Genomic DNA, 54,849 nt, shown 5'->3' with positions numbered 1-54,849 from the left:
CGAGGCGGAAATGCCTGCGGGATCCGTACGGCGTAGCCTGGGTGTTGTCCTGTCCGTAGTCCCCACTCGGGGGCGCGACGGACACCGCGTGACACACAACCCGCGTGAAAGAGGCGATTACCGGCCGTGTCGACCCAGCAGACTTCGCAGGAGAACCCACTGGCGGGTTTCGGCCCGAACGAGTGGATCGTCGAGGAGATGTACCAGCGCTACCTCGCCGACCCAACGAGCGTCGATTCGGCCTGGCACGACTTCTTCGCCGACTATCGACCGGCGCCTGGAGCCGCCACACCGCGCGGGGCTGAGGCGTCGGGCAAGCCGGCCGCCGCTCCCGAGCCGGACGGGCAGCCGGAGGCGTCCGCCTCGGTCAGCCAGCCGAGCGCCGCAGCACCGCCGGCCAGCAAGCCCGCTGCCGCACAGCCGGCACCGGCCAAGCCGGCCGCCGCGCCGGCCAAGGCCGCCGAGAGGGCCCCGGAGAAGGCGGCCCCGGCCAAGCCTGCGGCGAAGGCCGCCGCCCCGACCGCCGACGGTCCGCAGACCACGCCGCTGCGCGGTGTCGCCGCGAAGATCGTCCAGAACATGGACGCCTCGCTGAGCGTGCCCACCGCGACAAGCGTCCGCGCGGTCCCGGCCAAGCTGCTCGTCGACAACCGCATCGTGATCAACAACCACCTCGCCCGGGGGCGCGGTGGCAAGGTCAGCTTCACCCACCTCGTCGGGTACGCGATGGTCCGGGCGCTCGTGCAGCACCCGGAGATGAACAACTCCTTCGCGGAGGCCAACGGCAAGCCGGCGGTGGTCCGCCCGGCGCACGTCAACCTCGGCATCGCCATCGACCTGGCCAAGCCGGACGGCAGCCGCAACCTGGTGGTCCCCTCCATCAAGGGCTGCGAGCAGATGGACTTCCGGCAGTTCTGGCAGGCGTACGAGGACGTGGTCCGTCGGGCGCGGCGCAACGAGCTGACCATGGAGGACTACTCCGGCACCACGATCTCGCTGACCAACCCCGGCGGCATCGGCACGGTGCACTCGATGCCGCGGCTCATGCAGGGGCAGAGCGCGATCATCGGTGTCGGCGCGATGGAGTACCCGGCCCCCTACCAGGGCATGTCCGAGGCCACCCTCGCCGAGCTGGCGGTCAGCAAGGTCATCACGCTGACCAGCACGTACGACCACCGGATCATCCAGGGCGCGCAGTCCGGCGAGTTCCTCAAGGTGATGCACGAGCTGATCCTGGGCGAGCACGGCTTCTACGACCAGATCTTCACCTCGCTGCGCATCCCGTACGAGCCGGTGCGCTGGGTGCGCGACGTGGCAGTCAACTCCGAGGGTCAGATCAACAAGACCGCCCGGGTGCACGAGCTGATCCACGCGTACCGGGTGCGCGGTCACCTGATGGCCGACACCGACCCGCTGGAATTCACCATCCGCAAGCACCCGGACCTGGACGTCCTCCAGCACGGGCTGACCCTGTGGGACCTGGACCGGGAGTTCCCGGTGAACGGCTTCGCCGGCCGCCAGCGGATGAAGCTGCGCGAGATCCTCGGTGTGCTGCGCGACTCGTACTGCCGCCGGGTCGGCATCGAGTACATGCACATCCAGGACCCGGAGGAGCGGCGCTGGATCCAGGAGCGGATAGAGCGCAAGTACGAGAAGCCGACTGCCGACGAGCAGAAGCACGTCCTCAACCGGCTCAACGCCGCCGAGGCGTTCGAGACCTTCCTGCAGACCAAGTACGTCGGGCAGAAGCGGTTCTCGCTTGAGGGCGGCGAGTCGCTGATCCCGCTGCTCGGCGAGGTGCTGGAGTGCTCGGCCGAGAACGGTCTGGACGAGGTGGTCATCGGCATGGCGCACCGGGGTCGGCTCAACGTGCTGGCCAACATCGTCGGCAAGCCGTACGAGAAGATCTTCTCCGAGTTCGAGGGTCACCTGGACCCGCGCTCGACGCAGGGCTCCGGCGACGTGAAGTACCACCTGGGGCAGAACGGCAAGTTCACCACCCCCGACGGCGAGCACGCCGTCAAGGTGTCGGTGGTGGCCAACCCGTCGCACCTGGAGGCCGTCGACCCGGTGCTGGAGGGCATCGTCCGGGCCAAGCAGGACCGGATCGACCTCAAGCTGGAGGGCTACACCGTGCTGCCGCTCTCGGTGCATGGTGACGCCGCGTTCGCCGGGCAGGGTGTCGTCGCCGAGACGCTCAACCTGTCGCAGCTGCGCGGCTACCGCACCGGTGGCACCGTGCACGTGGTGGTCAACAACCAGGTCGGCTTCACCACCGCCCCGGAGTACAGCCGGTCCAGCCTCTACAGCACCGACGTGGCCCGGATGATCCAGGCGCCGATCTTCCACGTCAACGGCGACGACCCGGAGGCCGTGGTCCGGGTGGCCCGGCTGGCCTTCGAGTACCGGCAGGCGTTCAACAAGGACGTCGTGATCGACCTGGTCTGCTACCGCCGGCGCGGGCACAACGAGGGCGACGACCCGTCGATGTCCAACCCCCAGATGTACAAGATCATTGACTCGAAGCGCTCGGTGCGCAAGCTCTACACCGAGGAGCTGATCGGTCGCGGCGACATCACCGTGGAGGACGCGGAGGAGCTGCTGCGCGACTACCAGTCGCAGCTGGAGAAGGTCTTCAAGGCCACCCGGGACGCCGCCGCCGCGCCCCGCCAGCTCAACCGGCCACGCCGCGAGGAGGAGCCGGAGCCGCCTGTCGACACCGCCACCGACGCCGCCGTGGTCAAGGCGGTCGGCGAGGCGCACATCAACCTGCCGGAGGGCTTCACCCCGCACAAGCGGATCCAGCAGTTGCTCGACAGGCGGGCCAAGATGTCCGTCGAGGGCAACATCGACTGGGGCTTCGGCGAGATCATCGCGCTCGGGGCGCTGCTGCACGACGGGGTCACCGTCCGGCTGGCCGGCCAGGATTCGCGTCGCGGCACGTTCGTGCAACGGCACGCCTCGGTGGTCGACTCCCGTACCGGCGAGGACTACCTGCCGCTCAAGTCGCTCACCGGCGACGGCGAGCGTTCCCGGTTCTTCGTGCACGACTCGCTGCTCAGCGAGTACGCCGCGATGGGCTTCGAGTACGGCTACTCGGTGGAGAACATCAACGCGCTCGTCGCCTGGGAGGCCCAGTTCGGCGACTTCGTCAACGGCGCCCAGTCGGTGATCGACGAGTTCATCTCGTCAGGCGAGGTGAAGTGGGGCCAGCGCTCCGCGGTCACCCTGCTGCTGCCGCACGGCCACGAGGGCCAGGGCCCGGACCACACGTCCGGCCGGCCGGAGCGGTTCCTGCAGATGTGCGCCGAGGACAACATGCGGGTGTCCATCCCGACGACCCCGGCGAACTACTTCCACCTGCTGCGCCGTCAGGCCCTGTCGCCCAAGCGCAAGCCGCTCGTGGTGTTCACGCCGAAGTCGCTGCTGCGGCACAAGCTCTGCGTCTCCTCGGTGGAGGACTTCACCACGGGTACGTTCCAGCCGGTGCTGCGCGACACGGCGGCGCCGGCGCCGGAGGCGGTGAAGCGGGTGCTGCTCTGCTCGGGCAAGGTCTACTACGACCTGTTCCAGGCCCGGCAGGAACGTGGCGTCAGCGACACCGCGATCCTGCGGATCGAGCAGCTGTACCCGCTGCCGGTGGAGGAGATCCGGGCCGCCCTGGCGCAGTTCCCGAACGCGGAGGACTTCGCCTGGGTGCAGGAGGAGCCGGCCAACCAGGGTGCCTGGTCGTTCGTCGCGCTCAACCTGCTGGAGCACCTCACGGACGTCCGGCTGCGGCGGATCTCCCGCCCGGCCGCGGCGGCCCCGGCGGTCGGCTCGGCCAAGACCCACGAGGTCGAGCAGACCGCGCTGATCGAGGCGGCACTCCCCCGCCCGTGACCTGACCGCACCGCGTGAGCCGGGGCAGGGCCGTTTCCCACGGTCCTGCCCCGGCTCACGTCGGTCCATCCGCCCGGCCACACACGCCGGGCCGAGCACGAGGACGTACGCCGTGTACTTCACCGACCGTGGCATCGAGGAGCTGGTCGAGCGCCGGGGCGACGAGCAGGTGACGCTGGAGTGGCTGGGCGAGCGCCTGCGCGACTTCGTCGACCTCAACCCCGAGTTCGAGACGCCGATCGAGCGCCTGGCCACCTACCTGGCCCGCCTGGACGACCCCGACGAGGACTGAACAACCCGGCGGGGTGCGGTCGGTCGCTCAGCCGGTGCGGGAGACGGTCGGTTCGAGGCCGGTGCGGCGCAGTTTCTGCCAGCCCAGCCGGCCGCCCGTCAGTGCGGTGACCACCGCCTGGATCATCACCAGGTACATCAACTGCCGGTAGACGAACTGCTGGAGCGGCAGCACCCACAGCACGCCCAGCTTCTCCCGGTCCAACCGGAACGCCACGATCGCGGTGACCATCTGCACGCCGAGCATGACCAGCCAGGCCACCGCCGTGGCGGTCCGGTCGAGGAAGAGGAGGCCGTACACGGCCAGCAGGTCGATAACCGGCGCGAGCAGCGGCAGCAGCACCCCGAAGAGGCTGAGGAAGAACAGGCAACGCCTGGTGAACCGGCCCGACGCGCCCCTGTCGAACACGGACCGGCGATGCTTCCACATCGCCTGCATGGTGCCGTAGCTCCACCGGTAGCGCTGTTTCCAGAGCTGCCCGAGGCTCGTCGGCGCCTCGGTCCAGGCGCGGGCCGTCTCCTCGTAGACCACCTTCCAGCCGGCCCGGCCCAGGGCCATGGTGATGTCGGTGTCCTCGGCGAGGGTGTCGTCGGTCATCCCGCCGGCGTAGCGCAGAGCCTGCCGCCGGAAGCCGCCGATCGCCCCGGGCACCGTCGACATGCAGCGGAGCGTCTCGTAGAGGCGCCGGTCCAGGTTGAAGCCGATGACGTACTCGATGTGCTGCCACTTGGCGATCAGGCTGCGCCGGTTGCCGACCTTCACGTTGCCGGCTACCGCGCCCACCTGCGGGTCGGCGAAGGGCTGCACGAGCCTGCGGACGGCGTCGGGTTCCAGGATCGTGTCCCCGTCGACCATGACGATCAGGTCGTGGCGGGCCAGTGCGACGCCTGTGTTCAACGCGCTGGGCTTGCCGCCGTTGGGCTTGCGGACCACCCGGACGTTGGGCAGGCCGAGTGCGTCGACGATGTCCGCCGTCCCGTCGGTGGAGCCGTCGTCGACGACGACCACCTCGATCCCGCCGGGATGGTCGCCGCTGGCCAGGGAACGGACCGTGGCGGCGATGCCCTCCTTCTCGTTGTACGCCGGGACGATCACCGACACCGGAGCGGTGACGGGCGGCCCCCACGTCCAGTCCCTGGCCCGGCGGCGGCGGGCGTGCCGCCCGGCGAGCAGAAACAGCACCGCGGTGCGCCCCACCGTGAGCACGCCGACGAGCACGAAGAGGATCCCGAACACGCTCAGCACGTGGTCGGCGCCCCGGACCGCCCAGACCAGCATCCGGCCCCGCCAGCGGTCCCCCGAGGTGGCGGCCACGCCGGATTCCACCCGGTGCTCGACCCCGGCGGCGGAGAAGGCCAGGTTCAGTCCCTCGGTAGCGGTGACGAAGCGGTATCCCCGTTGCTTCATCATCGGGATGAACCGGTCGAGGGCGGCGACGGTCTGTGCGCGGTCACCGCCGGCGTCGTGCCAGAGGGTGATGGCGCCCGAGGCGCCGGCCGGGGTCGCGTTCTCGATGATCCGGTCGACGCCGGGCAGCGCCCAGTCCTGACTGTCGGTGTCGTTGAGCACGGTCAGGTAGCCCCGGTCGCCGGCAGCGGTAAGCACCGGCCAGTCCTCGTTGTCGATCGCGTCGGCGTGCGAGGAGTAGGGGAACCGGACCAGCGAGGTCCGCACACCTGTGACGGCGGCCAGGGCGAGCTGCGTCTGGGCGTACTCCAGGTCTCGCCGCCATCCGGGCAGCTCGGTGAGGTCGGGGTGGGTGAACGTGTGCACGCCGAGTTCGTGGCCGCCGCCCACCAGCCTGCGGGCCAGGTCCGGGTGCCGGGAGACCTGCGAACCCAGCACGAAGAAGGTGCCCTTGACCTGGTGGGCGTCGAGCACGCGCAGCACCTCGGGGGTCCAGACCGGGTTGGGTCCGTCGTCGAAGGTGAGCGCGATCGTCCGCTCCGGCAGCCGGTAGGAGCGGACCTGCTCGCTGTTGGCACTGATGATCGGTCCCCCGGTCACCACCGAGGTGGGGACCTCCCGTTGCCCGCGGTTGTTGCGCTGGTGGTCGGGGGTGAAGGACGCGTTGGTGTACGCGTTCACGAGGAGCACGCCGGCCAGCACCGCCAGCACCATGCCGAACAGGATCCAGCGCGGCGGCGGTACGGCGCGGCGGCGGCGGGCTGCCGCGGTCGTCGGCTCAGCCATCGGCGGGTAGGTCGTCGGGCCCGACGAGCGTCTCCTCGGGCGAGGGCGGCGGGTCCTGGGTCGACGGTGAGCCGGCGGGTGTCGGTGCCGCCGGTACGGTCGGCCGCGGTGTGGGGGTGGGCGTGGCGGGTGTCCTGGCGGGGCGGCCGCTCGACGAGGGGGTGAGGCTCGGCGACCGGCTGGGGACGACCGAGCGGGGAGCCGCCGGGGCGACGCTGGGAGCCACCGTGGCCGTCGGCGCACGGGGGACCGTCGACGGCTCGGGGGTGACGGTGATCGCCTCGGCCTGCGGCGACCGGGGCCGCTGGGGCTGCTCGACCTCGTCCACGAAGGGGAGCACCGTGCGCGGGTCCACCACGCCGCCGGCGAAGCTGACAGCCACCAGCCCGGTGTAGAGCAGACCCACCAGGCCTACGGCGTACGCGAGCCAGCGCAGGCGGGAGCGGCGGCGGCCGCTGGGATCGACGAAGACCGGCGGTGACTGGGGTACGACGGCGATCAGCGCCGTGGGGCCGTCGGGCGGACCGATCACCATTGTCGGCTCGTCGACGGATGCGGTTGGTCGGGTCGGAGCGCCACCGGGCATGCCTGCGGACGTCGACCTCCCGGTCGATGCATCGTCGCTGCTCAGGTGCCGGTCGGTCATAGGAGGCGAGTCTAGGTGTGAGACTTTCTCGGCTCTCGTGACGCCGCGCGGATGAGATGCCTGCCGCACCCCCCAGCCTGCTCCGATTACCCATAGTGATCGATAGGTCGCGCAGAACAACCGTCGGATCCCCCGGGGATCGCCGGGTCGGGAACGACAGTCGCCGTCGACCGACCGGATAGTGGCCTCGACCCGGCGAGCGGCGGGCGTCACCCGTCGACCGGGCCACCTCGACCACCCGGCCCGGTAGCCTGGCGAGCGAAGGCGGCACGTTTTTCGTCGTCGCGGACCGCGCACGCCGGACGGACGGCGAGCGCAGGGCACACGTCACAGGGCCATTGGACCCCGGACGGGCCCGGCGGTGATCTTCTAGGGTGGGTGCGTGGCCCGCAGCGTCTATCTGACCAGCGTGGGGTCCGGCGGCGGTAAGTCGACAATCGCCCTCGGCCTCGCGGAACTCCTCTCCCGGCAGGTCGAACGGATCGGCGCGTTCCGACCGCTGGTCTCCGGCGCCGGTCCCGACCCGATCCTCGCCCTGCTGCACGACCGCTACCGGATCGACCTGCCCGAGGCCGAGCTGACCGGCGCGACGTACGCCGAGGCGGCGGCAATGGTCGCCGAGGGACGCCGGGAGGAGCTGATCTCCCGGATCGTCGAGCGGTATCGGGCGGTCGAGCGGCGCTGCCCGGCCGTGGTCGTGGTGGGCAGCGACTTCGCCGACGGCGGAGACGGCGCCGGCCCTCGGGAACTGGCCTTCAACGCCCGGCTCGCCACGGAGTTCGGCAGTGTGGTGGTCCCGGTGGTGGACGGCTTCGGGCAGCAGCCGGAGGCGATCGCGGCGACGGCGCGTGGGGCGTACCACGATCTGGCGGACCTGGGCGCGACGGTGCTCGCGGTGATCGCCAACCGGGTGACAGGTCCGATGACGCTGCCGGAGCTGCCGGTCCCCGCGTACGCGATCCCCGAGGTCCCGACGGTCTCGGCGCCGACGGTGGCCGAGGTGGCGGCGGCGCTCGACGCCACCCTGCTCGCCGGCGACGACGCCGCGCTCGGCCGGGACGTGCTCGACTACGTCGTCGGCGCGGCGCACGTGCCCATCCTGCTCGACCACCTGACCGAGGGGGCGCTGGTCATCACCCCCGGTGACCGCGCCGACCTGCTGGTCGCGGCAAGCGCCGCGCACGTCGCCGGCCAGGTCTCACTTGCCGGCGTGGTGCTCACCCTCGGCGAACACCCGGATCCCCGGGCGATGCGGCTGGTGCAGCTGCTCAACACCGGTGTCGCCGTGCTCTCGGTGCGCAGCGACAGCTACGACACGGTGGAGGCGTCGAGCCGGATCGAGGGACGACCCAGCGCGGCCAACCCGCGCAAGGTCGAGGCGGCGCTCGGTGCGTTCGAACGCTGCGTGGACACCGACGACCTGGCCCGCCGGCTGCGGGTCAGCCGCTCCGAGCGGGTCACCCCGCTGATGTTCGAGAACGACCTGATCGACCGCGCCCGCTCGAAGCCCCGGCACCTGGTGCTGCCGGAGGGCTCCGACGAACGGATCCTGCGGGCGGCGGAGATCCTGCTGCGCCGGGGCGTCGCCGAACTGACCCTGCTCGGCCGGCCGGACGACATCGCCAGGCGTACCCGGGAGCTGGGCATCGACCTCAACGACGCCACCATCGTCGACCCGGTCACCAGCGAATGGCGGGACGACTTCGCCGCCGAGTACGCGCGGCTGCGCGCCCACCGGGGCGTCACCGCCGAGCTGGCGCACGACATCGTGGCCCAGCCCAACTACTTCGGCACGCTCATGGTGGCCACCGGGCGGGCCGACGGCATGGTCTCCGGCGCGACGCACACCACCGCCGCGACGATCCGCCCCGCGTTCGAGATCATCCGTACCGTGCCCGGCGTCTCAGTGGCGTCGAGCGTCTTCTTCATGCTGCTCGCCGACCGGGTGCTGGTCTACGGCGACTGCGCCGTCAACCGCGACCCGGACGCCGCCCAGCTCGCCGACATCGCGATCTCGTCGGCCGACACCGCCGCCCGGTTCGGCATCGAACCCCGGGTGGCCATGCTGTCGTACTCGACAGGCAGCTCCGGCGCGGGCGCCGACGTGGAGAAGGTCGCCAAGGCCACCGCGCTGGTCCGGGAACGCCGACCCGACCTGCTCGTCGAGGGGCCCATCCAGTACGACGCGGCGATCGACCCGGCGGTGGCGGCCACGAAGCTGCCCGACAGCCCCGTCGCCGGGCACGCCACGGTCTTCATCTTCCCGGACCTGAACACGGGCAACAACACGTACAAGGCGGTGCAGCGCTCGGCCGGGGCGGTCGCCGTCGGCCCGGTCATGCAGGGTCTGCGGCGGCCGGTGAACGACCTGTCCCGGGGCGCGACAGTGCCGGACATCGTGAACACGGTGGCGATCACCGCCATCCAGGCAGCCACCGAGGAGGCCTCGTGAGCCGGGTGCTGGTGCTCAACTGCGGGTCCTCGTCGGTGAAGTGGCGCCACTACGACGGTGACCGGGTGCTCGACCAGGGCACCGTCGAACGCATCGGTGAACCCGACGGCGGCCCGACGGACCACTCCGACGCCGTCCGGCGGATCCTGGACGGGCTGGACCTGACCGGACTGACGGCGGTCGGGCACCGGGTGGTGCACGGCGGCCGGAAGTTCACCGAACCGGTGCTGATCGACGACGCGGTGCTGACCGCGATCCGGGACCTGATCTCGCTGGCTCCGCTGCACAACCCGGTCAACCTGGCGGGCATCGAGGTGACCCGCGCGGCCCTGCCGGACGTGCCGCAGGTCGCCGTCTTCGACACCGCGTTCCACCACACCCTGCCGGACGCCGCCGCGACCTACGCGATCGACAGGGACACCGCCGAGCGGTACGGAATCCGCCGGTACGGCTTCCACGGCACCTCGCACGCGTACGTTTCCCGCCGTGCGGCCGACCTGCTGGGCCGCCCGTACGACACGCTCAACACCATCACCCTGCACCTGGGCAACGGGGCCAGCGCCTGCGCGGTGTCCAACGGACGCAGCGTCGCCACCTCGATGGGCATGTCGCCCCTCGAAGGGCTGGTGATGGGCACCCGCAGCGGCGACATCGACCCCACGGTGATCTTCCACCTGCGCCGGGAGGGTGGGCTGTCGGTCGACGACATCGACGACCTGCTCAACCACGGCAGCGGCCTGCTCGGCCTGACCGGCGTCAACGACATGCGCGAGGTGCTCCAGCGCCGGGCCGCCGGGGACCGCGCGGCGGCGTTGGCCTTCGACGTGTACTGCCGGCGGATCACCGAGTACGTCGGGGCGTACTACGCGCTGCTCGGCCGGGTCGACGCGATCGCCTTCACCGCCGGGGTCGGCGAGCACGCGGCGCCGGTGCGGGCAGCCGCGCTTGCCGGCCTGCACCGGCTCGGCATCACCGTCGACGAGGCCCGCAACGACGGCGAGGGCGACAGGCTGATCTCACCCGACGGAGCCGAGGTGAGCGTCTGCGTCATCCGCACCGACGAGGAACGGGAGATCGCCCGGCAGACCCGGGACGTGGTGGGGGCGGGCTGACTCAGCCCATCGCCAACCAGGCGACGAGGGCCACCAGCAGCACGACGACCACCGCCGCACCGACGATGAGCGGCAGGCGGGACGGCGCGTCCGCCGGGCCGGCCGCCTCCGGCGTCTGGGAGAAGGCGCGGAACGCCTCGGTGTTGCCGCTGGGGTCGGTGTAGTTCTCAGGCATGCGGTGACCCTAGCGAAGCCGGTGGCGCCGTACCGCCCCCGCCCACGTCACCTCGGCGGGTCGACCCGGGCGGCGGAGGCCACCCGGCCGGGTGGCGGGCACAGCCGGTCCGGACGGCGGGGTCGCCGAGCCGGCCCGGGCACCTACCGTGGAACGATGGGGGCGGGGCGGCTCGTGGCCGCACTTGTGACAGCGCTGCTGGCCGGTTGCGCACCGGCGAGCGCCGTGGCCGGCGGGTCCACCGGACCGGTGTCGTCACGCCGGGCGCCCGAGGGGTCGTACGCCGTCGGCGTGCGTACGCTCACCCTCGATCCGCGCTCGGCGCGCCCCCTGCCGGTGACGATCTGGTATCCGGCGTCGACCGGTCAGGTGGCGGCCGGGCGGTTCCCGGTGGTGGTCTACAGCCACGGGCTGGGCAGTCTGCCCGAGCTGCACGCCGGCCTGACCACCCGCTGGGCGGCAGCCGGCTTCGTGGTGGCCGCACCCGCGTACCCGCACACCCGCCAGGGCGCCGCGCACTTCACCCGCGCCGACGTCCGCAACCAGCCCGCCGACGCATGGCGGCTGATCAGGCATCTGGGCCGCCTCGACGCCGAGCGCGGCGACCCCCTCGCCGGGCATCTCGACCTCACGTCGATCGCCGCCGCCGGGCACTCGGCGGGTGGCTTCACCAGCTCCGGCATGTTCTCCGAAGGGCATCAGGCGCGGTTGCGGTCCGGAATCGTCATCGCCGGGGGTGGGCTGCCCGGCAGCTTCGCCGGACCGGCCGCGCCTGTGCTCTTCGTGCACGGCACGGCCGACTCCGTGGTGCCGGTGACCGTCGGCCGAGCCGCGTACGCGCGTACCCCCGGCCCTGCCGCGTTCCTCAGCCTGCTCGGTCAGGACCACGGCGCGTACCTCACACCGGGCCACCCGGGCTTCGCCCAGGTCCTCGCCACCACCACCGACTTCCTGCGCTGGACCCTCTACGGCGACCGGGCCGCCGGTGCCCGCCTCCCCGCCGACGCCCACTCCCCCGCCCTGACCAGTTACGAGTCCCGCCCGGCCCACTGACCCCGCCGACACCGGTACGGTCTTTCGGTGGACGAGCTTGCGCGCCGGCAGTTGGCGAGCATCGCCGAGATGGTCGCGGTGGCCGGGGCGGCCGCCATCCCGGTGTGGCTGCGCGGCGGCTGGGCGATGGACTTCCAGCTCGGCCGGATCGGCCCGCTCACCGCGCCGACCATTTCGGTGGCGGCCCAGATCGAGTTCAAGCAGATGTACCCGGTCTGGATGCCGGAACGTCCCCGCCGCCCGAAGGACGCCGAAGACCTGGCCCGGCTGCGCGCCGGACCTGATCGAGCAGGTCCTCGTACACCCCGACCTTGAAGGTGATCAGGTCCAGGCACTGGGCGAGCCGGCCCATCTGGTCGGTGACGCGCCCGTGGTGCTCGCGCAGGAGCGCGAGTCGTTCCTCCTCGTTGCCCTCGCCCTCGCGAACGAGGTCGGCGTAGCGGCGGAGCGCCGGCAGCGGCATGCCGGAGGCGCGGAGGATGATGCAGACGTTCAGCCAGTCGACGTCGTCCTGGCTGTAGACGCGACGCCCGGCAGGCCCACGGCGTACGGGGCTGACGAAGACACCCTGCTGCTCGTAGAAGCGCAGCGCGTGCACGCTCAAACCGGTGCGTCCGGCGACCTGTCCGATGCTCAGACCCGCGGTGACCTCAGCCATGCCGAGCAGGGTAGCGAGGGTTGACCTAGAGCCGACTCTAGCTCCTACGGTGCCAGGTGATCACCACCGAACCACCCAGGAGAATCGGCATGCGCTATCGCACCCTCGGCGGCACCGGCATCGAGGTGAGCACCCACTGCCTCGGGACCATGATGTTCGGTGCCGTCGGCAACCCCGACCACGACGACTGCGTCCGCATCGTCCACGCCGCCCTCGACCAGGGCGTCAACGTCGTCGACACCGCCGACATGTACGGCGGGGGCGAGTCCGAGCAGATCGTGGGCAAGGCGTTGCGCGGGCGCCGCGACGACGTCGTGCTCGCCACCAAGGTGCACTTCCCGATGGGCGAGGGCCCCAACCAGGGCGGCAACTCGCGGCGGTGGATCCTCAAGGCGGTCGAGGGGAGCCTCCGGCGGTTGGACACCGACTGGATCGACCTCTACCAGGTGCACCGTCCCGACCCCTCGACCGACATCGAGGAGACACTCTCGGTGCTCACCGACCTCGTCCGCGAGGGCAAGATCCGCGCCTTCGGCTGTTCGACGTTCCCCGCCGAGGAGATCGTCGAGGCGCACCAGGTCTCCGAACGCCGCGCCCTCGGACGCCTGCGCACCGAGCAGCCGCCGTACTCGATCCTGGCCCGCGGCGTCGAGACCTCGACCCTGCCGGTCTGCCAGCGCTACGGCATGGGGGTGCTGGTCTGGAGCCCGCTCGCCTTCGGGTTTCTCAGCGGGAAGTACCGCAGGGACCAGCCCGTCGACCTGTCGACCGGGCGTGCCGCCCTGCGGCCGGCGCAGTTCGATCCGACGATCGCCGAGAACGCCGCCAAGCTCGACGCCGTCGAGCAGCTCGTCGACCTCGCGGCGAGCATCGGCTGCACGCTCCCACAGCTCGCCATCGCCTTCACGGTGGCCCATCCGGCCGTCACCTCGGCGATCATCGGACCGCGCACCATGGGGCAACTGGAGGACCTGCTCAAGGGCGCCACGCTCACCCTGGACGACGCGACCCTCGACCGGATCGACGAGATCGTGCCGCCCGGCACCAACCGGTACGACCCGAACGCCGCCTTCCCACCGCGTTCCCTCACCGACGCGGCGCTGCGACGACGCCCTCTCGCCGACCGTGCCGCAGCCTGAGGGCACCTGACGCGGGGAGGCAGCGGCGCGTGACCGGGTGGGCACAGCGCGCCGAAGCCCGCGGGGCGGTCCACCGGGCAGGGCACAATTGGATTCATGTCGCGTCGCGTCACCCCCGCACTGATGGCCAGCACCGTGCTGCTGGCCGGTCTGGTCGGCTGCTCGGCGGACGCCCGCCCGAGTCGGAGCGAGCAGGCACCGCCCGCCGAGCCGAAGGCCGCCGCCACGCCGACGCCGCAGGTCCCCGCCGGGAAGGCCCCGCAGCGCGCCTTCGCGGTGGGCGTACGCCAGCTGAAGCTGAACCGGGACGGCCGTGCGCTGCCGACGACGCTCTGGTATCCGGCGGCCGGGCAGGCCGGTGGCGCCGCGAAGCGGTCGGCGGCGGCGGCCGAGGGCCGGTTCCCGGTGGTGATGTTCAGTCACGGCCTGGGCGGGCGGCCGGACGACTACGCGACGCTGCTGACCCGCTGGGCGGCTGCGGGGTTCGTGGTGGCCGCGCCGACGTTCCCGAAGACCTCCCGGGGCGGCGACAACAACGTCCTTGACGTACTCAACCAACCGGCAGACGTGTCGTACGCGCTGACGCAGGTGCTGGCGCTCGACGGCAAGGCCGGCGACGCGCTGCGCGGCAGGTTGGACGCCGAACGGGTGGCAGCCGCCGGGCACTCGGCCGGTGGGGTGACCACCATCGGCCTGTTCACCGCCGGCCGGGACGAACGGCTGGACGCGGGCGTGGTGTTCGCCGGCACGGCGCTCGGTGTGGGCACCGCGTTCGCCGGCGCGGCCGCCCCGCAGCTCTTCGTGCACGGCGAGCTGGACGAGGTGGTCGAGTACGCGGCCGGCAAGGCCGCCTACGACAAGGTGCCCTGGCCCAAGGCGATGCTGAGCCTGCCGAAGGGCGACCACGGGCGGGCGCTGCTCGGCGACGGCGCGACGCTGCGGGTCGTCTCGGACACGACAGTGGAGTTCCTCCGCTGGTCGCTGTACGGCGACGCGGCGGCGAAGGAGCGCATCTCCACCGACGCGACGCGCGGCGACATCGCCACCTTCGACAACCATCTCTGAGGGCGCCCGCGTCCCTCTCCCCTACGCGATCTTGCACTTACGGTCGCGACATAGGGATGTCGTCGGCAAATCACCAACCGGAATTGCAAGATCGGCGGGGTTGTGTGGGTGGCGCGGCTCGTCAGGCGGTGTGGTCGATGACGACCTTGCCGAAGGTGTCGCCGGAGTGCAGGCGAGCGAAGGCCTTCTCGACCTGGCTGAACGGGACCACGCTGTCGACAACGGGGCGTACCGCGTTGTCCGCGCAGAACGCCAGCAGCTCGTACAGCTCGCCCGGGGTGCCCATCGAGGTGCCCAGGATCTCCAGCTGCATCGCGAACACCCGCCGCAGGTTGACTGTCGGCTCGTGACCGGCGGTCGCGCCGGACACCACGATCCGGGCCATCGGCGCGGCCGACTTCAGCGAGTGGTCGAAGGTCGCCGCGCCGACCGTCTCGATCACCACGTCGACCCGTTCCGGCAGCCGGGCACCCGGTTCCACTGCGGTGGCGCCGAGCGCGGCGATCCGTTCCCGCTTGGCGGCGTCGCGGCTCGTCGCGTACACCCGCTTGCCCATGGCGACGGCGAGCGCGACGGCCGCGGTGGCGACGCCGCCGCCCGCGCCCTGCACGAGCACGCTGTCGGCGTCCTCGACGCGGCCCTTGGTGGTCAGCATCCGCCACGCGGTGAGCCAGGCCGTGGGCAGGCACGCCGCGTCGGTCGCCGCCAGGCCGTCGGGCAACGGGACCAGGTTCGACCGGGGTACGGCCACCCGCTCGGCGAGCGTCCCGGCGTAGTGCTCGGAGAGGATCGACACCCCGCGCGGGTCACCAGGGGTGACCACCACCGGGTAGACGACCACCTCGTTGCCCTCGGGGTCCACGGCGACCGCGTCGCAGCCGAGGATCATCGGCAGCTGCGCCTCGGTCAGCCCCACCCCGCGCAGTGACCACAGGTCGTGGTGGTTGAGCGAGCTGGCCCGGACCCGCACCGTCACCCAGTCGTCTTCCGGGAGGGTCGGATCGGGCCGCTCACCCACAGTCAACGCGGACAGTGGGTCGGAGTCGTCGAGGCGGGAGGCGAAGGCAGCACGCATGATCGGCACGGTAACAAGCTGAGCGCTCGTTAAGAAGGGCCCGTACGCACAGGCCGGCCGGCGGCGCATGCTGCGCCCGAGCGCCCCCGGCCCGTGCGGCCTACCGGCGGGCGACTCCGTCGCGGCGGGCGGCCTCGGCGACCGCCTCGGCGACGGCCGGGGCGACACGCGGGTCGAGCGGCGACGGGACGATCGCCTCGGCGGTCAGCGACTCGGCAACCACACCGGCGATGGCGTCCGCCGCGGCGACCTTCATCCCCTCGGTGATCCGGGTGGCGCGGGCGTCCAACGCGCCCCTGAACACGCCGGGAAACGCCAGCACGTTGTTGATCTGGTTGGGGTAGTCGCTGCGCCCCGTGGCGACCACCGCGACGTGCCGGGCGGCCACCTCGGGGTGCACCTCAGGGGTCGGGTTGGCCAGCGCGAACACGATCCCGCCGGGCGCCATCCCGGCGACCGCGGTCTCCGGGATCTGCCCGCCGGAGACGCCGATCAGCACGTCCGCGCCGCGCAACGCCTCGGTGATGTCGCCCTGGCGGCCGTCGGCGTTCGTGGTGGCCGCCAGCTCCGCCTTGGTGCCGGTCAGCTCGGCCCGGTGCCGCCCGATGATCCCCCGCGAGTCGCAGACCACCACCTGGTCGGGGTTGACGCCCCCGGCGATGAGCATCTTCGTCACGGCCACCCCTGCCGCGCCCGCGCCGCTCACCGTGACCCGCAGGTCCCCGAGCTTGCGGTTGAGCAGGGCGGCGGCGTTGCGCAGCGCGGCCAGCACCACGATCGCGGTGCCGTGCTGGTCGTCGTGGAAGACCGGGATGTCGAGCGCCTCGTCCAGCCGGCGCTCCACCTCGAAGCAGCGCGGCGCGCTGATGTCCTCCAGGTTGATCCCGCCGAACGAGGGGGCCAGCGCCCGCACCACCGCGACGATCTCGTCCACGTCCTGGGTGTCCAGGCAGACCGGCACCGCGTCCACGCCGGCGAACTGCTTGAACAGCACCGCCTTGCCCTCCATCACCGGCAGCGCGGCCCGCGGGCCGATGTTGCCGAGCCCGAGCACCGCCGAACCGTCGGTGACCACCGCGACGGCGTGCGCCGCCCAGGTGTAGTCGTCGGCCAGGTCGGGGTCGGCGGCGATCGCCTCACACACCCGGGCAACCCCGGGGGTGTACGCCAGGGAGAGGTCCTCCCGGCTGGTCAGCGGCACCGTCGAGGCGACGGCCATCTTGCCGCCGACGTGCAGCTGGAAGACGGGATCAGCGGGGTCCACGATGGACGAAGACATGGTGGTGACTCCAGGATCTGTCGAGCAGACGGGGCGGCCGGGCCTCGCCGCGAGGTGGGCGGCGAGCGGTGGCACGCGGTGCGGGGGGTCACCCGGGCACTTTCCGAGCATAGTGTCGTCACCTCCGCTCGGATGTGAGCAGGGTCATAACGGTGCGCGGGGCACCCGTCCGGGGCGCGGCCAGTAGCGCGCCACCACCCTGCCCCGCACGTCGGCCACCCCGTACGCCCGGGAGTCGTCGGTGACCAGGTCGTTGTCCCCCCGCAGCCACCACCCGCCGTCCTGCGGCCGGACCGCCCGCTTCACCACCAGCAACTCCGGACGCGTCCGGAACACGGCGACCACCACGTCACCGGGCCGGATCGGGCGCCCACCCGTACGGACCAGCAGCGCGTCGCCGTGCCGCAACGTCGGCGCCATGGACGGGCCGGTCACCGACACGGCCGTCAGCGGACCGCGCAGGAGCGGCACCTCCGTCGGGTGGTCGGCGTCCACTGGTTTCACCTCCAGCCCGTCCGGGGAGCACTGTCAGGAGTAATGTCGCCTTTGATCATCGCAAACTTCCCATGGAGGATCCCGATGCGACTTCCCCGCATCCTTGCGCCCCGCGTCACCGCAAGCGCTCACTGCGACCTGCCGTGCGGCGTCTACGACCCGGCTCAGGCCCGGATCGAGGCCGAGTCGGTCAAAATGATCTGCGAGAAGTACCAGGCGAACACCGACCCGGAGTTCCGCACCCGCGCGATCATCATCAAGGAGCAGCGCGCCGAGCTGGTCAAGCACCACCTGTGGGTGCTCTGGACCGACTACTTCAAGGCGCCCCACTTCGAGAAGTACCCGAACCTGCACACCCTGTTCAACGAGGCCACCAAGCTCGCCGGCGCCGGTGGCGTCAAGGGCAGCCTCGACCCGGCCACCGCCGACCAGCTGCTCGCGAAGATCGACGAGATCGCGAAGATCTTCTGGGAGACCAAGAAGGCGTGACCACTCCGGTCATCCCGACGATCCGGCCGGTACGTCCCGAGGACGTGCCGGCCGTCGTCGCCATGGTGCACGAGTTGGCGGAGTACGAACGCGCTCCGGACGAGTGCCACCTCACCACCGACCAGCTGACCTCGGCCCTGTTCTCGACCGCTCCGGCGCTGTTCGGCCACGTCGCGGTCGACGAGCGCGACGAGCCGATCGGCTTCGCGCTGTGGTTCCTCAACTTCTCCACCTGGGCCGGCGTGCACGGCGTCTACCTGGAGGATCTCTACGTCCGACCGGCGGCCAGGGGCACCGGCGCTGGTCGGCTGCTGCTCGCCACCCTGGCCGACATCTGCGTACGACGCGGCTACCGGCGACTGGAGTGGTGGATGATCGACTGGAATCCGGCAGCCGGGTTCTACGCCTCCATCGGGGCGCAGCAGATGAGCGAGTGGGTGCCCTACCGGCTCAGCGGTGACGCGCTACGCGAGTTGGCCGGTCAGGCCACCGCCGCCAACACGCGTTCCGGCGACTGACCGGGTAGAGTCCCCGACCGGGGGGGATGAGGCGTGACTCAACTGACCGGCCAGCCAACGATCGACGACGATGTGGTGCACCTCACGGTGCCCGCCGACGGCGGTTACCTAGGCGTGCTCCGTACCGCTACCGCCGGCCTCGCGGCCCGGTTGCAGTTCGCGCTCGACGAGATCGAGGATCTGCGGATCGCGGTCGACGAGGCGTGCGCGATGCTGCTCGCCATCGCCACCCGTGACGCCGAGCTGGAGTGCCGCTTCGCCGTCACCGAGGACGCGCTGACGGTCGAGGTGACGGTGCCGACCGTGCGGGGCGCCACCCTGCCCGCCGAGTCGTCCTTCGCCTGGAAGGTGCTCACCGCGCTGACCACGTCGGCGTCCGCCACGGCCGCCGACGGCCGGGCCACGATCTCGCTGCTGACCCGCCGCTCGGGCGGCTACTGACCGGCAGGTCCGGTCACTCGAAGCCGAGAGCCCGGGTCGTCGGAGGGCTCACCAGCAGCCACGCCACGCCCAGGCCGAGTGCCATCAGCGGCACGCCCAGCCACCCCAGCCCGCCCTGGATCATGAACCAGCCGATCGGCAGCAGCATCAGCTGGAGCACGATGGCGGGGGCGCGCGCACCGGCCCGGCGGCGCAGCAACGCACGGCCCAGGGCCCAGAGCACGACAGCCGCCCCGACGGCGAACACCGTCACCAGCACCGCCGACAGCAGGTCGGTGGTGGTGGCCGTGAGGTCCGCCCAGATCAGCCAGAGGGCGATCAGCCCGACGACGACCGCTTCCGCCCACAGGAGCCGGACCGCCCAGCGGAGCGTGACGGGAATCGGGGCCGAGTCGATGGTCACGCGCGCCACGATACCTGGGCTACCGGGAGGTACAGTGCCGCCCATGCGGGCCGTCCTGGTGGTCAATCCGAAGGCCACCACCACCAGCGAACGCAGCCGGGACGTGCTCGTCCGGGCGCTGCGCAGTGAAGTCGATCTGAGCGTGCGCTACACCCGCCGTCGCGGGCACGCCATGGCGCTGGCCCGGGAGGCCGCCGTGGAGGGGGTCGACCTCGTTGTCACCCTGGGTGGCGACGGCACGGTGAACGAGGTGGTGAACGGCCTGATGGCGGCCGAGCCGCCGGCCGGCGCCGCGGGCGCCACGAAGGCGGATCGACTTCCCGCGCTGGCGGCAGTTCCTGGCGGTTCGACGAACGTCTTCGCGCGCGCCGTGGGCCTGCCCCGGGACTGGCCGGAGGCGACCAGCATGATCCTCGAAGGGCTGCGCCTGGGCCGGCACCGGACGGTCGGGCTGGGCCTGGCGGACGACCGCTACTTCACGTTCTGCGCCGGGTTCGGCCTGGACGCCGCGGTCATCCACCGGGTCGAGCAGGCCCGGCGCAAGGGTCGGGTGTCGACTCCGTCGCTCTACCTGCGCTCGATCATGAACCAGTACTTCCTCGCCTCGGACCGGCGGCACCCGGCGATCACACTGGAGCGCCCGGGCGAGGCGCCGGAGGGCGAGCTGGGCACCGTCATCATCCAGAACACGGCGCCGTGGACCTACCTGGGCGACCGGGAGGTGAACCCGAACCCGGAGGCGTCGTTCGACCTCGGGCTCGACGTGCTGGCGTTGCGTCAGCTGCGGGTGGCTAGCACAACACGGACAGTGACGCAGTTCCTGTCCCGGCACCCCGACCCTCGAGGTCGTCAGGTGTTACGGCTCCATGACACGGCGGAGTTCACCCTGCTCTCCGCGCGTCCGCAGGCGTTCCAGCTGGACGGCGACTATCTCGGCGAGCGGGAGAAAGTCAGATTCACATCCGTTCCCGCCGCACTGAGAGTAATCTGCTAGGTCTCGGGTACTGCCCTAGGCCGACGCGGCGCCACACCGCATCGGTGCCGGCGCCGCCACACCGAGAGGCAGGTGCCGGAAATGTCAGCAATGTCACGCGGACTGTACTATATTGATCCTCGGCTGTGGCACGGCGGGTAACCGGGAACGCACCGGAACCCGGACAAATGGGTTGTGGGCTTGCTCACCGCCCGGAGTTTTTCCGAGCGTCACCCTTGACATCGGCAATGTTCGTGAAAGTATTCACAAGCGAACTTGAGTTACCGGGACATTGCCTGGATATGCTCGTCAGGTTGAGCTGTTCCAGCAGGTCCCCGGAGCTAACTGCCTGCTCACGCACTGCCGAATGGACGGACGCGAACTGTCACCGTCGGCATTGCTGATGCATATAGGAAAAGCACGACAAGCAATAATTGCCACCCACCCAGAATGAGGAGTGTTGCCGCCATGGACTGGCGTCACCATGCTGTCTGCCGCGACGAGGATCCGGAGCTGTTCTTCCCTATCGGGACGTCCGGACCGGCTCTCCTGCAGGTCGAGCAGGCCAAGGCCGTCTGCAGGCGCTGCTCCGTGACCGACCAGTGCCTGCAGTGGGCGCTCGAGTCGGGTCAGGACGCCGGCGTCTGGGGCGGGATGAGCGAGGAGGAGCGGCGCGCCGTCAAGCGGCGCGGCGGCCTCCGGGTGCTGCGCGCTCACTCCGCCTGATCCCAACGACACAGCTGCACGCCCCGGTGGGTCCGCCCGCCGGGGCGTTCCGCTGTCCGCAGACAGGTGCGGCGGTGACGGCCCGGAATCACCCGGCCGGCGCCACGACCCGCCCGGACCGGTCGTCGACCCGGCGCAGCACCAGATCAACCACCTCCGGCGCGTCGGTCAACGGCGCGGACACCGCCACCGCACCAGCCGCCCGAGCCGACTCGGCCACCGCGTCGTGGAACAGGCCCGGCGCCAGGAAGTACCCGGCGACCGCCACCCGCCGGGCACCGGCCGCCCGCAACCGGGACACCGCCACACCGGCCCCCGGCGGAGCCGCCGAGGCGTACGACACGCGGCAGGGCACCCCGAACTCGACGCCAAGCGCGTCCGCCACCCGACCCACCGAGCCACGCGCCCGCGCGTCCCTGGTGCCCGCGGCGGCCAGCACCAGCGCATCGAAACGACCAGGGCACACCTCACCGAGGCGACGCCGCAGCCCGGCCAGCAGCGCCGTGTCCACCGACCCGTCCGCCGGGCCGAGCACGCCGGTGACCCGTACCGCCAGCGGTGGCCCGGACCGGGTCGCCTCGGCGACGGCCGCCGGGATGTCCACCCGACTGTGGTACGCGGCGGTCAGCAGCAGCGGCACCAGCACCGCCCGCCGGTGACCGGCCGCCGCCAGGGCACGCAGCACCTCGGTCGGCCCAGGCTCGGTGTGGTCCAGCCAACTCGGCCACACGTCGACGCCGGGGCGGGCCGCCGACACCGCCCGGGCCAACGCCCGGGTGGCCTCGGCCGCCCGCGGATCGCGGCTGCCGTGCGCCACAAGCACCACCGGGTCCGCCCCGCCGGCCGCATCGAGGCCGGTCGGGGGCGACACCGGGGAGGTCAGACGTGCAGTCCGCACTCGGTCTTCTCGAACATGGCCCACCGGCCCGCCCGCGGGTCCTCGCCCGCCTTCGTCCGCCTGGTGCACGGCCAGCAGCCGATCGAGCCGTACCCCTGCTTGAACAGCTCGTTGACAGGCACGTTCCACCTGGCGATGTAGCCGTCCACGTCCGCCTGCGACCACGCCGCGATCGGGTTGACCTTGACCTTGCCGCGACGGGCGTCGAAGGTCACCACTGGCGTGTTGGCGCGGGTCGGTGACTCGTCCCGACGCAGGCCGGCGGCCCACGCGTCGTACCCGGACAGCGCCCGCTCCAACGGCTCCACCTTGCGCAACTGGCAGCAGTCGTCAGGCGACTTGTTGAACAGGCGCGGACCGTACTGGCCGTCCTGCTGCCCCACGGTGAGTCGCGGCCGGATCGACCTGACGTTCACCGGGAGCGTCCGCGCCACCTCGTCGCGCACCCGCAGCGTCTCGGGGAAGTGCAGGCCGGTGTCGAGGAAGACCACGTCGACCCCCGGCGCCACCCGGGACACCAGGTGCGCCAGCACCGCGTCGGCCATCGAACTGGTCACGCAGAACCGGTCGCCGAACGTCTGCGCCGCCCACCTGGCGATCTCCAGCGCCGGAGCGCCCTCCAGGTCCCGGCCGGCCTCCTCGGCCAGCGTGCGCAGCTCGTCCGGGCCGCGCCGGGACGGGTCGACGGGCGTCGGGCCGCCCGGGCCCACCAGGCCCAGGCCTGCGGCGGAGACCAGGCTCATCGGGTCACCGCCCGCGACAGCAGCCCGGTGAACTTCACCGAGAAGACCCGGGCGCAGGCGTGGCACTCCCAGGCGCCGTGCCCCGCCTCGTGCGGCCGCAGGTCCTCCTCGCCGCAGTAGGGGCAGTACAGAGGTGCCGCTCGGTTCTCGCTGCTCACCGCAGTTCCTCCTCGTCGACTCTGATCACCCAGTTGGCGAACGTCTCGCCCTCGCTCCGACCGGCCAGGTAGCGGCGGGCCAGTCGTTCCACGTACTCCGGAAGCTCGTCGGCGGTGGTCTTCAGGCCGCGCAGCTTGCGGCCGAAACCGGCCGTCTGCCCCTGCGCCATGCCCAGGCCGCCGCCGAGGTGCACCTGGAAGCCCTCCACCTGGCGGCCGTCCGGGCCGACCACCAGCTGGCCCTTGAGCCCGATGTCGGCCACCTGCGTGCGCGCGCAGGCGTTCGGGCAGCCGTTGATGTGGATCGAGATGTCCGCGTCGAAGTCGCGCAGCCGCTGCTCCAGCCGGGCCACCAGCTCCTCGCCGCGGGCCTTCGTCTCGACGATGGCGAGCTTGCAGTACTCGATGCCTGTGCATGCCATGGTGCCGCGTCGCCACGCCGACGGACGGGCCTCCAGACCGATCCCGCGCAGCGCGTCGACAAGCGACTCCGTCCGCTCCGACGGCACGTCGAGCACCAGCAGCTTCTGGTACGGGGTCAGCCGTACCCGGTCACTGCCGTGCGCCTGCACCACGTCGGCCAGCTGGGCGAGCTGCCCGCCCGAGACCCGCCCGACCACCGGCGCGGCGCCCACGTAGTACCGCCCGTCGGCCTGCTCGTGCACGCCCACGTGGTCGATCGGCTTCGCCGGCAGCTCCGCCGGCGGCCCGTCGAGCAGCGTCCGACCCAGGTACTCCTTCTCCAGGACCTCGCGGAAACGCTCCACGCCCCAGTCGGCCACCAGGAACTTCAACCGGGCCCTGTTGCGCAGCCGGCGGTAGCCGTAGTCGCGGAAGATCCCGACCACCCCGGCCCACACGTCCGGCACCTCGGCCAGCGGCACCCAGACACCGAGCCGCTGGGCGAGCATCGGGTTGGTGGACAGGCCGCCGCCGACCCAGACGTCGAAGCCGGGGCCGTGCTCGGGGTGCTCCACACCGAGCAGGGCGATGTCGTTCGACTCGTACGGGGTGTCCACCAGCCAGGAGATCGACGTCTTGAACTTGCGGGGCAGGTTGGAGAACTGCTTGTCACCGACGTACCGGGCGACGATCTCGTCGATCGCCGGCGTCGGGTCGAGCACCTCGTCGCGGGCCACCCCGGCGACCGGGCTGCCCAGCACGATCCGCGGGCAGTCGCCGCACGCCTCGGTCGTCTGGAGGCCCACCGACTCCAGACGGCGCCAGATCTCCGGCATGTCCTCGACCCGGATCCAGTGGTACTGGATGTTCTGCCGGTCGGTGATGTCGGCGGTGTCCCTGGCGAACTCCCGGGAGATGTCCGCGATCACCCGCAGCTGGGCCAGGCTGAGCTGCCCGCCGTCGATGCGGACGCGGAGCATGAAGAACTCGTCCTCCAGCTCGTGCGGCTCCAGCACCGCCGTACGCCCGCCGTCGATGCCGGCCTTGCGCTGGGTGTAGAGGCCCCACCAGCGGAACCGGCCGCGCAGATCCTGCGGGTCGATGGAGGCGAAACCGCGGTGCGCGTAGATGGTCTCGATCCGCGCCCGGACGTTGAGCGGGTCGTCGTCCTTCTTGATCCGCTCGTTGGGATTGAGCGGCTCGCGGTGGCCGAGCGCCCACTGACCCTCACCCCGAGGCTTGCGCGGCGCCCGGGCCGGGCGTGCCGTCGAATCTCCGGAACGGGCCGGGATGCTGCTGACCGCCATCGCGGCGTCCTCCGTTGTCTGCTGTGCCTCGGGGTACGCGGGGCGCGGCGGCCGGCCCGGCGAAGCGGGCGGGACAACGGTGTCTTCAGACAGCCGGCGCGGAGCGCGCCCGAGACGGATTGGTCGGGCGTCGTCAGTAGGCCGGACAGATCGCGCTGCGCACGCGGCCGTAATCGACGTGGCGACGTGCCACGAAGCGGCGGACGACAGCGGCGGTCATGTGGTCATGCTGCCACACCCCATGGGGGCCGGCCAATGTCCGCGTGCCGGATCCCACATCACGGGCCAGGCTTAGCCGACCAGTTGGTCACCGAGGACAGTTCGGGCATAACGCACTAGCCTTCCCTGCCGAACACCGGCGATCAGGCCGTTGTCCCGGAGGGTGGTGAGGTGGTGGGAAGCAGTCGCCGGTGCGAGCCCCAGCATCGCGGCCAGCTCCCCGGTGCTCAGCGGCGTGTCGAGCAGTGTGAGCGCCGCCGCCCGCGTCCCGCCGAGCAGGGCGCCCAGTGCGGCGTCCGGCGGAGGCGAGGCCCACAGCCCGCCCAGCCCAGCGGGCGGATAGCAGAGGGCGGGCCCGGCGTCACCTTCCATGATCGCGTGTACGGTCGACCCGGAGAACGAGGTCGGTAGCAGAGTCCACGGGCGTCCGTCCTGATCCCTGGGTCGGGTGGTGCCGACGGCGACGCGCAGCGCCGCGCCGTCCCACCGGATCGACGGGTGCAGCTCGCGCAGCAGCATACGCCCGCCCTGCTCCGCCGCGAGGAGCGTGCGCCGCCGAATGTCGGCCAGCGCGACTGCCCGCAGCCGTGGCCAGTCCGGTGCGATCAGCAGGGTGAAGTACCGGCGAAGCTGCGCGACCAGCTCGTCCGGGGCCAGTCGGGGCGCACCGGCCCGGTCCAGTTGCCGGCGTACCCGGGACGGGTCGGTGTGCGCGACCGCCCGGAGCTCGGCGGCCAGATTGGGGGCTACCCCGACCGGGGTGAGGAAGTCCGGCACGTACCCATTTGACGATCGGAGCACCGCCAGCAACGGCTCCAGCCCGGCACCCGGCAACAGCCGCTCGGCGCGCTCCAGCCATGGACGGTGCATCCAGTACTTCGTCGGTTTACGTAACGCCCAGCTACTTGCCACCAGCTCGGCCAGCGGCGAGTGCACGAACCGGACGCGGCTCAGGTCGTCGGGCGAGAACCGGACCTCGATCATTCACGGATTCGACCACGCTCGAACGGTTCGGCGACAGCGCCGGTGCGACCGAGGATCGGCGCATGGAGTACAGGCAACTGGGCCGGTCGGGCCTGCGCGTGAGCGCGGTCGCGTACGGCAACTGGGTGACCCACGGCAACCAGCTCGACGACGATGCGGCTGCGGCCTGCGTGGCCGCCGCCCTCGACTCGGGCATCACCACCTTCGACACCGCCGACAGGTACGCCCAGGGGCGGGCCGAAGAGGCACTGGGCAAGGCGCTGAGCGGCGTCCGACGCAGCTCCATCGAGTTGTGCACGAAGGTGTGCCTGCCGGTCGGGCCGGGCGCCAACGACGCCGGGCTGTCCCGCAAACACATCCTTGAGAGCTGCCACGCCTCGCTGAACCGGCTGGGCACCGACTACGTCGACCTCTACCAGGCGCACCGGTACGACGACAGCCTGCCGCTGGAGGAGACGATGCTCGCCTTCGCCGACCTGGTCCGTCAGGGCAAGGTTCTCTACGTCGGTGTCTCCGAATGGACTGCCGCCCAGCTGCGCGCGGGTCAGCGACTCGCCGCCGAGCTACGCGTCCCGTTCATCGCCAACCAGCCGCAGTACTCGATGCTGTGGCGGGTGGTGGAGACTGATGTGTCGCCCGCCTGCGCCGAGCTGGGTCTGGGTCAGCTCGCCTGGGCGCCGCTCGCGATGGGCGTGCTGACCGGGAGGTACCAACCCGGTCACCGTCCGCCGGCCGGCTCCCGCGCGGCGGACGGCTTCGGTGGGTCGTTCATCGCCCGCTACTCGTCCGAACTGCTGCTGTCCCGGGTACGCCAGCTCCGGCCGATTGCCGAGGCGGCCGGCTGCACGATGGCCCAGTTGGCGGTGGCGTGGGTACTGCACCGACCGACCGTGGCCGGTGCGATCGTCGGCGCGTCCCGGCCCGAGCAGCTCGCCGAGACGGCCGAGGCCGTGACGGTACGCCTCGATGACGAGCTGCTGGCAAGGATCGACGCGGTGCTCGACGACCTGATCGAACGTGATCCGGCGAAGACCGCCCGACCGAACGACGTAATGCCCGCCTGGCGTCCGTCACCTGCCCCGGGCTGAGGCCCACGGACGGCGGGATCATGGCAGGCTCGGATGGTGGGGCAATTGTCCGAGAGGTCGGCCGGGGCGGCGCGGAACCACCTGCGCCGTACCCCGGTCTGGCTTCCCCCGGCGCTGCTCACTCTGGCGGTGACGTCGACCGGGCTCGGGTCGGCCCAGCTCTGGCGCGACGAGTTGGCCACCTGGAGCGCGGCCACCCGATCCCCCGGCGAGCTGGCCCGGCTGGCCGGCACCATCGACGCCGCCACCGGCCCGTACTACCTGCTCATGCACGGCTGGACGAGCGTCGCCGGCGATTCCACGGTCGCCCTGCGCCTGCCTGCGGTGCTGGCGATGACCGTGGCCGCCGGACTGCTCGCCGTCGTCGGCGCGGCGCTTGTCGACAGGCGGGCCGGCCTCTTCGCGGGGTTGCTGTTCGCGGTGCTCCCCGGCACCTCCCGCTACGGGCAGGAGGCCCGCCCGTACGCCCTCGCCACGATGCTCGCGGTGCTCGCGACCCTGTTGCTGGTCACCGCGCTGCGCCGGCCGAGCTGGGCCCGTTGGGCCGGGTACGCCGCCGCCGTCACCGCCCTCGGTCTGATCCACCTGATCGCGCTGACGCTGCTCGCCGCGCACGCGCTTGTCGTCCTGGTCGCCTGGTGGCGCGGACCCACGGTGGCGGGCATCTCCACTCCGGCGGGCAACTCCACGGCGGCGGATCGCCCCGCTGGGCCGGACCGGCGGTTGTGGCGCTGGGTGGTGGCAGTGCTGCCGGCCGCGCTGATCGCAGGTCCGCTGCTGGTCAAGGCCCGGACACAGCAGTCCCGGCAGTTGAACTGGGTCCATCTGGCCCAGCTGGACGATCTGAGCGCGCTGCCCGGCGGCGTGACCCAGAGCGGCGTGGTGGGTGGCCTGCTGGTCGGCGTCGCCACGCTCGGCGTGGCCCGGCTCGGACGGCGGGCACTGCTGCCGCTGAGCGCGGTGCTGCTGCCGGTCCTGCTGCTCTTCGCCGCCGGTGGGGTCGTACCCCTGTGGGTGCCCCGGTATCTGGTCTTCGTGGTGCCCTTCGCCTGCCTGCTGGCCGGCGCGGCGCTGGGCGCGGTGGCCGCGCCGGCCGCGCTGGCCGTGGTGGTCCTGGCCGGGCTGCTCGGGCTGCCCGACCAGGCCGCGCTGCGGCGGACCCACGAGTGGCCGCGCAGCGCGCCGGTGGACTACGCGGGCGCGGCGCGGGTCATCGCCGAGGGGCAGCGGCCGGGGGACGCGGTGGTGTACTCCCCCCGGCACAGCTGGCTCTTTCTCGACCTGGGCATCGAGTACCACCTGGGTGACCCGCCGCGCGACGTGCTGGTCACCGAGGACGAGGTCCACCGGGGCGACCTGTGGGCCGCCGAGTGCCCCCGGCCTGCGCAGTGCCTGGCCGGCACGGAACGGGTGTGGCTGGTCGTCGCCGGTCGGCACAGCGAGCCGCTGGCCACCGTCTCCGGCGCCAAGGGCAACGCGCTGCGCGAGGACTTCACCGTCGCGCGGGTCTGGCAGCGCCCTGGCCTGACCGTCGCACTGCTGACCAACCGCCCCGGCCACTGAGCCGGCGCAGCGTGACGGCGGCCCGGAGACAGCGTCATCGGCCTGAGTCAGTCCCGGCCCGACGACAACCCAGCCGCGACACACTGCAACCGGCCGCGACAGCGGCAGGAGTGGGCCACGCCGGGGCAGTCGGCCGGGCGGCCGGAACGGCCGGCTCCGAGGGCGGCACCAGGCGGCGGGTCAGGCTGGCGCGCGGCCCTCGTGGGCGTTGCGGGCCAGCGGAACGACGAGCACCGCCTCGGTGCCACCGTTGGCGCCCGCGCGCAGTTCGATGGTGCCGCGCAGTTCCCCGGTGACCAGGGCCCGGACGATCTGCAGACCGAGTCGGCTGCCGCGCTCGGCGTCGAAGTCCGGTGGCAGCCCACGCCCGTTGTCGGCCACCGAGACGTGCAACATCTTGCGGAACCGGTGCGCCGAGACCACCACCTCCGGTCGCACCGACGGATCGGCGTCCGGGACGACGGCCGGCGTCACATTCGCGGCGGGGACGGATGGCTCGTCCGCCTCGTCCGAGGGTGGGAAGCCGTGCTCGACGGCGTTGAGCAGCAACTCGTTGAGGACCATCACCAGCGAGGTGGCGATCTCCGCCGGCAGCACACCGAAGCTGCCCCGCCGGCGCATGCCGACGCTCACCTCGGTCGCCGCTACCTCGGTGGCCGCGCTCGCCACCCGGTCGACGATGCCGTCGAACTCGACAGCCTCGTCGCTGGACATGGAGAGCGTCTCGTGCACCAGGGCGATCGAGGCGACCCGTCGTACCGATTCCTCGAGCGCGACGCGGGCCTCCGGCATGGACACCCGGCGGGCCTGCAAGCGCAGCAGGGCGGCCACCGTCTGGAGGTTGTTCTTCACCCGGTGGTGGATCTCCCGGATGGTGGCGTCCTTCGTGATCAACGCCCGGTCCCGGCGACGGACCTCGGTGATGTCCCGGACCAGCACCAGCGCGCCGATCGGCACCCCGGCGGGCATCAGCGGCAGCGCCCGGGTGAGCATCGTGGCGCCACGTGCGTCGATCTCCCGCCGGGGCGGCGCCTCCCCGCGCAGCGCGGCCAGGATGCCTGTCGCCGCCTCGGTGCCGTCCAACGGGTCACCGGCCAGCCTGCGGTGCAGCGCGGCCAGGTCCTCGCCCACCAGGTGGGAGGCGTAGCCCAACCGGCGGTACGCGGACTGCGCGTTCGGGCTCGCGTAGGTGACCTTGCCGCCGGCGTCCAGCCGAACCAGGCCGTCACCGACCCGGGGCGCGGAGGTGGTCTCGCCCGGGTGTCGCGGCGGCGGGAAGGTGCCGTCCGCGATCATCTGGGCCAGGTCGTCGGCGGTGGTCAGGTAGTTCAGCTCCAGCTGGCTGGGCGTACGCGCCGTGGAGAGGTTGGTGTCCCGCCCCACCACGGCGATCACCTCGCCCGCCTCACCCTCGGCGGTACGCAGCCGGACCGGGATCGCCTCATGCCGGGCCGGCACGTCGCCGTACCAGACCGGGTCGCCCTCGCGCCAGATCCGGCCCTGGGAGTACGCCACCCCCAGGTGCGCCACCTCCGGTCCGCCGACGATCCGCCCCACCTGGTCGTCCTGGTACGCGGTGGGCGCGGTCGTCGGGCGGACCTGGGCGACGCAGAGGAACGTGCCGTCCGCGTCGACCGGCACCCAGAGCAGCAGGTCGGCGAAGGACAGGTCGGACAGCAGCTGCCAGTCGCCGGCGATCCGGTGCAGGTGGTCGATGTCGGCCGGACGGAGACGGGTGTGCTCCTCGGCGAGGTCGCGCAGCGTGGACACGGGGACCAGCGTGCCACGCCACGCCTCACATCGTCGCGGTGACCTTCTTCAGGCCGCGCGGCGCGTCCGGATCCTCGCCCCTGGTGAGCGCCAGCGCCAGCGCGAGGCGCTGCAACGGCAGGATGTCCAGCAGCGGGGCGTACCGTTCGTCGACCTCGGGAACGGCGAGCCGGGTCGCGCCCGAAACGTCTGCGGAGCCCACCACCACCACGTCGGCGCGGCGTTCACCGAGGCGGGGCAGCACCTCCCCCATCGACCGGCCGCCGGGGCCGGAGCCGACCACGGCGAGCACCGGCACCTCCGGGTCCGTCATGGCCAGCGGCCCGTGCAGCAGGTCGGCGCCGGAGAAGGCGAGCGCCGGCAGGTACGAGGTCTCCATCAGCTTCAGCGCCGCCTCCCGCGCGGTCGGGTACGCGTACCCCCGGCCGGTGGTGACCAGTTGCCGCGCGAAGCGGTAGCGCGGCGCGAGCCGGGCCGGGGTGTCGTCGGCCAGGGTGCGGGCGGCCAGGTCGGGTAGCGCGGCGAGCGCCTCCCGTTCGGCGGCCGGGAGTACGCCGTCGCCGGCCCGGACGCCCTCGACCAGCATCAGCAGGGCGAGCAGTTCGGCGGTGTACGTCTTGGTGGCGGCCACCGCCCGTTCGTGGCCGGCGGCGATGTCGATGCTCAGTTCGGCCACGTCGGCCAGCGGCGAGTCCGGGGCGTTGGTCACCGCGAGGGTCAGCGCGCCGGAGGCCCGGGCGGCGCGCAGCACCTCGGCCAGGTCGGGCGAGCCGCCACTCTGGCTGACGCCTACGACGAGCGCGTCGGACAGGTCGGGGCGGGCGCCGTAGAGGGTGACGACGCTGGGCGAGGCGAGCCCGGCGGGCAGGCCGAGCCGGATCTCGGTGAGGTACGCCCCGTAGAGGGCGGCGTGGTCGGAGGTGCCGCGGGCGGTGAAGACCACGTGCCGCGGGCGGCGTTCGGCAACTGCTGCCGCGACCCGGGCGATCTCCCCGGCGTTGGCGGCGGACAGCAGACGCTCGTAGCCGGCCGGCTGCTCATCGATGTCGGCGGCCATCCCGGCCCCTGCACGTGTCACTGACACTCCCCTCCTGCGCGATTGCCGCGCGTTTCCTGCTCAGTCTTGCACCTTTCAAGGCAACTGAGCAATCGAACGAGCAGTAGTGCGCAGTTGATCACCTAATCATCCCAATATCAACTACAGTTGGCCCGCTCTGTCAGCTGTACCTGCGACGAGAGGACACCGTGCCCGAGGGAAGGGACGACCCCGCGCTCTCCGCGACGGAGGAGCTGGCCCTTGCCCGGCTGGCGCTGGACGAGGGCGACCTGCACCACGCCGCCGGCCATCTCGCCGGCGCGCTGGCCCGCGCACCCACCCTGCCGGAGGTGCACGAGACGCTGGCCCGGCTGGCCGCCGCCAGCGGAGGCGGGCTCGACCTCTTCCCGATCAACCACCACACCTTCGTCGGCGCGGTCGTCGCCCGCGCCCACCTGCTGGCTGCCACCGGCCGACCCGCCGAGGGGCTCGAACTGCTGGCCGCCGCGACCGGGTACGCCCCCGGCACCGAGTGGGCCGCCGTTCCCTGGGTGACCACACCCGAACTCGCCGAGCGGCTCGACCCGGAGCACACCGCCCGGATCCTCATGCAGGTCTGCTCCGCGCTGCCCGACCCGGTGCCCCGGATCGGTAGGGCGGCCCTGGCGCCGTACCTCACGCTGGCCCGCAACGCGGTCACCGTCCGCCCCGACCACGGCCTGCTGCTGGGTGCGGCGTCCGCGCTGGCCCGGCGCCTCGGCGAGGTCGCGCTGGCGATCCGGTGGGCCGCCCGGGGCGTACGCGCGCAGCCGTCGAAGATGGGCGAGGTCTGGCTCGGGTACGCGTACCGCAGCGCGGGCCGGACCCGCGACGCCCTCGCGGCCCTCAACCGGGCTGTCGCGCTGGACCCCGACGACCTCGCCGTCTACGCGGACATCGCCGGCACCCTCGCCGAGACCGGCCGGCTCGACGAGGCGTTGGAGTGGACCGAGCGGGCACTGGCCAAGGACCCGTCGTTCGACTGCGCGGTGCACACCGCCCACCGCCTGCGGCATCTGCGCGACGGCGACCTGGCCCATCTCGTCGCGCTCGCCGACTTCGTCAGGGACCACCCGGACGACAGCCACGAGCACGGCGACCTGGCCCAGTGCTGTCGGGGCCGGCCCTGGCTCGGACAGCTCACGCCCGCCGGTGGCCCGCTCATCGACGCGATGCGCCGGGCGGTGGCCGACGACGACAACGGCATGGGCAGCGCCGTCCGGTTGGCGGCGGCCGCGCCGCCGAGCGCCGTGCGGACGGTCACGTCGACGGCGCCCGGGCTACGGATCGAGATCACCGGCACGCCGGAGCCGGACCCGCGCGAACCCCGCCGGGTGTCCGCCCAGCGGTTGTGGGACTACGCGGACAGCGTCCCGACGCCCGCGCTGCCGGAGCCCTCGGCGGCGGCGGTCGAGCGGATCGGGCAGGTCGCTCACCCGGCGTGGCCGCATCCCCCGGCGGCGTACGACGCGGCTGTCGGCCTGGCCGGCCTCGACGTGGCCGATCTGCTCGGCCTGCTGGTGCACCCGCCGGCGGCGCCCGCCAACGCGGTGGGCCGACTGCTGGCCGCGCACGACCCGTCGGTCTGGGTACGCGGCGTGCAGGTGTGGGCGTGCCTGGGTCTGTTGCACCACCGCACCGACGAGCCGTGGGACACCTCGACGCGACGCCGGGTGCTGGTGGACCTGGTCTGGGGCGTGGAGGACTGGATCACGGAGGCGGCGCTGTTCGCCCTGGTCACCGCCGCCTGGGTGGATCCGCAGGTACGACCGGACGTGGCACGCGTGGTGGCTGAGCGGCTGGCCGACGCGGCAGCCGTGGCCCGCGCGAGACCGGTACCGATCGCCACCTCGCTGGCCCACCTGGCGCTGGCCGCCCCGGCCCTGGACGCCACCACCGCGGCCCTGGCCACCGAACTGTTGGCCGACCGCCGGTCCCACCAGACCCTGCCCCGCCCCCGCAACCCGCTACGGCGTCTCTGGCAGCGCCTCACCCGCCGCCCCTGACCCCGCGATCTTGCGGTTGCCGTCGCCGCCGTGTGGCGTTCCGCCGGTTCTGCCCGGACCGAAAGTGCAAGATCGCGGGGGTCGGGGGGTGGGTCAGGCCACCGGGGCCTTGCCGAGGGCCACCTCGGCCTCCTCCTCCGGGGAGGCCTGCGGTGGGGCCTCGTTCGCCGTCCGCAGTGGGATCTCCTTGATGAACCAGGCGAGCACCGGGATGGCGATGGTGAACAGCACCGCCCAGAGGAATACGTGCGAGATGGCGTCGGCGAGCCCACCGAGCACCAGCTCCCGCGCCTGGGCGGGCAGCTGCTTGAGCTTCTCCAGGTCCATCTCGGCGCCGGACTTGCCACCGAGCGCGCCGCCCGCGCTGGAGCTGGCCAGCCGGTTGGCGAAGATCGCGCCGAACAGCGAGATGCCGAACGAACCGCCGATCGACCGGAAGAAGGTGGCCGCGCCGCTGGCCGCACCCAGGTCCTTCTGCTCCACGCTGTTCTGCGCGATGAGCATCGAGGTCTGCATGAGGAAGCCCATGCCGACGCCGAGCACGACCATGTAGAGCGAGGACTGCAGCTTGCTGGTGTCGGTGTCAAGCATGGACAGCAGCGCCATGCCCCCGGTCATCACCACGCCGCCGATGATCGGGTACGCCCGGTACCTGCCGTTCTTCGTGATCGCCCGGCCGATGACCAGCGAGACGACGAGCATGCCGAACATCAGCGGCAGGAGCAGCAGACCGCTGTTCGTCGCCGACGCCCCCTGCACGGTCTGCTGGTAGAGCGGCAGGAAGTTCATCGCGCCGAACATCGCGAAACCGAGCAGGAAGCCGATCACCGAGATCAGCGCGAAGTTGCGGTTGGCGAACAGCGCCAGCGGCAGGATCGGTTCCGGAACCCGGCGCTCGACCAGGCCGAACGCCACGAGGGCGAGCGCGGCCAGCACGGCCAGACCGAGGATCTGCGGTGAGGTCCAGTCGTACTGGTTGCCGCCCCAGGTGGTGATCAGCACGATCGCGGTGATGCCGACCGAGAGCAGCCCGGCGCCGAGCCAGTCGATCCGGTGCTCGGTGCGGTACTTCGGCAGGTGCATCGTGGTGATCAGCACGAGCAGCGCGACGCCGCCGAGCGGCAGGTTCACGTAGAACGCCCAGCGCCAGGAGAGGTGGTCGGTGATGAAGCCGCCGACCAGCGGGCCGGCCACCATGGCGATGGCCATGATGCCGGCGATCATGCCCTGGTAGCGCCCACGCTCGCGGGGCGGGACCAGGTCACCGATGATCGCCATCACGCCGACCATGAGGCCGCCGGCGCCCAGGCCCTGCACGGCCCGGAACGCGATGAGCTGCACCATGCCGTCCTGCGGGCCGCCGAACATGCCCGAGCCGGCCATGCCGCAGAGGGCCGAGCCGACGAGGAAGACGACCACCGAGGTCAGGAAGACCGACTTGCGGCCGTAGAGGTCACCGAGCTTGCCCCAGATCGGGGTGGAGACGGTGGTGCCCAGGACGTACGCGGTGACGACCCAGGTGAAGTGGTCGAGGCCGCCGAACTCGCCGACGATCCGCGGTAGCGCGGTGCTGACGATCATGTTGTCGAGCATCGCGAGCATCATCGCGATCATCAGCCCGAACAGCACGACCCTCACGTTGGGTCGTGCGCCGGCCTGGGTTGCCTGAGTCATGGGTAAGCTCCCCCCGAGGATTGCCGCACTTACTTGCCGCCCGGCTAGTCACCTTACTAGCCGCACGGTAAGTTGGGTAGCAAGAACGGGTCAAGCCAATTGGAGGGCGTGCGTGAGCGAGAGCACAGGCGGGACGCGGGAGCGCATCAAGGCCGTCGCTCTCGAGCTCTTCACCGAGCAGGGGTACGAGAAGACCTCGCTCCGGGAGATCGCCGAGCGGCTCAACGTCACGAAGGCCGCCCTCTACTACCACTTCAAGAGCAAGGACGACATCGTCGCCAGCTTCGTCGAGGACCGGCTGAAGCAGATGGACGAGCTGAACTCCTGGGCCGAGACGCAGCCGCCGACCCTGACCACCCGACGTGTGCTGATCTCCCGCTACGCCGACACGATGTTCGGCGGCGACATGCCGTCGGTGATGCGTTTCTTCGAGCAGAACCAGACAGTGCTCAAGAGTCTCTCCTCCGGCCAGCAGATGCGCGGCCGGCTGATGCAGCTCGCCAACGCGCTCTGCCGGGGCGACGACTCCCCCGCCGCGCAACTGCGCGCCGCCCTGTCGCTGTTCGCGGTGCACACCAGCTGGTTCGCCGTACGCGCACCGAACCTGACCGACGCGGACCGCCGCCGGCTCGCGTTGGAGGTGGCCGACGAACTGCTGGCCGCGATCGGCGGGGCGCCCGACGAGACGGCGGCCACCGCCAGCTCGGGCGGCACGCCCGGCTGACCGGCCGGGCCGGTCAGCCGCAGGGCAGCTCCAACCGCAGGCCGAGCAGGTCCACGCCCTCCACCGGCGACCAGTCCTTCTCCGGCGACCTGACGAAGCCGAGCCGCTCGTAGAGCCGGTGCGCCGAGACGGCCATCCCGGCCCGGACACAGATCACCACTGCCGCACAGCCCAACCCGGTCGCGCGGTCCACGCACGCCCGGACCAGCGCCACACCGACGCCACGCCCCTGCGCGGCCGGGTCGACAGCGAGCATCCGGAACTCCGCCTCGCCCGGCCCGGACAGCTCGGCGAACGGGGTGCCCGGCAGCACGAACGTGACAGAGCCCAGCACCGCGCCCGTCGCCTCGTCCACCGCGACAAGCACCTCGCCGCTGGCGGCCCGGGTCGACACGTCGGCCAGCACCACGCCGTACCCGTTCTCACCCTTGAGCTGACCGTCAGCCTCGTACGCGGCAACGGTCAGCCGCGCCACCGCCGGGAAGTCGACCGCCTCGGCGCGCCGGATCAGCAGGCCGGTCAACCGATCACCGCGATCAGGTCACCGTCCTGCACGACGTCACCCTCGTTCACGGCGAGCTGCTGGACGACCCCGTCGGACTCGGCGATGACCGGGATCTCCATCTTCATCGACTCGAGGATCACCAGGGTGTCACCCTCGGACACGGTGTCACCGGTCGTCGCGACGACCTTCCAGACGTTCGCCACCATCTCGGCGCGGATCTCCTCGGCCATGTCCAGGCCCTCCCTTTTCGCGATGTGCCTGCCGACGTATCCAATCATGCGGCGGTGGGACGCGGCTGCGGGAGCGGCGCGGCCGGTTGCCGGTGTCAGCCCTGCGGAAGGTGACGCGCGTCGGCCGCACTACCATCAGCGGGTCGGACCCGACGCCGGGCGGCCGGAGGGTGCACGGTCGCCGAGGTTGTGCGCACGAGGGATCCGACCCATCACGAGGAGGTCAGCATGGCGAAGAAGTCCCGCAAGAAGAAGGCACGTAAGAAGAGCGCCGCGAACCACGGCAAGCGTCCCAACTCCTGACTCGGCGCGGCGGACCACACGGTCCGTCACCGATCAGCCCGCACCCGGCGGACACCGGTGGCCCGGGTCGACATCGACCCGGGCCACCGGTTTTCGTCAGTCGGATGGCGCGACGCTCAGTCGGCCAGCTCACGGGAGTCACTGGTCTCGAAGACCACCAGCTCGGTGAGCTTGACCCGCAACCGCTCGCGCAGCTCGTCCGGCGCGGTCTCGTTGCCGCAGCAACGGGCGACAAGCGCGCGGACCTCCTGCTCCAGCCCGTACTCGCGCAGGCACGGCCCGCACTCGTCGAGGTGGTGCCGGATCAGCGTCCGCCGCTCGTCGGCGCACTCCAGATCCAGGTAGAGGTAGACCTCCGCGAGCACCTCACGGCAGTCCGTCTCGTGCGGCTCCCCACAGCTCACGTCACACCTCCCGGCCGGCAGCGGCAGCGGTCGAGCCCTTCGACGAGCGGGCGGCACTGAAACCCCGCTCCGAGGCGTAGCGCTCGAGCAGCTTCCGCAGATTACGACGGCCCCGGTGCAGACGCGACATCACGGTGCCGATCGGCGTACCCATGATGTCCGCCACCTCCTTGTAGGAGAAGCCCTCGACGTCGGTCAGGTAGACGGCAAGGCGGAACTCCTCAGGCAACTGCTGAAGGGCTTCCTTGACGTCGCTGTCCGGCAGCCGGTCGAGCGCCTCGGTCTCCGCCGAGCGCAGACCGCTGGAGGTGTGCGACTCGGCCTCGGCGAGCTGCCAGTCGGTGATCTCCTCGGTGGGCGCCTGGATGGGCTGGCGCTGCCGCTTGCGGTAGGAGTTGATGTAGGTGTTGGTCAGGATCCGGTAGAGCCAGGCCTTCAGGTTGGTGCCCTGCTCGAACTGGTGGAAGGCGGCGTACGCCTTCAGGTACGTCTCCTGGACCAGATCCTCGGCATCCGCCGGGTTGCGTGTCATTCGCAGCCCAGCAGCGTAGAGCTGATCGACGAATGGCATCGCGTCCCGCTCGAAACGGGCCCTGCGCTCGTCCGTCTTCTCGGTGGTCAACCGCACATCCCCTCGCGTCGGATGCTTTCTCGCCGAGGATACGCGCACGGACGTGACCACAGATTCACTTCCGGCTGGTGTGCCCGTGCTCACCGCTCCCACCCCGCCCGGTTCCACCGTCGCGGGCCACTCCGGAGCGTCCAGCAGCCGCTTGAGCTGCCGGGCCTCCCGTTCGTCCCGTTCCCGGATCCGTGTCTCGGTCGGCACCGGTCACCCCCCTCGAAAAAGTCGTCCGGGGGTAGTAACGCGGGACGGCGGGTGGGGCATTCCGTCCGACTCTCCCCGTTCCTGGTCCCGGCCCCGACGGGCGGCCGGCGCTGGGACCAGGAAGGGCCTGGGAGGGTTGGCGCCTCCCGCCCGAATCGGTCCGGTGGCACCATCGGATGCAACGACCCGCGCCCGGGACCGGACACGGTTCTGCCGGGCGCCCGGGCCGGTTCAGTCGGCCGTCCAGCCCCGGTCGCGCAGCCAGTCGCGCACCACGTCCGCCGTGCCGGCCGGATCCCGCCGCAGGTCGTGCGTCTCCCCAGGCCGGGTCACCACGTGCGCCGACGGCCCCGGCTGCGGCACCCCGAACGGGTCCCGGTCGCCGTTGACCACGAGCGTCGGCAGGCCGGTGTCCAGTTCGGCGGCCCGCGAGCGTTCCGGACGGCCGGGCGGGTGCAGCGGAAACGCCAGCGCGACGACACCGGCCGCCCCCACCGCGTGGGCTGTCCGGCAGGCCACCCGCGCGCCGCTGGAGCGCCCGCCGACCACAAGTGCCGGCGGGTCCGGGTACCTGTCGCGGACGGCGGCGAGCACCGCCGTCCAGGCCTCGTCGAGGTGACCGGCGGGGGCCGGCGCGCGTCGGCCGGCGACCCGGTAGGGCTGGGTCACCCGGACCACCGCCACGCCGGCCGAGACCGCCGCGTCGCGTACCGCGAGCAGGTCGGGCGAATCCACGCTGCCGCCCGCACCGTGCCCGAGCACCAGCAACGCGGCGGCCGGCCGGACCGGCAGGTCGGTGTCGATCCGCGCCGGACCGCGCGGGGTGTCTATCTGGTCGCTGAGCGGCACCGGCCCATTCTGCGCCGTTCCGATGCCGGTCGGGCGGCGACCGGGCCGATGGTCAGCTCAGCGGGACCAGGGTGAGCAGCCGGTCCCGTACCGGTGGGCCGGCCTCGTCGGCGGCGGCCGGGTCGGGTTCGACCTCGCCGCGCCACGCGACGAGCATCGCCCGCCGTTCCCGGGGCGTGGTGGCGCCCCACACCCCGTGACAGTCACCGACCTCCAGCGCCCAGGCCAGGCAGGACCCCTGCACGTCGCATGTTCGGCACAGTGCGACGGCGGCGTCCGCCGGCTCGTTCGGCGCTGGAAAGAACGTCTCCGGATCGACGCTCTGGCATGTGCCTCTGGTGCGCCACGCGTCGTCCTGTCGCCGCTCCCGCAAGGCTCTCAGCAGTCTCGGATCTCGCCGCGCCGCAGCCACCTCGTGCGGGCGGGGCATACGTGCCCGTGTCATCCACCCACCTCCCCCGTGGGACCGGCAAGATCGGTGGATGTCGTCCGCCCCGTGCGAATCGACACCCACTACCGGCGCTGTGTTCTATCGCACTTGTGCGCGCCGAAACAAGGGGCTGACGGGAACATGACCGAACGGCCGGGAGACGAATAGCGCGCAACCCTGCCAAATCGGCACCCGACGATGCGTCAACGTCAGAACAGAGTCAGCTCCTGTGGCGCCGGACCCACAGGCACCCGCGCGGTCAACCGCGGACCGTCATTGCGGACGTCGCCCACCGCCGGACCCACCGGACGGATCTCCAGACCGGCCAGCCAGTCCGACGCCGGTGGGGCGAGCAGGCGCTCCGGCTCGTCCGTCGGCTCCAGCCACGACGACCACCGGTCCGCGGGCAGCAGCACAGGCATCCGGTCGTGCACCTCGGCCAGCTCGCCGAGCGCCGCCGTCGTCAGCACGCTGAAGGTCAACCGGCTGTCCGTGCCGGACTCCCAGACCGACCAGATGCCGGCCAGCGCGAGCACCGATCCGTCGGCGGGGGTCATGAAGTACGCCTGCCGGCCGCCGTCGGGAAGCCGGACCCACTCGTACCAGCCATCGGCCGGAACCAGGCAGCGCCGACGGGCGAACGCCCGGGCGTACGCCCGGCTGGTGGCCACCGTCTCCGCCCGCGCGTTGATCATGCGGGCCGCCCCGGCCGCCGAACGGGACCAGTGCGGCAGAAAGCCCCACCGACCCACGCACAGGCTGCGGTGCCCCTCCGGGGTCACCCGGACCAGCGGCACCGGGTCGGTCGGCGCGACGTTGTGATCCGGCCCGACCCCGCCGTCGGTGTCGTCGGACGACTCGAACAGCGCGCTCAGTTCGCCGGAACTCCGGGTCGTCGCGTACCTGCCACACATGGCACACACGCTAGTGCGTCGGACGCCCGGTCGGCTGTCCCGCCAACCGGGAGTACGACAGCCGGTTCCCGCCGCCGACCGGCCTGCACGGCAGAATGTAACCGTGGGGAATCTGACCGCGACCCGGCCGCCGCAGCCGTGGACCGCACCTACCGCGTCCGACCCGGTGGCGGCGACACTGCGCCTGCCCGGCTCCAAATCGATGACCGCCCGCGCCCTGGTGCTCAGCGCCCTGGCCGCCGGCCCGTCGACGCTGGCCCGGCCGCTGCGCGCCCGCGACACCGAGTTGATGGCGGCCGGCCTGCGGGCGATGGGCGCGCACGTCTCGATCAGCGACGACGAGCGCTGGCTGGTCCGACCGCACCCGCTGGCCGGCCCCGCGCACGTCGACGTGGGCCTGGCGGGCACGGTGATGCGGTTCGTACCGCCGGTGGCGGGCCTGGCCGACGGGCAGGTCACCTTCGACGGCGACCCGTACGTCCGCACCCGACCCCTCGGTCCGCTGGTCGGCGCGCTGCGATCGCTGGGCGTCCGGATCGACGTCACCGGCTCCGGCAGCCTCCCGCTGACCGTGCTCGGCACCGGCCGGATCACCGGCGGCGAGGTGGTGATCGACGCGTCCGCCTCCAGCCAGCTCGTCTCCGGGCTGCTGCTGGCCGCCCCGCGCTTCGACAGGGGTGTCGTGGTGCGCCACGTCGGGCCGCCGGTGCCGTCCGCGCCGCACCTGCGGATGACCGTGCAGATGCTGCGGGCCGCCGGCGCGGCGGTCGACGACACCACCCCCGACCTGTGGACCGTCGAGCCCGGCCCGCTCAGCGGGCGCGGCTGGGAGATCGAACCGGACCTCTCCGGAGCGGTGCCGTTCTTCGCCGCCGCCCTGGTCACCGGCGGTGAGGTGACCCTCCAGGGCTGGCCACACAGCAGCGCGCAGCCGGTCGAGCAGCTCCGTTCGCTGCTGCAACGGATGGGCGGCGAGGTCAGCCTCTCCACCGACGGGCTGACCGTGCGGGGCACCGGCGTGGTGCACGGCCTGACCGCCGACCTGTCCGACGTCGGCGAGCTGACCCTCGTGCTGACCGCGCTGGCCATGCTTGCCGACTCGCCGTCGGTCTTCACAGGCGTCGGGCACATCCGGGGCCACGAGACCGACCGGCTCGCCGCGCTCGCGCGCGAGTTCGGCGGGCTCGGGGCGGACATCACCGAGACACCGGACGGGTTGGAGATCCGGCCCCGTCCGCTGCGCGGCGGGATCTTCCACACCTACCACGACCACCGGATGGCACACGCCGCAGCGGTGGCCGGGCTCGCCGTGCCGGGCATCGAGGTGGACGACGTGGGGTGCACCTCCAAGACCATGCCCGAGTTTCCGGCACTATGGTCAGCGATGGTGACCGGCAAGAACTGACGCGAGAGAGAGGGCAGGTCCTGGCGACCAGACGGCGGGAGTACGACGAGGACGACGTACGGGTCCGACCCGGCAAGTCGTCGCGCCCGCGTACGCGCACCCGCCCGCAGCACGCCGACGCCGTGGACGGGTTCGTCATCGCCGTCGACCGGGGGCGCTACACGTGCGTGTTGTCCGGGGCCGAGCGCGGCGTGGTCGGCGCCGACCTGCCCACTGTCACCGCGATGCGGGCCCGCGAGCTGGGCCGCAAGTCGGTGGTGGTGGGTGACCGGGTCAGCCTGGTCGGGGACACGTCGGGCGCCGAGGGCGCTCTGGCCCGCATCGTCCGGATCGCCGAGCGCCGCTCGGTGCTGCGCCGCACCGCCGACGACGACGAGACCACCGCCGAGGGCCGGCTGGAACGCGTGGTGGTGGCGAACGCCGACCAGTTGGTGATCGTGAGCGCGTTGGCCGACCCGCCGCCGCGTACCGGGTTCATCGACCGTTGCCTGGTGGCCGCGTACGACGCGGACGTCGAGCCGCTGCTCTGCCTCACCAAGGCCGACCTGGCCGGGCCGGAGGAGGTGCTGGGCTACTACACCGAGCTGGAGCTGCCGTACGTGCTCAACCGCCCCGACTCGGACCTGGACGCGCTCCGTGCGCTGCTGAGCGGCAAGGTGTCGGTGATGGTCGGGCACTCCGGGGTGGGCAAGTCGACGCTTGTCAACCGCCTCGTTCCGGACGCGCTGCGCGCGGTAGGCGTGGTGAGCGCGATCGGCAGGGGCCGGCACACGTCCACAAGCGCGGTGGCGCTGCGGCTGCCACCGGTGCCGGGCGTCGACACCGATCCGGGCTGGATCATCGACACTCCGGGGATCCGCAGCTTCGGGCTGGCGCACGTCTCGGCCGACAGCCTGCTGCACGGCTTCCCCGACCTGGTCGAGGGCACCGTCGACTGCCCGCCGAACTGTCCGCACACGGCCGACGAGGCCGACTGCGGGCTGGACGCCTGGGTGGCCGCCGGCAAGGCCGACCCGCGCCGGCTGGCGTCGTACCGCCGGTTGCTCGCCTCCCGGGCGGGCGACGGCGACGGGCGCGGCGACAGCGACCAGCGCGGGCCCGGCGAGGGTGACAGGCGCGGGCCCGACGAGTGACCCGCCGGGCGTCGGCTAGGTTGCCGGCATGACCGGGTACGCCGACGACCTCGCCCTCGCCCACCTGCTCGCCGACCGGGCGGACGCCATCTCCACGGCCCGGTTCCGGGCTCTCGACCTGCGGGTGGAGGCGAAGCCCGACCTGACTCCCGTCTCCGACGCGGACACCGCCGTGGAGCGGGAGATCCGCGCCCTGCTTGCCGAGCACCGGCCGGCCGACGGGCTGCTCGGCGAGGAGTACGGCGCACAGCCGGCCAGCGGCCCCGACGACCGCCGGTGGATCGTCGACCCGATCGACGGGACGAAGAACTTCGTCAGGGGTGTGCCGGTCTGGGCGACCCTCATCGCGCTGTACGACGGCGAGCGCCCGGCTGTCGGCGTGGTGTCCGCGCCGGCGCTGGGCCGACGCTGGTGGGCCAGCGCGGGCGCTGGCGCGTACGCCGGTCCGGGGCCGGCCTCCGGCACGCGGATCGGTGTCTCGGCGGTGCGTCGGATCGAGGACGCCAGCGTCTGCTACTCGTCGCTGACCGGGTGGGAGAGCGCCGGGCGGCTCGACGCGATGCTCGACCTGATGCGGGCCAGTTGGCGCAGCCGCGCGTACGGCGACTTCTACGGCTACATGCTGCTGGCCGAGGGTGCACTGGACGTGATGGCCGAGCCCGAACTGTCGCTGTGGGATGTGGCGGCGCTGGTTCCGATCATCACGGAGGCGGGTGGCACGGTCACGGATCTGCACGGTCGACAGTCGCCGACCGGCGAGCCGGGCACCGAGAGCAGCGTGGTCGCCACCAACGGTGTGCTGCACGCCGACATCCTCACCCGGCTGCATCGACCAGCCGAGCGCTGACCCCCGGCAACCTCTATCCTCGCCAGGTGGTCTCCTCCGGCTGGTGCTTTCTCGCGGCGATGATTGTCGCGTACGGCTTCGCCAACCTGCTCCAGTCGGTGGCCGCGGCCCGCACAACGGTCCACCACACCTTCGATCCGGGCCTGCTGCTGCGGCTGGCCGGGCACCGCACGTACCTGGTCGGGTTGAGCTGCCAGATCGGCGGTTTCGTGCTCGCCTTCCTGGCCCGGCGGGATCTGCCCCTGTTCCTGGTGCAGGCCAGCGTGGCCGCCGGGCTCGGGGTGACGGCGATTCTCGGCGTGGTGGTGCTGAAGTGGCGGTTGCCGGTGGCCGAGGTGGCGCTGCTGGCCCTGCTCTTCGGAGGGATCACCGCGCTGGTGCTGTCCGCACGTCCGGCGCCGTCGAAGCAGCTCGGCACGGCCGGCTCGGTGGCGCTGCTGGTGGCGCTGGGTGTCATCGCGGTGCTCGGTGTCTTCGCCGTCCGGCTGCACGGGGCGCCCGGGTCGGTGGCGCTCGGTTCGCTGGCCGGGCTGGCCTTCTCCTCGGCGGCGGTGGCGGCCCGCCCGCTGGCCTCCGCGCCGTCCGCCGAGGCGTTCCTCGCCGATCCCCTGTTCTACCTGCTGATCGCCCACTCGATCGTCGGGCAGCTGCTGCTGGGCCTTGCCATGCAGCGGGGCTCGACGACCGCGGCTGTCGCCGCGATGGACGCGGCCGGGGCGGTACCGGCGGCGATCGTCGGCCTGCTGCTGCTCAACGACAAGATCTGGCCCGGACGGGAGTGGCTGGCCGCTGCGGGTTTCCTGGTCACCCTGACCGCGGTGATCGGGCTGACCCGGTACGCGCAACCCCAGCAGCACCGCGCGGCGCCCCGCCGCCGGGATCCGGCAATGGTCGGCGCCGGCCGACCCGTCTGACCGGCGCCTCCCCGCGTCACGCCTCGACCGGCTTGCGCCGGCTCACCACCCGCTCGTAGAGGCGCTCCAACGCGCCAGCCGTCCGGTCCCAGGTGTAGCTGCTGCGGACCCGGTCCACCGCCGCGTGGCCGTACGCGAACCGGCCGGCGTTGTCGGACAGCAGCCGGCGCAGCGAGACCCCGAGTGTCCGCACGTCGCCGGGGGGCACCAGCCGACCGGTGACCTCGTCGACGACGGCGTCCGCCAGGCCGCCCATCGCGTAGCCGACCACGGGCACCCCGCAGGCCATCGCCTCCAGCGACACCCGGCCCGCCGAGGAGTAGTGCGGCGTGCAGGCCACCACGTCCGCCGACCGGTACCAGGTGGCCATCTGGTCGTGTGGCACCGCGCCAACGAGGCGTACCTGGTCGGCCACCCCGACCTGCTCGGCCAGCTCCCGCAACCGACGCGCCTCCGCGTGGTTGACCAACGCCTCGGCAGGTGGCCCGCCGGCGATCACCAGTTCGGCGTCGCCGACCAGCCGCATCGCCCGGATCAGGTCCTCCTGCCCGTGGCCCGGGGAGAGCCCGCCGACGGAGAGGATCCGCGAGCGTTGCTCGCGCGGCGCGGCCTCACCGTCGGGGTGGAACTGTTGGATGTCCACCCCGGCCGGCACCATCGCCACCAGGCTGCGTTGCAGACCCATCCGGGTCAGCTCGTCCACCTCGTCGTTGCACTGGGCGACCGCGATGTCCACCGCCCGGGTCAGTGCCCGCTCCAGCGGGATGCGCTGCCCCGGGCCGTCGTACCGCCCGCCCAGGTGTCGCAGCTGCTCGACGCCGAGTGAGTGGAACGTCTGCACCACAGGGATGTCGGTCTCCCGCACGGCGTGCGCGGCGGCCAGGCCTCCGACCCAGTAGTGCCCGTGCACCACCTCGGGTCGCCAGGCGCCTGCCCACTCGTCGGTCAGCCAGCGGCCGAACGCCGTGACGTGCGGGATCAGCTCGGCGGTGGGCAACGGGGTGGGCGGGCCGGCGGACACCCGGTGCACCTGGTAGCCGTCGACGTCCGTGGTGTCCGGCAGCTCCGGGTCGTCCCGACGCTCGTAGATCCGGACATCGTGGCCTCGGCCGGCCAGCTCGGCGGCGACCCGCGCGATGTGCTGTTGGGTACCGACCGGCGGGCCGTCGGCGTGCCGGTACGAGCTGGTGTGCGCGCAGACGAGGCCGACGCGCATGGGTCACCTCCCTGCGATCTTTTCCTCGGCGGTGGTCCTCCCGGTCAGAGCGTCCCATTAACCCGAGGGCCCGGAGTCGAAACCTGGCAGATCGGGAACAGTCCCCGCAGGTGCCGCCGACGCTTGCGCCATGACAACCATGGCGGCCGACGCCGTGATCAGACACCTACCGGTGGTATGAGCAGCCCCGGGCGGGGGTACCGCTGAGAAATGCCCCTGACCCGCAGTCTCGACGATTCGACCGTGGTGATCACCGGTGCGTCCAGCGGGATCGGCACCGCCACCGCGTACGCGCTGGCCCGCCGTGGCGTCGCCGTCGTACTGGCCGCCCGCAGCGAGCCGGCCCTGCGCGAGGTGGCGCAACGCTGCCGGGAGCTGGGCGGCCGGGCCCTTGTCGTGCCGACAGACGTGACCGACCTGGAGTCGGTACGGCAGTTGGCGGACCGGGCGGCTGCCGAGTTCGGGCGGATCGACGCCTGGGTGAACAACGCCGCGGTGAGCGCGGTGGGCCTGTTCGACGAGATTCCGGTCGCCGAGTTCCGCCGGGTGCTGGAGGTCAACCTGCTCGGTGCCGTGCACGGCATCAAGGCCGCGCTGCCGTACCTGGAGGCGGCCGGCGGCGGTGTCCTGGTCAACAACGCCTCGGTGCTGGCCGAGGTGGCGATGCCCTACCAGTCGGCGTACAACGCCACCAAGCACGGCATCCGGGGGCTCGCCGACACCGTCCGGCAGGAGCTGCGGGTCACCGGGCGGGGGCAGATCTCCGTCTGCACGGTCCTGCCGGCAACAATCGACACCCCGTTCTTCAGGCACACGGCCAACCACACAGGCCGCGAACTCGCGCCACCCCCGCCGGTCTACCCGCCGGAGGTCGTCGCCGAGACGATCGTCCGGCTGCTGCGCCGGCCGCGCCGCGAGGCGTACGCGGGTGGCGCCGCCCGGCTCATCGGCCTTCAGTGGCGGCTCGCGCCAGCCCTGGTGGAGCGCACCCTCGCCTGGTACGCCCATCGCACCCAGTTCGGTCCTGGCGCCCGGATGGACAGCAGCGGCAACGTGTTCGACGCCGACGCCGAGGCGCGCCGGGACGGCGGCTGGCATGGCCGGCGTCGCCAGTTGGTGCGGATGACCGCCGCGTTCGGCCTCGCCGCCGCGGGTACCGCGGTCGGCACGATGGCGGCCATGAACCGCCGATCCCGGTTGGTCCGCTGATGTCGGGCGTCGACCGACCGGATGCGGCAGTGGTCACAGGCGCGCACAATGGGGCGATCATGCCGACCGCTTCGCGTTGCCTCGTCGAGATCGACGAGTCGTCGGCTGTGGTCCGGTTGACGGGTGTGCTCGACGCCGGCGCGACGGACGTGGTCCGTGCCGCGCTGCTCACCCGGCTCAGTGACCGACCCGGCCCGGTGGTGGTCGACCTGACCGGGCTGCGGGTCGCCGACCCGGCCGTCCGCGGCGTCTTCGCCGAGGTGCGCCGGGAGATCGCCGACTGGCCGGCCGCGGACCTGCTTCTCGTCGACCCGACGGTCGCCGGGCCCGACCAGCCGGACGCCGCACCGGGCGTCCCGGCCTGGCCCACCCTGGACGGCGCGCTGGCGGCGGTCGCGGCGGCACCGATGGCGGCGGTGCTCACCGCCGACCTGGATCCGGCTGTGGGAGCCGCCCGGGAGGCCCGCGAGATGGTCACCACCGGGTGCGAGCGCTGGGGCATGCCGACCCTCGTCGACCCGGCGTGCATCGCGGTCACCGAGATGGTCAACAACGTGGTGGCGCACGCCCGGACGGCGATGACGGTGCGGCTGGCGCCGCACGACAGCGCCCTGCACCTGGCGGTCCGGGACCACTCCCCGCGACAGCCGACGTTCGCGGGACTGTCCCCGCCGGACCGGGTGGGCGGCCGGGGGCTGCTGCTGATCGACACGGTGGCCCGCCGGTGGGGCAGCAGCCCCGTACCGGACGGCAAGGTCGTCTGGTGCGTGCTGCACCCGGACGACGAGGTCGCCTGACCGGGCTTTCACCTCCGGTGCCCGGTTCCGCGTCGTACCTGCGGGGACGGCCCGGTTACGGCGGGAGGGCAGCGGGTAGTGATCAGACATGCGCGACAACGAGTACCCGACCCCCGTGTCCGACACCGAGTCCCAGGGGCTTCCGGACACCGCCGATGACGACTCGACCGCCAACGACGACGTCCTCACCGGACGCGAGGCGGACGGCCCGGACCCGGCCCAGCTGCCCGGAGACCGCACTCCGGTCGCGGTGGACCGGTTCGGGACCACCGCCGAGGAGCAGCTCGACGGCGAGTCGTTGGACTACAAGCTCGACCGGGAGGTCTACGAACGCCCGGCGGACGACCCGCTGGCCGGGACGATCGACCCGAAGATCGCCTTCGAGGCGGACAACCTGGAGGCCGCCGCGGAGGCCCAGCTCGACGCCGACGTGATGGACCCGGGGCCCACCTCCGACCCGAACTCGCCGGTCTCCCTCTACGACCACGGCCAGCTCGGCACGGTGGCCGACGCGACTGTGGGCCGGCTTGTCGAACCGGACGAGGGGGCGCACACCGACCAGGAGACCGACTCGGTGGCGTACGACGCCGGCTCGGCAGGTGGCGGGGCGAGCGCCGAGGAGCTGGCCATCCACGAGACGGAGCCGCCGCGCTCGGTCTGAGGCCGCTCAGTCGTCCAGGCCGCGTTCGATGGCGTACCGGGTCAGCTCGACCCGGTTGTGCAGATGCAGCTTGCCCAGCGTGTTCTGCACGTGGTTCTGCACGGTGCGGTGCGACAGCCCGAGCCGCTGGGCGATCTGCTTGTACGACATCCCCTTCGCCACCAGTCGCAGCACCTCGGTCTCCCGGTCGGTGAGCCGGGGCGCGCCCGGTTCCGTACCGTCGCCCGGCTCGGCCACCGGCCCGGCGGCCAGCCGACGGTACTCGCCGAGGACCAGCCCCGCCAGGCCGGGGGTGAAGACCGGATCGCCTGCCGCGGTGCGGCGCACGGCGTCGAGGAACTCGGCCGGCGCCGTCGACTTCACCAGGTAGCCGGTGGCCCCCGCCTTGACCGCGTCCAGCACGCTCTGCTGTTCGCCGCTGGCGCTGAGCATGAGCACCCGTACGTCGGGCAGCGCCGCGCGCAGCCCGAGGATCACCTCGACCCCGGAGATGTCAGGTAGTTGCAGGTCGAGGACGACCACGTCGGGGCGGGCGGCGGCGGCCACCCGGACCGCCTGCCGCCCCTCGCCGCTGGTCGCCACCACCAGGAAGCCGGCCTCGGTGAGGTCGCGGGCCACGCCCTCGCGCCACATCGGATGGTCGTCGACGACCATCACTCGCACCTGCGTCATCGCCGCGCCCTCGGCACTGTCAGTTCGATCTCGGTCCCGGCCTCCGGCGCCGAGATGATCCGGACCGTCCCGCCCAGGTCGGTGACCCGGCCCCGGATCGACTGGCTCACACCGAGCCGACCCTGGTCGGCGGCCTCGCTCAGCCGGCCGTCCGGAATGCCGGGCCCCTCGTCCCGGATCGACACGGTCACAGTCGTCCCCTCGTCCTCGATCAGCACCCAGGCCCGTCCGCCGGCGTGCCGTCCCACGTTGTCCAGGGCCGCGCCGGTCGCGGCCGCCAGCTCCCCGGCCACCTGCCGGGGCAGTGACACCGGGGTGGCGGGGGCCGAGAGCGACACCGCCGACGAGGCGTACCGCCCGAGCAGGCTCCGCAGGTCCACCGTGTCGGCGTCCGACCCGCCGAGGGTGGCGGTGCCGGCGATCAGTGCCCGCAGCGCCGCTTCCTGCTCACCGGCGAGCCGGGCCAGGTCGCCGGCCTCGCCGGGCAGGTCCGCGCCGCGCCGCTGCACGAGCGCCAGCACCTGGAGCACCGAGTCGTGGATGTCCCGGGCCAGCCGCTCCCGCTCCCGGGTTGCCGCCTCCAACTCGACCGCGCGTTGCAGCCGCTCCTCGGCGGCCACCGCGAGTCGGGCCACGTGCCCGACCACCACCCCGGCGAGCAGCATCAGGATCACGCCTGTGAACGAGGACTGGCCGATCCGTTCCCGGGTGGCCAGGTCCGCGCCGGCGACCACGAGCGCCGCCACAGTGCCGCGACGGCGTCCGCCGGAGACGGCCCAGGCCAGCACCGGACCGGCCATCCAGGCCACCCCCAGGGTGGGCACGCCGTGGGCGAGCGCCGTCCGGCCGACCACCCAGGGGGTGGAGAGCACGATGGCCACCACCACCCCGAGGTCGGCCAGCAGCAGCGGCCAGCGCCGCCAGGCCGGGCGGGCGTAGCCGATGGCGGTCGCCGTGGTCCAGGCGATCATGACCAGGACCAGGGCGCCGGCGGCGTACGGGTGGGCGTACCTGTCGGCGTCGCGTACCGAGAGCACGCAGACGTACCCGAGGGACGCCACCCGGAACACCGCGAGGGCACGCCAGAGTGGCACCTCGAAACCACCCGACGGCGACGACATGGCGGTCAGGATGCCACAGCGGGGCCGGGCGCGCGGCAGGCGGCGAGTGCGGTTCGGGAAACCCTGACGTACGGTGGAAATGCCGCGAAATACTTCGAGCTTCGCCGTCGGGACGGGCCCATGACGAACGCAGATCCGCACGCACCGCGTACGGTTGTGCCCATCGAACCCGCCCTCCTTATCGCCGAGGCCTTTGACCAGGCCCAGGTGACCGAGATCCGACACTCGGTCACCTCCTGCGCGCACGCCTGCGGGCTGACCGGCCAACGGCTTGACGACTTCGTGCTCGCGATCAACGAACTGATCACGAACGCGGTGCGGCACGGCGGTGGGCGGGGTTGGCTGCGGCTCTGGCAGGAGCCGGGGGCACTGGTCTGCGAGGTCGCCGACCACGGGCACGGGATCAGCCCGCAACGGCTGGGCGACCGCAGTCGTCCGGCGCCGGACACGGCCGGCGGCTGGGGTCTCTGGCTGGCCCGCGAGCTGACCGACGCCATGGAGGTCGCCACCGGCACCACAGGCACAACTGTCCGCATCATGGCCGGCCTCACCGACAACTACCGCACCACGCGCTGACCCCGGCGTCGCCCCGCCGCGCCCATCCCGCAGTCAACGGATCGGCGAGGACGGGTCAGGCGAAGAGCGCCGAAACGGACTCCCCGTTGTGTATCCGCCGCATGGCCTCAGCCAGGGCGGGCGCCACCGAGAGCACCTGGAGTTTCGGCACCCGCTTCTCGGCGGCGATGGGGACCGTGTTGGTGCAGACGATCTCCAGTACGCCGTCCTGGTCGCTGAGCCGGTGCAGGGCGTCGCCGGAGAAGAGTCCGTGCGTACAGGCCAACCGGATCGAGCGGACCTTCAGGCCGCGCAGGTGCTCCATCAGCTCGACCACCGTGCTGCCCTTGGCGATCTCGTCGTCCAGCACGATGACGTCCCGGTCGGCCACCTCGCCGATCACCGCGCTGATCTTGACGAGGTCGTCGCTGAACCGCTGCTTCGCCCCGGCCGCCACGGGCGTGCCCAGCAACCTGGCGAAGGCCGCTGCCTCCTTGGCGTTGCCCAGGTCGGGCGAGACCACCACGGTGTCGCTCAGGTCGTAGCGCCGGAAGTGGGTGGCCAGCTCCCGCAGCGCGTGCAGGTGGTCCACCGGGACGCTGAAGAAGCCGTGCACCTGCGGCGAGTGCAGGGTCATCGCGAGCACCCGGTCCGCGCCGGCCGAGGTGAGCAGATCGGCGACGAGCCGGGCGCCGATCGAGATCCGTGGGGCGTCCTTCTTGTCCGAGCGGGCGTACGCGTAGTGCGGCAGCACCACGGTGATCCGCCCGGCGGACGCCCCCCGGGCCGCGTCGATCATGAGCAGCAGCTCGACCAGGTTCTCCTGCACCGGCGGCACCAGCGGCTGGATCAGGAACACGTCCCGCTCGCGGCAGTTGGCCTGCAACTGGACTTCCAGGCAGTCGTTCGCGAACCGGGAGACCCGCACCGGATGCAGCGGCACCCCCAGATGGGCGCAGATCTCGGCGGCGAGGTCGGGATGGGCGGTTCCACTGAAAACGGCGATGTCGCGCACGTTCGCACATCGTAGGCGACGCGTGGGCCGCCGTGACGGCGGTCGCACCGCACCGCCGGTCCGGGTACGGTGCTGCGGTGACCCCCGAGTACGTCGCCGCCATCGACCAGGGCACCACCTCCTCGCGGTGCATCGTCTTCGACTCCGCCGGGGACATCGTCGCCGTGGCCCAACGCGAACACCGGCAGATCTTCCCCCGGCCGGGTTGGGTGGAGCACGACGCCGAGGAGATCTGGGACAACGTCCAGCAGGTGGTCGCCGAGGCGCTGCGGGCCGCCGGCATCGACACGGCAGGGCTCGCCGCCGTGGGCATCACCAACCAGCGGGAGACCACTGTCGTCTGGGACCGGGCCACCGGCCGCCCGGTGGCCAACGCCATCGTCTGGCAGGACACCCGCACCGGGCCGCTGCTGCGCGAGCTGGCCTCGACGTACGGCGAGGAGCGGTTCCGGACCCGCACGGGCCTGCCGCTGGCCACCTACTTCGCCGGGCCGAAGCTGCGCTGGCTGCTCGACGAGGTCGACGGCCTGCGTGAGCGCGCCGAACGCGGCGAGGTGCTGTTCGGCACCATGGACAGCTGGCTGATCTGGAAGCTGACAGGCGCGCACGTCACCGACGTGACGAACGCCAGCCGGACCATGCTGATGGACCTCACGACGCTCGACTGGGACCCCGAGCTGCTGGAGGCGATGGGCGTACCGGCGGCGATGCTCCCGGAGATCCGCTGCTCCGCCGAGGTGTACGGCACGGCCAACGGTGTGCTCGCCGGGGTGCCGGTGGCCAGCGCGCTCGGTGACCAGCAGGCCGCCCTGTTCGGGCAGACCTGCTTCCAGCCGGGCGAGGCGAAGTGCACCTACGGCACCGGCAGCTTCCTGCTGCTCAACACCGGGGCCACCCCGGTCCCCTCGACGCACGGCCTGCTCACCACAGTCGCCTACCAGATCAAGGGCCAACCCCCGGCGTACGCCCTGGAGGGCGCCATCGCCGTCACCGGCTCGCTCGTGCAGTGGCTGCGGGACAACCTCGGGTTGATCTCCTCCGCGGCCGAGGTGGAGGACCTGGCCCGCACCGTGGACGACAACGGCGGCTGCTACGTGGTGCCGGCGTTCTCCGGGCTGTTCGCCCCGCACTGGCGCAGCGACGCACGGGGCGTCATCGCCGGCCTGACCGGTTACATCACCAAGGGGCACCTGGCGCGGGCGGTGCTGGAGGCGTCGGCGTGGCAGACCCGCGAGGTGGTCGACGCGATGGACGCCGACTCCGACGTGGCGCTGCGCCGGCTCCGCGTGGACGGTGGGATGACCGCGAACGCCCTGCTCATGCAGTTCCTCGCCGACGTGCTCGACGTGCCTGTCATCCGCTCCCGGATCACCGAGACCACCTGCCTCGGCGCGGCGTACGCGGCCGGCCTGGCGGTCGGCTTCTGGCCCGACCTGGCCACCCTGCGCGCGAAGTGGCGCTCCGACGCCCAGTGGCAGCCGTCCATGGCCCCGGAACTGCGTGAGCGGGAGCTGCGCCAGTGGCGCAAAGCCGTGCAGCGCACTCTCGACTGGGTGGAGTGAGGGCCGGCGGTCACTCCCAGCGGTTGCCGGTGAGCTTCTCGTAGACCTCGATGTAGCGGGCGCGGGTCGCCTCGACGACCTCGTCGGGCACGTCCGGTGCGGGGGCCTGCTTGTTCCAGCCGCTGCCGGTGGCCCAGTCGCGCACGTACTGCTTGTCGTAGGAGAACTGCACCCGCCCCGGCTGGTACGACTCCGCAGGCCAGAACCGCGACGAGTCGGAGGTGAGCAGCTCGTCGGCGAGGACCAGGGTGCCGTCCGGAGCCCAGCCCAGCTCGATCTTGGTGTCGGCGATCAGGATGCCCCGGTCGGCGGCCAGCTCGGCGCCGCGCCGGTAGATGTCGATGGTGATCTGCCGCAGCCGCTCGGCGGTGTCCTGCCCCACCTTCGCCACCACGTCGTCGTACGTGATGGGTTCGTCGTGCTCGCCCATCGGGGCCTTGCTCGACGGCGTGAAGATCGGCTCGGGCAGGATCGACGCCTCGCCGAGCCCTCGGGGCAGGGTTATGCCGGACACCGCGCCGGTCTGCTCGTACTCCCGCAGGCCGCCGCCGGTGAGGTAACCGCGGGCGACGCACTCGACCGGGACCATGTCGAGCCGCTGGCAGCGGATGGCCCGCCCGGCGAACTCGGCGGGCACGTCGGTGGCGGAGATGACGTGGTTCGGCACCAGGTCGGCGAGCTGCTCGAACCACCAGAGCGAGAGCGCGGTGAGCAGGCGACCCTTGTCCGGGATCGGCGTCGGCAGCGCCACGTCGTAGATCGAGATCCGGTCCGAGGCGACCAGGATCAGGTCGTCGCCGTCGGCGTAGACGTCCCGAACCTTGCCCGAGTGCAGAAGTTCCACGCGCCCTAGTACACCACGCTGCATCGGGGAGACTGATTCGCCCACCCGCGCCGGGCGCGGACGCCGGGGTGACCGGACGGACGTTGACACCCTCCTGCGCCGCCTGCGTGAATGGTCCGACCGCCGCCCACGCAGGTGCCAGGAGACCCCCGTGCCCGTTGTTCGACCCCCGATCGACGCCGACCCGGGCCGACGCCGCCTGCTCACCGCGCTGGCCGGCACTCCCTTGCTGGCTGCCGGCGGGCTGGCCGGGTGCAGCGACGGCGCCACCACGTCCAGCCAGGACGGGCCTGTCGAGCTGTCGGTCTTCTGGTGGGGTGGCCCGAGGCGGGCGGAACTCACCGAGAAGGTGCTGCGGCTCTACTCGGCGCGCAACCCCCGGGTCACCTTCCGGGTCACCTGGCAGGGCGTCGACGGCTACTACGAGCGGCTGGCCACCCAGGCGGCCGGCGGCAACGTGCCGGATCTGATCCAGATCGACGACTCAGTGCTCACCGACTACAGCCAACGCCAGATCCTCCTCGACCTCACCGACCGAGTCGCCGATCACCGGGTGGACCTGCGCGGCCTGCCGGAGGGCCTGCTCCGCTACGGCACTGTGGAAGGCCGGACGATGGCCGTCGCCGCTGGGCAGACCCTCGCCGGGGTGGTCTTCAACCGGGACCTGCTGCGGGAGTTGCGGATGCCTGAGCCGCGCGCGGCGATGAGCTGGACCGACTACATCTCCTGGGCGACGCAGGTCACCGAGGCCGGCGAC

General features: G+C 72.2%; 55 protein-coding genes (1 of these 55 running past the window's edge). 27 read left to right on the top strand and 28 right to left on the bottom strand.

Going from position 1 to position 54,849, the window contains the following annotated elements; genetic code table 11:
- Positions 1–126 precede the first annotated feature (126 nt).
- Together ACZ6N8_RS20695 and ACZ6N8_RS20690 are read left to right on the top strand one after the other, a co-directional pair.
- The gene (locus ACZ6N8_RS20695) at positions 127–3,882 is read left to right on the top strand and encodes a multifunctional oxoglutarate decarboxylase/oxoglutarate dehydrogenase thiamine pyrophosphate-binding subunit/dihydrolipoyllysine-residue succinyltransferase subunit (protein WP_466011987.1); all 3,756 of its coding nucleotides are present in this window, start codon (positions 127–129) and stop codon (positions 3,880–3,882) included.
- A gap of 112 nt (positions 3,883–3,994) precedes the next feature.
- On the top strand, positions 3,995–4,174 hold the full coding sequence (locus ACZ6N8_RS20690) for a DUF6104 family protein (RefSeq protein WP_357495886.1): 180 nt from the start codon (positions 3,995–3,997) through the stop codon (positions 4,172–4,174).
- 27 nt (positions 4,175–4,201) lie between these two features.
- On the opposite strand, the gene ACZ6N8_RS20685 is transcribed toward ACZ6N8_RS20690, so the two are convergent.
- Complete coding sequence (locus ACZ6N8_RS20685; RefSeq protein ID WP_466011985.1) at positions 4,202–6,367, bottom strand: bifunctional polysaccharide deacetylase/glycosyltransferase family 2 protein; 2,166 nt, start codon at positions 6,365–6,367, stop codon at positions 4,202–4,204.
- Positions 6,360–7,013, bottom strand: a complete 654-nt coding sequence (locus ACZ6N8_RS20680; protein ID WP_466011983.1) for a hypothetical protein — start codon at positions 7,011–7,013, stop codon at positions 6,360–6,362. The genes ACZ6N8_RS20685 and ACZ6N8_RS20680 overlap by 8 nt, the downstream gene beginning before the upstream one ends.
- A gap of 382 nt (positions 7,014–7,395) precedes the next feature.
- On the opposite strand from ACZ6N8_RS20680, the gene pta reads away from it, so the two are divergent.
- Both pta and ACZ6N8_RS20670 read left to right on the top strand, forming a co-directional pair.
- Positions 7,396–9,465 carry a phosphate acetyltransferase gene (pta, locus tag ACZ6N8_RS20675; protein ID WP_466011982.1) on the top strand — a complete coding sequence of 690 codons (2,070 nt, stop codon included), beginning with the start codon at positions 7,396–7,398 and terminating at the stop codon, positions 9,463–9,465.
- Positions 9,462–10,577 carry an acetate/propionate family kinase gene (locus tag ACZ6N8_RS20670; RefSeq protein ID WP_466011980.1) on the top strand — a complete coding sequence of 372 codons (1,116 nt, stop codon included), beginning with the start codon at positions 9,462–9,464 and terminating at the stop codon, positions 10,575–10,577. Before pta ends, ACZ6N8_RS20670 begins: the two co-directional genes overlap by 4 nt.
- Position 10,578: 1 nt before the next feature.
- On the opposite strand, the gene ACZ6N8_RS20665 is transcribed toward ACZ6N8_RS20670, so the two are convergent.
- The gene (locus ACZ6N8_RS20665; RefSeq protein WP_364374125.1) at positions 10,579–10,752 is read right to left on the bottom strand and encodes a hypothetical protein; all 174 of its coding nucleotides are present in this window, start codon (positions 10,750–10,752) and stop codon (positions 10,579–10,581) included.
- Positions 10,753–10,908: 156 nt separating this feature from the next.
- Between ACZ6N8_RS20665 and ACZ6N8_RS20660 the strand changes: the two genes are divergently transcribed.
- On the top strand, positions 10,909–11,805 hold the full coding sequence (locus ACZ6N8_RS20660; RefSeq protein ID WP_466011978.1) for an alpha/beta hydrolase family protein: 897 nt from the start codon (positions 10,909–10,911) through the stop codon (positions 11,803–11,805).
- Positions 11,806–12,001: 196 nt separating this feature from the next.
- On the opposite strand, the gene ACZ6N8_RS20655 is transcribed toward ACZ6N8_RS20660, so the two are convergent.
- Positions 12,002–12,463 carry a MerR family transcriptional regulator gene (locus tag ACZ6N8_RS20655; protein ID WP_466011976.1) on the bottom strand — a complete coding sequence of 154 codons (462 nt, stop codon included), beginning with the start codon at positions 12,461–12,463 and terminating at the stop codon, positions 12,002–12,004.
- An 89-nt stretch (positions 12,464–12,552) separates the two neighbouring features.
- Between ACZ6N8_RS20655 and ACZ6N8_RS20650 the strand changes: the two genes are divergently transcribed.
- Complete coding sequence (locus ACZ6N8_RS20650) at positions 12,553–13,602, top strand: aldo/keto reductase (RefSeq protein WP_466011974.1); 1,050 nt, start codon at positions 12,553–12,555, stop codon at positions 13,600–13,602.
- Positions 13,603–13,698: 96 nt separating this feature from the next.
- Positions 13,699–14,667, top strand: coding sequence for an alpha/beta hydrolase family protein (locus ACZ6N8_RS20645; RefSeq protein ID WP_466011972.1), 969 nt, complete (start codon positions 13,699–13,701; stop codon positions 14,665–14,667).
- A 121-nt stretch (positions 14,668–14,788) separates the two neighbouring features.
- Here ACZ6N8_RS20645 and ACZ6N8_RS20640 read toward each other — a convergent pair whose 3' ends face one another.
- The 3 genes from ACZ6N8_RS20640 to ACZ6N8_RS20630 form a co-directional block, all read right to left on the bottom strand.
- Positions 14,789–15,751 (bottom strand): zinc-binding dehydrogenase, encoded by a 963-nt coding sequence (locus ACZ6N8_RS20640; protein WP_466011971.1) that lies wholly within the window; start codon positions 15,749–15,751, stop codon positions 14,789–14,791.
- 91 nt (positions 15,752–15,842) lie between these two features.
- Complete coding sequence (locus ACZ6N8_RS20635; RefSeq protein WP_466011969.1) at positions 15,843–17,021, bottom strand: NAD(P)-dependent malic enzyme; 1,179 nt, start codon at positions 17,019–17,021, stop codon at positions 15,843–15,845.
- A gap of 144 nt (positions 17,022–17,165) precedes the next feature.
- Positions 17,166–17,516 (bottom strand): S24/S26 family peptidase, encoded by a 351-nt coding sequence (locus tag ACZ6N8_RS20630; protein WP_466011968.1) that lies wholly within the window; start codon positions 17,514–17,516, stop codon positions 17,166–17,168.
- 84 nt (positions 17,517–17,600) lie between these two features.
- On the opposite strand from ACZ6N8_RS20630, the gene sodN reads away from it, so the two are divergent.
- Genes sodN through ACZ6N8_RS20615 form a run of 3 tightly spaced genes read left to right on the top strand, consistent with a single transcriptional unit; the run spans position 17,601 to position 18,964 of the window.
- Positions 17,601–18,005 (top strand): superoxide dismutase, Ni, encoded by a 405-nt coding sequence (gene sodN, locus ACZ6N8_RS20625; protein WP_364374146.1) that lies wholly within the window; start codon positions 17,601–17,603, stop codon positions 18,003–18,005.
- Positions 18,002–18,523: a GNAT family N-acetyltransferase gene (locus tag ACZ6N8_RS20620; protein WP_364374149.1), complete on the top strand. Its 522-nt coding sequence runs from the start codon at positions 18,002–18,004 to the stop codon at positions 18,521–18,523. Before sodN ends, ACZ6N8_RS20620 begins: the two co-directional genes overlap by 4 nt.
- Positions 18,524–18,556: 33 nt before the next feature.
- On the top strand, positions 18,557–18,964 hold the full coding sequence (locus tag ACZ6N8_RS20615; protein WP_466011965.1) for an ATP-binding protein: 408 nt from the start codon (positions 18,557–18,559) through the stop codon (positions 18,962–18,964).
- A gap of 13 nt (positions 18,965–18,977) precedes the next feature.
- On the opposite strand, the gene ACZ6N8_RS20610 is transcribed toward ACZ6N8_RS20615, so the two are convergent.
- On the bottom strand, positions 18,978–19,367 hold the full coding sequence (locus ACZ6N8_RS20610) for a hypothetical protein (RefSeq protein ID WP_364374155.1): 390 nt from the start codon (positions 19,365–19,367) through the stop codon (positions 18,978–18,980).
- A gap of 43 nt (positions 19,368–19,410) precedes the next feature.
- Between ACZ6N8_RS20610 and ACZ6N8_RS20605 the strand changes: the two genes are divergently transcribed.
- Complete coding sequence (locus ACZ6N8_RS20605; RefSeq protein ID WP_466011963.1) at positions 19,411–20,361, top strand: diacylglycerol/lipid kinase family protein; 951 nt, start codon at positions 19,411–19,413, stop codon at positions 20,359–20,361.
- Between the two features lie 447 nt (positions 20,362–20,808).
- Positions 20,809–21,066, top strand: a complete 258-nt coding sequence (locus tag ACZ6N8_RS20600; RefSeq protein WP_007072794.1) for a WhiB family transcriptional regulator — start codon at positions 20,809–20,811, stop codon at positions 21,064–21,066.
- Positions 21,067–21,154: 88 nt separating this feature from the next.
- Here ACZ6N8_RS20600 and ACZ6N8_RS20595 read toward each other — a convergent pair whose 3' ends face one another.
- The 5 genes from ACZ6N8_RS20595 to ACZ6N8_RS20575 all read right to left on the bottom strand — a co-directional run bounded on the left by ACZ6N8_RS20595 (position 21,155) and on the right by ACZ6N8_RS20575 (position 25,777).
- Positions 21,155–21,964 (bottom strand): sirohydrochlorin chelatase, encoded by an 810-nt coding sequence (locus ACZ6N8_RS20595; RefSeq protein WP_466011961.1) that lies wholly within the window; start codon positions 21,962–21,964, stop codon positions 21,155–21,157.
- Positions 21,946–22,707, bottom strand: a complete 762-nt coding sequence (locus tag ACZ6N8_RS20590; RefSeq protein ID WP_466011959.1) for a phosphoadenylyl-sulfate reductase — start codon at positions 22,705–22,707, stop codon at positions 21,946–21,948. The genes ACZ6N8_RS20595 and ACZ6N8_RS20590 overlap by 19 nt, the downstream gene beginning before the upstream one ends.
- A complete protein-coding gene (locus ACZ6N8_RS20585; RefSeq protein ID WP_167517323.1) occupies positions 22,704–22,865 on the bottom strand; it encodes a hypothetical protein in 162 nt (53 codons plus the stop codon). The genes ACZ6N8_RS20590 and ACZ6N8_RS20585 overlap by 4 nt, the downstream gene beginning before the upstream one ends.
- Entirely contained in the window at positions 22,862–24,574 is a 1,713-nt protein-coding gene (locus ACZ6N8_RS20580; RefSeq protein ID WP_466011957.1) for a nitrite/sulfite reductase, read from the bottom strand. Before ACZ6N8_RS20580 ends, ACZ6N8_RS20585 begins: the two co-directional genes overlap by 4 nt.
- A gap of 291 nt (positions 24,575–24,865) precedes the next feature.
- A complete protein-coding gene (locus ACZ6N8_RS20575; RefSeq protein WP_466011955.1) occupies positions 24,866–25,777 on the bottom strand; it encodes an ArsR/SmtB family transcription factor in 912 nt (303 codons plus the stop codon).
- A gap of 62 nt (positions 25,778–25,839) precedes the next feature.
- On the opposite strand from ACZ6N8_RS20575, the gene ACZ6N8_RS20570 reads away from it, so the two are divergent.
- Together ACZ6N8_RS20570 and ACZ6N8_RS20565 are read left to right on the top strand one after the other, a co-directional pair.
- Positions 25,840–26,865 carry an aldo/keto reductase family protein gene (locus ACZ6N8_RS20570; protein ID WP_466011953.1) on the top strand — a complete coding sequence of 342 codons (1,026 nt, stop codon included), beginning with the start codon at positions 25,840–25,842 and terminating at the stop codon, positions 26,863–26,865.
- 33 nt (positions 26,866–26,898) lie between these two features.
- Positions 26,899–28,428: a glycosyltransferase family 39 protein gene (locus ACZ6N8_RS20565; RefSeq protein ID WP_466011952.1), complete on the top strand. Its 1,530-nt coding sequence runs from the start codon at positions 26,899–26,901 to the stop codon at positions 28,426–28,428.
- Positions 28,429–28,608: 180 nt separating this feature from the next.
- Here the strand turns inward: ACZ6N8_RS20565 and ACZ6N8_RS20560 are convergent, their stop codons facing one another.
- Positions 28,609–30,198 (bottom strand): histidine kinase N-terminal domain-containing protein, encoded by a 1,590-nt coding sequence (locus ACZ6N8_RS20560; protein WP_466011951.1) that lies wholly within the window; start codon positions 30,196–30,198, stop codon positions 28,609–28,611.
- Between the two features lie 25 nt (positions 30,199–30,223).
- On the bottom strand, positions 30,224–31,255 hold the full coding sequence (locus ACZ6N8_RS20555) for an SIS domain-containing protein (protein WP_387121076.1): 1,032 nt from the start codon (positions 31,253–31,255) through the stop codon (positions 30,224–30,226).
- Between the two features lie 188 nt (positions 31,256–31,443).
- Between ACZ6N8_RS20555 and ACZ6N8_RS20550 the strand changes: the two genes are divergently transcribed.
- Positions 31,444–33,279 (top strand): tetratricopeptide repeat protein, encoded by a 1,836-nt coding sequence (locus tag ACZ6N8_RS20550; protein WP_466011950.1) that lies wholly within the window; start codon positions 31,444–31,446, stop codon positions 33,277–33,279.
- Between the two features lie 93 nt (positions 33,280–33,372).
- Here the strand turns inward: ACZ6N8_RS20550 and ACZ6N8_RS20545 are convergent, their stop codons facing one another.
- Positions 33,373–34,953 (bottom strand): MDR family MFS transporter, encoded by a 1,581-nt coding sequence (locus tag ACZ6N8_RS20545; RefSeq protein ID WP_466011948.1) that lies wholly within the window; start codon positions 34,951–34,953, stop codon positions 33,373–33,375.
- Between the two features lie 112 nt (positions 34,954–35,065).
- Between ACZ6N8_RS20545 and ACZ6N8_RS20540 the strand changes: the two genes are divergently transcribed.
- On the top strand, positions 35,066–35,677 hold the full coding sequence (locus tag ACZ6N8_RS20540) for a TetR/AcrR family transcriptional regulator (RefSeq protein WP_466011946.1): 612 nt from the start codon (positions 35,066–35,068) through the stop codon (positions 35,675–35,677).
- Between the two features lie 13 nt (positions 35,678–35,690).
- Here ACZ6N8_RS20540 and ACZ6N8_RS20535 read toward each other — a convergent pair whose 3' ends face one another.
- Positions 35,691–36,200 (bottom strand): GNAT family N-acetyltransferase, encoded by a 510-nt coding sequence (locus ACZ6N8_RS20535; RefSeq protein WP_466011944.1) that lies wholly within the window; start codon positions 36,198–36,200, stop codon positions 35,691–35,693.
- Complete coding sequence (locus tag ACZ6N8_RS20530; protein ID WP_364374320.1) at positions 36,197–36,418, bottom strand: biotin/lipoyl-binding carrier protein; 222 nt, start codon at positions 36,416–36,418, stop codon at positions 36,197–36,199. Before ACZ6N8_RS20530 ends, ACZ6N8_RS20535 begins: the two co-directional genes overlap by 4 nt.
- 222 nt (positions 36,419–36,640) lie before the next feature.
- Here ACZ6N8_RS20530 and ACZ6N8_RS20525 point away from each other — a divergent pair, with 222 nt between their 5' ends.
- On the top strand, positions 36,641–36,715 hold the full coding sequence (locus ACZ6N8_RS20525) for a 50S ribosomal protein bL37 (RefSeq protein WP_369814844.1): 75 nt from the start codon (positions 36,641–36,643) through the stop codon (positions 36,713–36,715).
- 116 nt (positions 36,716–36,831) lie between these two features.
- On the opposite strand, the gene rsrA is transcribed toward ACZ6N8_RS20525, so the two are convergent.
- From rsrA to ACZ6N8_RS20500, 5 genes are all read right to left on the bottom strand, one after another.
- Complete coding sequence (gene rsrA, locus ACZ6N8_RS20520) at positions 36,832–37,119, bottom strand: mycothiol system anti-sigma-R factor (RefSeq protein ID WP_089019138.1); 288 nt, start codon at positions 37,117–37,119, stop codon at positions 36,832–36,834.
- Position 37,120: 1 nt separating this feature from the next.
- Complete coding sequence (locus ACZ6N8_RS20515) at positions 37,121–37,948, bottom strand: sigma-70 family RNA polymerase sigma factor (RefSeq protein ID WP_357984315.1); 828 nt, start codon at positions 37,946–37,948, stop codon at positions 37,121–37,123.
- A gap of 231 nt (positions 37,949–38,179) precedes the next feature.
- The gene (locus ACZ6N8_RS20510; RefSeq protein ID WP_466011942.1) at positions 38,180–38,797 is read right to left on the bottom strand and encodes an alpha/beta hydrolase family protein; all 618 of its coding nucleotides are present in this window, start codon (positions 38,795–38,797) and stop codon (positions 38,180–38,182) included.
- A gap of 52 nt (positions 38,798–38,849) precedes the next feature.
- Positions 38,850–39,242, bottom strand: a complete 393-nt coding sequence (locus ACZ6N8_RS20505) for a WhiB family transcriptional regulator (protein ID WP_364374198.1) — start codon at positions 39,240–39,242, stop codon at positions 38,850–38,852.
- A gap of 194 nt (positions 39,243–39,436) precedes the next feature.
- Positions 39,437–40,141, bottom strand: coding sequence for an SOS response-associated peptidase (locus ACZ6N8_RS20500; RefSeq protein ID WP_364374201.1), 705 nt, complete (start codon positions 40,139–40,141; stop codon positions 39,437–39,439).
- Positions 40,142–40,244: 103 nt separating this feature from the next.
- Here ACZ6N8_RS20500 and aroA point away from each other — a divergent pair, with 103 nt between their 5' ends.
- Genes aroA through ACZ6N8_RS20480 form a run of 4 tightly spaced genes read left to right on the top strand, consistent with a single transcriptional unit; the run spans position 40,245 to position 44,440 of the window.
- The gene (aroA, locus tag ACZ6N8_RS20495; protein ID WP_466011940.1) at positions 40,245–41,546 is read left to right on the top strand and encodes a 3-phosphoshikimate 1-carboxyvinyltransferase; all 1,302 of its coding nucleotides are present in this window, start codon (positions 40,245–40,247) and stop codon (positions 41,544–41,546) included.
- A complete protein-coding gene (gene rsgA, locus ACZ6N8_RS20490) occupies positions 41,516–42,679 on the top strand; it encodes a ribosome small subunit-dependent GTPase A (protein ID WP_466011939.1) in 1,164 nt (387 codons plus the stop codon). The genes aroA and rsgA overlap by 31 nt, the downstream gene beginning before the upstream one ends.
- A gap of 28 nt (positions 42,680–42,707) precedes the next feature.
- On the top strand, positions 42,708–43,526 hold the full coding sequence (hisN, locus tag ACZ6N8_RS20485; protein ID WP_466011937.1) for a histidinol-phosphatase: 819 nt from the start codon (positions 42,708–42,710) through the stop codon (positions 43,524–43,526).
- Positions 43,527–43,552: 26 nt separating this feature from the next.
- Positions 43,553–44,440 carry a hypothetical protein gene (locus ACZ6N8_RS20480; RefSeq protein ID WP_466011936.1) on the top strand — a complete coding sequence of 296 codons (888 nt, stop codon included), beginning with the start codon at positions 43,553–43,555 and terminating at the stop codon, positions 44,438–44,440.
- Positions 44,441–44,456: 16 nt separating this feature from the next.
- Here ACZ6N8_RS20480 and ACZ6N8_RS20475 read toward each other — a convergent pair whose 3' ends face one another.
- Positions 44,457–45,656 (bottom strand): glycosyltransferase, encoded by a 1,200-nt coding sequence (locus tag ACZ6N8_RS20475; RefSeq protein ID WP_466011934.1) that lies wholly within the window; start codon positions 45,654–45,656, stop codon positions 44,457–44,459.
- A 210-nt stretch (positions 45,657–45,866) separates the two neighbouring features.
- Here ACZ6N8_RS20475 and ACZ6N8_RS20470 point away from each other — a divergent pair, with 210 nt between their 5' ends.
- From ACZ6N8_RS20470 to ACZ6N8_RS20460, 3 genes are all read left to right on the top strand, one after another.
- Positions 45,867–46,865, top strand: a complete 999-nt coding sequence (locus ACZ6N8_RS20470) for an SDR family oxidoreductase (protein ID WP_466011932.1) — start codon at positions 45,867–45,869, stop codon at positions 46,863–46,865.
- Positions 46,866–46,924: 59 nt separating this feature from the next.
- Positions 46,925–47,662 carry an ATP-binding protein gene (locus ACZ6N8_RS20465; protein WP_466011930.1) on the top strand — a complete coding sequence of 246 codons (738 nt, stop codon included), beginning with the start codon at positions 46,925–46,927 and terminating at the stop codon, positions 47,660–47,662.
- 88 nt (positions 47,663–47,750) lie between these two features.
- The gene (locus ACZ6N8_RS20460) at positions 47,751–48,323 is read left to right on the top strand and encodes a DUF5709 domain-containing protein (protein ID WP_203175605.1); all 573 of its coding nucleotides are present in this window, start codon (positions 47,751–47,753) and stop codon (positions 48,321–48,323) included.
- A gap of 6 nt (positions 48,324–48,329) precedes the next feature.
- On the opposite strand, the gene ACZ6N8_RS20455 is transcribed toward ACZ6N8_RS20460, so the two are convergent.
- Positions 48,330–48,995: a response regulator gene (locus ACZ6N8_RS20455; RefSeq protein WP_466011928.1), complete on the bottom strand. Its 666-nt coding sequence runs from the start codon at positions 48,993–48,995 to the stop codon at positions 48,330–48,332.
- A complete protein-coding gene (gene macS, locus ACZ6N8_RS20450) occupies positions 48,992–50,116 on the bottom strand; it encodes a MacS family sensor histidine kinase (RefSeq protein ID WP_466011927.1) in 1,125 nt (374 codons plus the stop codon). Before macS ends, ACZ6N8_RS20455 begins: the two co-directional genes overlap by 4 nt.
- 120 nt (positions 50,117–50,236) lie before the next feature.
- On the opposite strand from macS, the gene ACZ6N8_RS20445 reads away from it, so the two are divergent.
- A complete protein-coding gene (locus ACZ6N8_RS20445) occupies positions 50,237–50,692 on the top strand; it encodes an ATP-binding protein (protein WP_466011926.1) in 456 nt (151 codons plus the stop codon).
- Between the two features lie 55 nt (positions 50,693–50,747).
- On the opposite strand, the gene ACZ6N8_RS20440 is transcribed toward ACZ6N8_RS20445, so the two are convergent.
- Positions 50,748–51,686, bottom strand: a complete 939-nt coding sequence (locus ACZ6N8_RS20440; protein WP_357984278.1) for a ribose-phosphate diphosphokinase — start codon at positions 51,684–51,686, stop codon at positions 50,748–50,750.
- Between the two features lie 77 nt (positions 51,687–51,763).
- Here ACZ6N8_RS20440 and glpK point away from each other — a divergent pair, with 77 nt between their 5' ends.
- A complete protein-coding gene (gene glpK, locus ACZ6N8_RS20435; protein WP_466011924.1) occupies positions 51,764–53,248 on the top strand; it encodes a glycerol kinase GlpK in 1,485 nt (494 codons plus the stop codon).
- 10 nt (positions 53,249–53,258) lie between these two features.
- On the opposite strand, the gene ACZ6N8_RS20430 is transcribed toward glpK, so the two are convergent.
- Positions 53,259–54,092, bottom strand: a complete 834-nt coding sequence (locus ACZ6N8_RS20430; RefSeq protein ID WP_364374234.1) for a phosphoribosylaminoimidazolesuccinocarboxamide synthase — start codon at positions 54,090–54,092, stop codon at positions 53,259–53,261.
- 151 nt (positions 54,093–54,243) lie between these two features.
- On the opposite strand from ACZ6N8_RS20430, the gene ACZ6N8_RS20425 reads away from it, so the two are divergent.
- Positions 54,244–54,849: the 5' portion of an ABC transporter substrate-binding protein gene (locus ACZ6N8_RS20425; protein ID WP_466011922.1), read on the top strand. Its footprint extends 717 nt past the window's final position; only the first 606 of its 1,323 coding nucleotides appear in the window; its start codon is at positions 54,244–54,246; its stop codon lies off the right edge, out of view.

The organism is Micromonospora sp. NPDC047521, from assembly GCF_055587305.1.
Note: the sequence above shows the minus strand (reverse complement) of the source record. Positions and strands in the feature narration are given on the sequence as shown.

What these genes read in the sequence shown, in the direction of transcription:
- ACZ6N8_RS20685 (WP_466011985.1), bottom strand. Translation starts at nt 6,367, where the DNA reads ATGGCTGAGCCGACGACCGCGGCAGCCCGCCGCCGCCGCGCCGTACCG.
- ACZ6N8_RS20680 (WP_466011983.1), bottom strand. Translation starts at nt 7,013, where the DNA reads ATGACCGACCGGCACCTGAGCAGCGACGATGCATCGACCGGGAGGTCG.
- ACZ6N8_RS20665 (WP_364374125.1), bottom strand. Translation starts at nt 10,752, where the DNA reads ATGCCTGAGAACTACACCGACCCCAGCGGCAACACCGAGGCGTTCCGC.
- ACZ6N8_RS20660 (WP_466011978.1), top strand. Translation starts at nt 10,909, where the DNA reads ATGGGGGCGGGGCGGCTCGTGGCCGCACTTGTGACAGCGCTGCTGGCC.
- ACZ6N8_RS20655 (WP_466011976.1), bottom strand. Translation starts at nt 12,463, where the DNA reads ATGGCTGAGGTCACCGCGGGTCTGAGCATCGGACAGGTCGCCGGACGC.
- ACZ6N8_RS20650 (WP_466011974.1), top strand. Translation starts at nt 12,553, where the DNA reads ATGCGCTATCGCACCCTCGGCGGCACCGGCATCGAGGTGAGCACCCAC.
- ACZ6N8_RS20645 (WP_466011972.1), top strand. Translation starts at nt 13,699, where the DNA reads ATGTCGCGTCGCGTCACCCCCGCACTGATGGCCAGCACCGTGCTGCTG.
- ACZ6N8_RS20635 (WP_466011969.1), bottom strand. Translation starts at nt 17,021, where the DNA reads ATGTCTTCGTCCATCGTGGACCCCGCTGATCCCGTCTTCCAGCTGCAC.
- sodN (WP_364374146.1), top strand. Translation starts at nt 17,601, where the DNA reads ATGCGACTTCCCCGCATCCTTGCGCCCCGCGTCACCGCAAGCGCTCAC.
- ACZ6N8_RS20605 (WP_466011963.1), top strand. Translation starts at nt 19,411, where the DNA reads ATGCGGGCCGTCCTGGTGGTCAATCCGAAGGCCACCACCACCAGCGAA.
- ACZ6N8_RS20600 (WP_007072794.1), top strand. Translation starts at nt 20,809, where the DNA reads ATGGACTGGCGTCACCATGCTGTCTGCCGCGACGAGGATCCGGAGCTG.
- ACZ6N8_RS20590 (WP_466011959.1), bottom strand. Translation starts at nt 22,707, where the DNA reads ATGAGCCTGGTCTCCGCCGCAGGCCTGGGCCTGGTGGGCCCGGGCGGC.
- ACZ6N8_RS20580 (WP_466011957.1), bottom strand. Translation starts at nt 24,574, where the DNA reads ATGGCGGTCAGCAGCATCCCGGCCCGTTCCGGAGATTCGACGGCACGC.
- ACZ6N8_RS20575 (WP_466011955.1), bottom strand. Translation starts at nt 25,777, where the DNA reads ATGATCGAGGTCCGGTTCTCGCCCGACGACCTGAGCCGCGTCCGGTTC.
- ACZ6N8_RS20570 (WP_466011953.1), top strand. Translation starts at nt 25,840, where the DNA reads ATGGAGTACAGGCAACTGGGCCGGTCGGGCCTGCGCGTGAGCGCGGTC.
- ACZ6N8_RS20565 (WP_466011952.1), top strand. Translation starts at nt 26,899, where the DNA reads ATGGTGGGGCAATTGTCCGAGAGGTCGGCCGGGGCGGCGCGGAACCAC.
- ACZ6N8_RS20555 (WP_387121076.1), bottom strand. Translation starts at nt 31,255, where the DNA reads ATGGCCGCCGACATCGATGAGCAGCCGGCCGGCTACGAGCGTCTGCTG.
- ACZ6N8_RS20545 (WP_466011948.1), bottom strand. Translation starts at nt 34,953, where the DNA reads ATGACTCAGGCAACCCAGGCCGGCGCACGACCCAACGTGAGGGTCGTG.
- ACZ6N8_RS20505 (WP_364374198.1), bottom strand. Translation starts at nt 39,242, where the DNA reads ATGACACGGGCACGTATGCCCCGCCCGCACGAGGTGGCTGCGGCGCGG.
- ACZ6N8_RS20500 (WP_364374201.1), bottom strand. Translation starts at nt 40,141, where the DNA reads ATGTGTGGCAGGTACGCGACGACCCGGAGTTCCGGCGAACTGAGCGCG.
- rsgA (WP_466011939.1), top strand. Translation starts at nt 41,516, where the DNA reads ATGGTCAGCGATGGTGACCGGCAAGAACTGACGCGAGAGAGAGGGCAG.
- hisN (WP_466011937.1), top strand. Translation starts at nt 42,708, where the DNA reads ATGACCGGGTACGCCGACGACCTCGCCCTCGCCCACCTGCTCGCCGAC.
- ACZ6N8_RS20475 (WP_466011934.1), bottom strand. Translation starts at nt 45,656, where the DNA reads ATGCGCGTCGGCCTCGTCTGCGCGCACACCAGCTCGTACCGGCACGCC.
- ACZ6N8_RS20470 (WP_466011932.1), top strand. Translation starts at nt 45,867, where the DNA reads ATGCCCCTGACCCGCAGTCTCGACGATTCGACCGTGGTGATCACCGGT.
- ACZ6N8_RS20465 (WP_466011930.1), top strand. Translation starts at nt 46,925, where the DNA reads ATGCCGACCGCTTCGCGTTGCCTCGTCGAGATCGACGAGTCGTCGGCT.
- ACZ6N8_RS20460 (WP_203175605.1), top strand. Translation starts at nt 47,751, where the DNA reads ATGCGCGACAACGAGTACCCGACCCCCGTGTCCGACACCGAGTCCCAG.
- ACZ6N8_RS20455 (WP_466011928.1), bottom strand. Translation starts at nt 48,995, where the DNA reads ATGACGCAGGTGCGAGTGATGGTCGTCGACGACCATCCGATGTGGCGC.
- macS (WP_466011927.1), bottom strand. Translation starts at nt 50,116, where the DNA reads ATGTCGTCGCCGTCGGGTGGTTTCGAGGTGCCACTCTGGCGTGCCCTC.
- ACZ6N8_RS20445 (WP_466011926.1), top strand. Translation starts at nt 50,237, where the DNA reads ATGACGAACGCAGATCCGCACGCACCGCGTACGGTTGTGCCCATCGAA.